This is a genomic window from Pigmentiphaga humi (assembly GCF_900606115.1).
Lineage (GTDB): Bacteria > Pseudomonadota > Gammaproteobacteria > Burkholderiales > Burkholderiaceae_B > Pigmentiphaga > Pigmentiphaga humi.
Genome location: NZ_UWPJ01000036.1, coordinates 57,288 through 112,480, shown reverse-complemented (window position 1 = coordinate 112,480; position 55,193 = coordinate 57,288). Strand labels below are relative to the sequence as shown.

The 55,193-nt window shown below is 66.8% G+C and carries 52 protein-coding genes, 1 tRNA gene and 1 pseudogene (2 of these 54 cut by a window edge); 30 read left to right on the top strand and 24 right to left on the bottom strand.

What is annotated here, in order from left to right; all coding sequences use genetic code 11:
- Positions 1-545: the 3' portion of a competence/damage-inducible protein A gene (locus tag PIGHUM_RS21530; protein WP_124081771.1), read on the top strand. 268 nt of this gene lie to the left of the window's left edge; only the last 545 of its 813 coding nucleotides appear in the window; the start codon falls outside the window, past its left edge; its stop codon occupies positions 543-545.
- A gap of 188 nt (positions 546-733) precedes the next feature.
- Here the strand turns inward: PIGHUM_RS21530 and PIGHUM_RS21525 are convergent, their stop codons facing one another.
- Positions 734-1,294, bottom strand: coding sequence for a phasin family protein (locus tag PIGHUM_RS21525; protein WP_124081770.1), 561 nt, complete (start codon positions 1,292-1,294; stop codon positions 734-736).
- A 535-nt stretch (positions 1,295-1,829) separates the two neighbouring features.
- Here PIGHUM_RS21525 and PIGHUM_RS21520 point away from each other — a divergent pair.
- Both PIGHUM_RS21520 and pbpG read left to right on the top strand, forming a co-directional pair.
- On the top strand, positions 1,830-2,810 hold the full coding sequence (locus tag PIGHUM_RS21520; protein WP_124081769.1) for a tripartite tricarboxylate transporter substrate binding protein BugD: 981 nt from the start codon (positions 1,830-1,832) through the stop codon (positions 2,808-2,810).
- Positions 2,811-3,039: 229 nt separating this feature from the next.
- Positions 3,040-4,083, top strand: a complete 1,044-nt coding sequence (gene pbpG, locus PIGHUM_RS21515) for a D-alanyl-D-alanine endopeptidase (RefSeq protein ID WP_124081768.1) — start codon at positions 3,040-3,042, stop codon at positions 4,081-4,083.
- Positions 4,084-4,096: 13 nt separating this feature from the next.
- On the opposite strand, the gene PIGHUM_RS21510 is transcribed toward pbpG, so the two are convergent.
- The 10 genes from PIGHUM_RS21510 to siaA all read right to left on the bottom strand — a co-directional run bounded on the left by PIGHUM_RS21510 (position 4,097) and on the right by siaA (position 12,528).
- Positions 4,097-4,918 (bottom strand): IclR family transcriptional regulator, encoded by an 822-nt coding sequence (locus PIGHUM_RS21510; protein WP_124081767.1) that lies wholly within the window; start codon positions 4,916-4,918, stop codon positions 4,097-4,099.
- Between the two features lie 139 nt (positions 4,919-5,057).
- Positions 5,058-6,095, bottom strand: coding sequence for a quinone-dependent dihydroorotate dehydrogenase (locus PIGHUM_RS21505; RefSeq protein WP_124081766.1), 1,038 nt, complete (start codon positions 6,093-6,095; stop codon positions 5,058-5,060).
- Between the two features lie 11 nt (positions 6,096-6,106).
- Positions 6,107-6,907, bottom strand: a complete 801-nt coding sequence (locus tag PIGHUM_RS21500; RefSeq protein WP_124081765.1) for an arginyltransferase — start codon at positions 6,905-6,907, stop codon at positions 6,107-6,109.
- A gap of 7 nt (positions 6,908-6,914) precedes the next feature.
- Entirely contained in the window at positions 6,915-7,670 is a 756-nt protein-coding gene (gene aat / locus PIGHUM_RS21495; RefSeq protein WP_124081764.1) for a leucyl/phenylalanyl-tRNA--protein transferase, read from the bottom strand.
- Between the two features lie 20 nt (positions 7,671-7,690).
- Positions 7,691-8,302 carry an NUDIX hydrolase gene (locus PIGHUM_RS21490; protein WP_124081763.1) on the bottom strand — a complete coding sequence of 204 codons (612 nt, stop codon included), beginning with the start codon at positions 8,300-8,302 and terminating at the stop codon, positions 7,691-7,693.
- Positions 8,303-8,540: 238 nt separating this feature from the next.
- Positions 8,541-8,617 (bottom strand) — tRNA-Met (locus PIGHUM_RS21485).
- A gap of 170 nt (positions 8,618-8,787) precedes the next feature.
- On the bottom strand, positions 8,788-9,573 hold the full coding sequence (siaD, locus tag PIGHUM_RS21480) for a biofilm regulation diguanylate cyclase SiaD (protein WP_124081762.1): 786 nt from the start codon (positions 9,571-9,573) through the stop codon (positions 8,788-8,790).
- 12 nt (positions 9,574-9,585) lie between these two features.
- Positions 9,586-9,963, bottom strand: coding sequence for a biofilm regulation phosphoprotein SiaC (siaC, locus tag PIGHUM_RS21475; protein WP_124081761.1), 378 nt, complete (start codon positions 9,961-9,963; stop codon positions 9,586-9,588).
- Positions 9,964-9,978: 15 nt separating this feature from the next.
- Positions 9,979-10,521, bottom strand: a complete 543-nt coding sequence (siaB, locus tag PIGHUM_RS21470) for a biofilm regulation protein kinase SiaB (RefSeq protein WP_124081760.1) — start codon at positions 10,519-10,521, stop codon at positions 9,979-9,981.
- Between the two features lie 24 nt (positions 10,522-10,545).
- Positions 10,546-12,528: a biofilm regulation protein phosphatase SiaA gene (siaA, locus tag PIGHUM_RS21465; protein ID WP_124081759.1), complete on the bottom strand. Its 1,983-nt coding sequence runs from the start codon at positions 12,526-12,528 to the stop codon at positions 10,546-10,548.
- Between the two features lie 226 nt (positions 12,529-12,754).
- On the opposite strand from siaA, the gene PIGHUM_RS21460 reads away from it, so the two are divergent.
- From PIGHUM_RS21460 to PIGHUM_RS21415, 10 genes and pseudogenes are all read left to right on the top strand, one after another.
- Entirely contained in the window at positions 12,755-13,024 is a 270-nt protein-coding gene (locus tag PIGHUM_RS21460; RefSeq protein WP_124081758.1) for a DUF1488 family protein, read from the top strand.
- Positions 13,025-13,466: 442 nt separating this feature from the next.
- A pseudogene (scpB, locus tag PIGHUM_RS21455) lies at positions 13,467-13,971 on the top strand (SMC-Scp complex subunit ScpB); the annotation flags it as partial.
- Between the two features lie 280 nt (positions 13,972-14,251).
- Positions 14,252-16,033: a 23S rRNA pseudouridine(2605) synthase RluB gene (gene rluB, locus PIGHUM_RS21450; RefSeq protein WP_246013412.1), complete on the top strand. Its 1,782-nt coding sequence runs from the start codon at positions 14,252-14,254 to the stop codon at positions 16,031-16,033.
- A gap of 461 nt (positions 16,034-16,494) precedes the next feature.
- Positions 16,495-16,995 (top strand): ribosome maturation factor RimP, encoded by a 501-nt coding sequence (gene rimP / locus PIGHUM_RS21445; RefSeq protein WP_124081756.1) that lies wholly within the window; start codon positions 16,495-16,497, stop codon positions 16,993-16,995.
- Complete coding sequence (gene nusA / locus PIGHUM_RS21440; RefSeq protein ID WP_124081755.1) at positions 16,992-18,473, top strand: transcription termination factor NusA; 1,482 nt, start codon at positions 16,992-16,994, stop codon at positions 18,471-18,473. Before rimP ends, nusA begins: the two co-directional genes overlap by 4 nt.
- A 44-nt stretch (positions 18,474-18,517) precedes the next feature.
- Complete coding sequence (gene infB / locus PIGHUM_RS21435) at positions 18,518-21,400, top strand: translation initiation factor IF-2 (protein WP_124081754.1); 2,883 nt, start codon at positions 18,518-18,520, stop codon at positions 21,398-21,400.
- An 18-nt stretch (positions 21,401-21,418) separates the two neighbouring features.
- On the top strand, positions 21,419-21,883 hold the full coding sequence (rbfA, locus tag PIGHUM_RS21430) for a 30S ribosome-binding factor RbfA (protein WP_124081753.1): 465 nt from the start codon (positions 21,419-21,421) through the stop codon (positions 21,881-21,883).
- Positions 21,884-21,916: 33 nt separating this feature from the next.
- The gene (gene truB, locus PIGHUM_RS21425) at positions 21,917-22,867 is read left to right on the top strand and encodes a tRNA pseudouridine(55) synthase TruB (RefSeq protein ID WP_124081752.1); all 951 of its coding nucleotides are present in this window, start codon (positions 21,917-21,919) and stop codon (positions 22,865-22,867) included.
- Positions 22,864-24,684, top strand: a complete 1,821-nt coding sequence (typA, locus tag PIGHUM_RS21420; RefSeq protein WP_124081751.1) for a translational GTPase TypA — start codon at positions 22,864-22,866, stop codon at positions 24,682-24,684. The genes truB and typA overlap by 4 nt, the downstream gene beginning before the upstream one ends.
- A 262-nt stretch (positions 24,685-24,946) precedes the next feature.
- Entirely contained in the window at positions 24,947-26,656 is a 1,710-nt protein-coding gene (locus tag PIGHUM_RS21415) for a methyl-accepting chemotaxis protein (RefSeq protein WP_124081750.1), read from the top strand.
- Positions 26,657-26,677: 21 nt separating this feature from the next.
- Here the strand turns inward: PIGHUM_RS21415 and PIGHUM_RS21410 are convergent, their stop codons facing one another.
- The 4 genes from PIGHUM_RS21410 to PIGHUM_RS21395 all read right to left on the bottom strand — a co-directional run bounded on the left by PIGHUM_RS21410 (position 26,678) and on the right by PIGHUM_RS21395 (position 30,174).
- Positions 26,678-27,106 carry a GNAT family N-acetyltransferase gene (locus tag PIGHUM_RS21410; protein WP_246013416.1) on the bottom strand — a complete coding sequence of 143 codons (429 nt, stop codon included), beginning with the start codon at positions 27,104-27,106 and terminating at the stop codon, positions 26,678-26,680.
- Between the two features lie 260 nt (positions 27,107-27,366).
- Positions 27,367-28,242, bottom strand: coding sequence for an amidohydrolase family protein (locus PIGHUM_RS21405; protein WP_124081748.1), 876 nt, complete (start codon positions 28,240-28,242; stop codon positions 27,367-27,369).
- 80 nt (positions 28,243-28,322) lie between these two features.
- The gene (locus tag PIGHUM_RS21400; RefSeq protein ID WP_425466747.1) at positions 28,323-29,030 is read right to left on the bottom strand and encodes a 4-carboxy-4-hydroxy-2-oxoadipate aldolase/oxaloacetate decarboxylase; all 708 of its coding nucleotides are present in this window, start codon (positions 29,028-29,030) and stop codon (positions 28,323-28,325) included.
- Positions 29,031-29,205: 175 nt separating this feature from the next.
- Complete coding sequence (locus PIGHUM_RS21395) at positions 29,206-30,174, bottom strand: Bug family tripartite tricarboxylate transporter substrate binding protein (RefSeq protein ID WP_124081746.1); 969 nt, start codon at positions 30,172-30,174, stop codon at positions 29,206-29,208.
- Positions 30,175-30,344: 170 nt separating this feature from the next.
- Between PIGHUM_RS21395 and PIGHUM_RS21390 the strand changes: the two genes are divergently transcribed.
- The 6 genes from PIGHUM_RS21390 to opgC all read left to right on the top strand — a co-directional run bounded on the left by PIGHUM_RS21390 (position 30,345) and on the right by opgC (position 37,353).
- Positions 30,345-31,283: a LysR family transcriptional regulator gene (locus tag PIGHUM_RS21390; RefSeq protein WP_124081745.1), complete on the top strand. Its 939-nt coding sequence runs from the start codon at positions 30,345-30,347 to the stop codon at positions 31,281-31,283.
- 106 nt (positions 31,284-31,389) lie between these two features.
- Positions 31,390-32,904 carry a glucose-6-phosphate dehydrogenase gene (gene zwf / locus PIGHUM_RS21385; RefSeq protein ID WP_124081744.1) on the top strand — a complete coding sequence of 505 codons (1,515 nt, stop codon included), beginning with the start codon at positions 31,390-31,392 and terminating at the stop codon, positions 32,902-32,904.
- Positions 32,905-32,939: 35 nt separating this feature from the next.
- Complete coding sequence (locus PIGHUM_RS21380) at positions 32,940-33,734, top strand: endonuclease/exonuclease/phosphatase family protein (protein WP_124081743.1); 795 nt, start codon at positions 32,940-32,942, stop codon at positions 33,732-33,734.
- Entirely contained in the window at positions 33,731-35,062 is a 1,332-nt protein-coding gene (clsB, locus tag PIGHUM_RS21375) for a cardiolipin synthase ClsB (protein WP_124081742.1), read from the top strand. Before PIGHUM_RS21380 ends, clsB begins: the two co-directional genes overlap by 4 nt.
- Positions 35,037-36,053: a putative bifunctional lysylphosphatidylglycerol flippase/synthetase gene (locus PIGHUM_RS21370; RefSeq protein WP_124081741.1), complete on the top strand. Its 1,017-nt coding sequence runs from the start codon at positions 35,037-35,039 to the stop codon at positions 36,051-36,053. The genes clsB and PIGHUM_RS21370 overlap by 26 nt, the downstream gene beginning before the upstream one ends.
- A 139-nt stretch (positions 36,054-36,192) precedes the next feature.
- Positions 36,193-37,353 carry an OpgC domain-containing protein gene (gene opgC, locus PIGHUM_RS21365; RefSeq protein WP_124081740.1) on the top strand — a complete coding sequence of 387 codons (1,161 nt, stop codon included), beginning with the start codon at positions 36,193-36,195 and terminating at the stop codon, positions 37,351-37,353.
- On the opposite strand, the gene PIGHUM_RS21360 is transcribed toward opgC, so the two are convergent.
- Positions 37,346-38,047, bottom strand: coding sequence for an SGNH/GDSL hydrolase family protein (locus tag PIGHUM_RS21360; RefSeq protein WP_246013410.1), 702 nt, complete (start codon positions 38,045-38,047; stop codon positions 37,346-37,348). The genes opgC and PIGHUM_RS21360 overlap by 8 nt on opposite strands.
- Before the next feature lie 209 nt (positions 38,048-38,256).
- On the opposite strand from PIGHUM_RS21360, the gene PIGHUM_RS21355 reads away from it, so the two are divergent.
- Positions 38,257-38,562, top strand: a complete 306-nt coding sequence (locus PIGHUM_RS21355; protein ID WP_124081738.1) for a hypothetical protein — start codon at positions 38,257-38,259, stop codon at positions 38,560-38,562.
- A gap of 110 nt (positions 38,563-38,672) precedes the next feature.
- A complete protein-coding gene (locus tag PIGHUM_RS21350; protein WP_160142387.1) occupies positions 38,673-39,881 on the top strand; it encodes a sensor domain-containing phosphodiesterase in 1,209 nt (402 codons plus the stop codon).
- A gap of 29 nt (positions 39,882-39,910) precedes the next feature.
- On the opposite strand, the gene PIGHUM_RS21345 is transcribed toward PIGHUM_RS21350, so the two are convergent.
- Both PIGHUM_RS21345 and dusA read right to left on the bottom strand, forming a co-directional pair.
- Entirely contained in the window at positions 39,911-40,549 is a 639-nt protein-coding gene (locus PIGHUM_RS21345) for an AAA family ATPase (protein WP_124081736.1), read from the bottom strand.
- A gap of 208 nt (positions 40,550-40,757) precedes the next feature.
- On the bottom strand, positions 40,758-41,723 hold the full coding sequence (dusA, locus tag PIGHUM_RS21340) for a tRNA dihydrouridine(20/20a) synthase DusA (RefSeq protein WP_246013414.1): 966 nt from the start codon (positions 41,721-41,723) through the stop codon (positions 40,758-40,760).
- 194 nt (positions 41,724-41,917) lie between these two features.
- Here dusA and PIGHUM_RS21335 point away from each other — a divergent pair, with 194 nt between their 5' ends.
- Positions 41,918-42,292 carry a hypothetical protein gene (locus PIGHUM_RS21335; RefSeq protein WP_124081734.1) on the top strand — a complete coding sequence of 125 codons (375 nt, stop codon included), beginning with the start codon at positions 41,918-41,920 and terminating at the stop codon, positions 42,290-42,292.
- 54 nt (positions 42,293-42,346) lie between these two features.
- On the opposite strand, the gene PIGHUM_RS21330 is transcribed toward PIGHUM_RS21335, so the two are convergent.
- The 3 genes from PIGHUM_RS21330 to wrbA are packed head-to-tail and all read right to left on the bottom strand — an operon-like array spanning position 42,347 to position 44,826.
- Positions 42,347-43,753 (bottom strand): FAD-binding oxidoreductase, encoded by a 1,407-nt coding sequence (locus tag PIGHUM_RS21330; RefSeq protein ID WP_124081733.1) that lies wholly within the window; start codon positions 43,751-43,753, stop codon positions 42,347-42,349.
- A gap of 54 nt (positions 43,754-43,807) precedes the next feature.
- On the bottom strand, positions 43,808-44,218 hold the full coding sequence (locus PIGHUM_RS21325) for a DUF2069 domain-containing protein (RefSeq protein WP_124081732.1): 411 nt from the start codon (positions 44,216-44,218) through the stop codon (positions 43,808-43,810).
- The gene (wrbA, locus tag PIGHUM_RS21320) at positions 44,215-44,826 is read right to left on the bottom strand and encodes an NAD(P)H:quinone oxidoreductase (protein WP_124081731.1); all 612 of its coding nucleotides are present in this window, start codon (positions 44,824-44,826) and stop codon (positions 44,215-44,217) included. The genes PIGHUM_RS21325 and wrbA overlap by 4 nt, the downstream gene beginning before the upstream one ends.
- Before the next feature lie 21 nt (positions 44,827-44,847).
- Here wrbA and PIGHUM_RS21315 point away from each other — a divergent pair, with 21 nt between their 5' ends.
- Complete coding sequence (locus PIGHUM_RS21315) at positions 44,848-46,299, top strand: YihY family inner membrane protein (protein WP_246013408.1); 1,452 nt, start codon at positions 44,848-44,850, stop codon at positions 46,297-46,299.
- A gap of 42 nt (positions 46,300-46,341) precedes the next feature.
- Here PIGHUM_RS21315 and PIGHUM_RS21310 read toward each other — a convergent pair whose 3' ends face one another.
- From PIGHUM_RS21310 to PIGHUM_RS21300, 3 genes are read right to left on the bottom strand one after another with little or no spacing between them, the layout of a single operon-like run.
- On the bottom strand, positions 46,342-47,190 hold the full coding sequence (locus PIGHUM_RS21310; RefSeq protein ID WP_160142386.1) for a DODA-type extradiol aromatic ring-opening family dioxygenase: 849 nt from the start codon (positions 47,188-47,190) through the stop codon (positions 46,342-46,344).
- A 13-nt stretch (positions 47,191-47,203) separates the two neighbouring features.
- Entirely contained in the window at positions 47,204-47,509 is a 306-nt protein-coding gene (locus tag PIGHUM_RS21305) for a hypothetical protein (protein WP_124081729.1), read from the bottom strand.
- Between the two features lie 60 nt (positions 47,510-47,569).
- Complete coding sequence (locus tag PIGHUM_RS21300; protein ID WP_124081728.1) at positions 47,570-48,238, bottom strand: cysteine hydrolase family protein; 669 nt, start codon at positions 48,236-48,238, stop codon at positions 47,570-47,572.
- A gap of 222 nt (positions 48,239-48,460) precedes the next feature.
- Here PIGHUM_RS21300 and PIGHUM_RS21295 point away from each other — a divergent pair, with 222 nt between their 5' ends.
- From PIGHUM_RS21295 to asd, 7 genes are all read left to right on the top strand, one after another.
- Entirely contained in the window at positions 48,461-48,922 is a 462-nt protein-coding gene (locus PIGHUM_RS21295; protein ID WP_124081727.1) for a CBS domain-containing protein, read from the top strand.
- A gap of 226 nt (positions 48,923-49,148) precedes the next feature.
- Positions 49,149-50,249, top strand: a complete 1,101-nt coding sequence (gene aroC / locus PIGHUM_RS21290; RefSeq protein WP_124081726.1) for a chorismate synthase — start codon at positions 49,149-49,151, stop codon at positions 50,247-50,249.
- A 58-nt stretch (positions 50,250-50,307) separates the two neighbouring features.
- Entirely contained in the window at positions 50,308-51,150 is an 843-nt protein-coding gene (locus tag PIGHUM_RS21285; RefSeq protein WP_124081725.1) for a M48 family metallopeptidase, read from the top strand.
- Between the two features lie 332 nt (positions 51,151-51,482).
- Complete coding sequence (gene leuC / locus PIGHUM_RS21280; protein WP_124081724.1) at positions 51,483-52,886, top strand: 3-isopropylmalate dehydratase large subunit; 1,404 nt, start codon at positions 51,483-51,485, stop codon at positions 52,884-52,886.
- Positions 52,887-52,897: 11 nt separating this feature from the next.
- Positions 52,898-53,566: a 3-isopropylmalate dehydratase small subunit gene (gene leuD, locus PIGHUM_RS21275; RefSeq protein ID WP_124081723.1), complete on the top strand. Its 669-nt coding sequence runs from the start codon at positions 52,898-52,900 to the stop codon at positions 53,564-53,566.
- Between the two features lie 57 nt (positions 53,567-53,623).
- Positions 53,624-54,697 carry a 3-isopropylmalate dehydrogenase gene (gene leuB / locus PIGHUM_RS21270; RefSeq protein ID WP_124081722.1) on the top strand — a complete coding sequence of 358 codons (1,074 nt, stop codon included), beginning with the start codon at positions 53,624-53,626 and terminating at the stop codon, positions 54,695-54,697.
- A gap of 81 nt (positions 54,698-54,778) precedes the next feature.
- Positions 54,779-55,193 carry the beginning of an aspartate-semialdehyde dehydrogenase gene (gene asd, locus PIGHUM_RS21265; protein WP_124081721.1) on the top strand. The gene runs 713 nt beyond the window's last position, so the window shows 415 of its 1,128 coding nt (coding positions 1-415); it begins with the start codon at positions 54,779-54,781; the stop codon falls past the right edge of the window.

The following is a 55,193-nucleotide window of genomic DNA, read 5'->3' as shown; positions in this document are numbered from 1 at the left end:
CGGCGCTGGACGTACCGCTGGCGCTGCACGACGACGCCCGGGTCCTGATCACCCAGCGCTGCCAGGACACCGCCGCCCAGGGCTCGGGCACGGCCGACATGAGCGCGCCCGACAACGTGCGCCGGCTGCAGATGGGGGAATTCCCCGTCGGCAGCGAGATCGTTCCCAATCCCTACAACAAGATTCCCGGATTTTTCATCCGCGACCACACCTTCGTGCCGGGCTTTCCCATCATGGCCTGGCCCATGATCGAATGGACGCTCGATCACCGCTATGCCGCTCTGCATCACGCGGTACCGCACATCGAGCATTCCTTCATGGTGTTCGAACTGGCCGAATCACGCATCGCTCCCGTCATGGAAACTCTCGAGCACCGGTGGCCCGGCGTCAAGGCGTTCAGCCTGCCCAGCATGGGAGACGGCAAGCGCCGCCATATCGAATTGGGGGTGAAGGGCGAACCGGCCAGCGCGGCTGAGGCGCTGGCCTTCCTGCAGGACGAGGTGCGGCGGCTGGGGGGAGAGTTTGGGCCCCCCCCTACGCGCTGAAGGGAAGTCCACCCCCTACCCGCTTACGCGGGCCCCCTCAAGGGGGCGATGCGCGCGGACCGGCGGAGCCGGATCCGCCGCATCCTGGGTCAGGAGGCTAGGCGTCTCTGGTTCGGGAGGATGCCGAATGCAAAACGCCCCGCCGGGCGGCTGCCGGGCAGGGCGTGGAGACTGCTACCGGAAAGGTATCAGGCGGCCTTGCGGGCGCGGGAAACCTTGGAGTCGGCGGCGGCCTTGAAGGTGGCGTTGGCGGCGGCGGTCAGGTTGGACTCGGCCAGCTCGGCGGCTTGCTTGGCGGCCTTGTTCACCGATTCGTAGGCCGAGGTGGCGGTGGCCAGCGAGGACTTCAGGAGCGCCAGGGCGCTTTCCGAGCCGGCGGGGGCGTTCTTGGCCAGTTGCTCGATGGCGTCGGACAGCTGGCGCTGCTGTTCGGCGATCTGCGCTTCGCCCAGCTTGGCGAATTCGTTCTGCACGCCGGCGACGATGTCGTATACATGCTTGCTGTAGGCCAGGGCCTTTTCGGCGTTGGGCTGGGCCAGCGCCGAGGCGAACGCCAGGGCTTCCTGGCCGTCTTTCAGCGCGAAGGCTTCTTGCGCCTTGATCGAGGCTTCTTCGAACGTGGCCTTGGCAACCTTCAGGTTGAGGTCGACCAGCCTTTCGAAACCGGCGAAGGCGGTGTTCTGGGCGGCGAGCAGGGCTTCGAAGCTGGCCTTTTGCGTGGCCAGGGCGCGTTCGGGAGTGGCAAACATGGAGTGGCTCCTTGTGGGACTTGTCTAGGACGAGGTGACCGGGAAAACCTGGGGAGACGCTCCCGTGCCCGATCCTGGGACAGCTGCATGCCGATCCGGCTTTGTTGCGCTGCACAAATGCTATTTTAGGGGCGTTCGGAGGAATGTCAATACGCAGCGTCCAAAAAAACCGGATATCCGTGTCATTGCCTTGCAATTATTCGATTCTCGTGGTGTTTCCGCCGTTCTTTCCCGGCTTCTTCCAGGCCGGGCCTAGCCCGACCGGCAATCATGGATGAAGCCGAATGGTGCTGCGTTGCGTCATCCTCTTTTGAGGAGGCGCCGCCCGTTCCCGACGGACGGCCGCTGCCGACGGCGCGCCGGCGCGGCGGGCCTGCCGGACAGGTCGGCCCGGCTCAGGGGAAACGATAGGCAAATCCGACGTGGCGACGGGCGTGCCATCCCTTACACTCAAGTTGCTTGCTCGCGCGGCAGGCTCGTTTGTTCGCGCGGCATATCCCCACAGCTTAGATGTATACAGGCAGGAGACAAACGAATGGGCGTTCACTCGAAGGTAACGATTGCGGCACTTGCCGCGACGACGCTGGCCGCTGCCGCGCCGGTCATGGCGCAGGGCTTTCCCACCAAGCCGGTCACGATGATCGTGCCGTTCGCCGCCGGCGGACCGACCGATGTGGTGGCGCGCGCGCTGGCCGAATCGATGCGCAAATCCCTGGGCCAGACGGTGGTGGTCGAGAACGTCGGCGGGGCCGGCGGCACGATCGGCACCGCGCGCGTCGCCCATGCCAAGAACGACGGCTACACGGTATTGCTGATGCATATCGGCTTTTCCACCGCGCCGGCGCTGTACCGCAAGCTGAGCTACAACCAGGCCACCGACTTCCAGCCCATCGGCCTGACGGTGGAAGTGCCGATGACGATGATCGGGCGCGACAACTTCCCGGCCAACAACGTCAAGGAATTCCTGGCCTACGCCAAGGCCAACGCCGACAAGCTCTCGATGGCCAATGCCGGCATCGGCTCGGCCTCGCACCTGTGCGGGCTGATGTTCCTGAGCACGCTGGGCGCGAACATCCAGACCGTGCCCTACAATGGCACCGCGCCGGCCATGAACGATCTGCTGGGCAAGCACGTCGACTTCATGTGCGACCAGACCACCAATACCACCGGCCAGATCAAGGCAGGCAAGGTGAAGGCCTACGCCGTGACCAGCATGTCGCGCCTGCCCAGCTTCCCCGACCTGCCCACCTTGAACGAATCGGGCATGAAGGACTTCACCGTCGGCATCTGGCACGGCCTGTGGGCGCCCAAGGGCACCTCGCCCGAGATCGTGGCCAAGCTGGAAAGCTCGCTCAAGGCCGGCCTGACCGATCCCGCCTTCAAGAAACACATGGCTGATCTGGGCGCCATCGTGCTGGATGACAAGGCCACCCCGGCCGCCCTCGACTCCCTGGTGAAGTCAGAAACCGCCAAGTGGGGCGCGGTGATCAAGAAAGCCGGCGTGTACGCCGACTGATCCGGCTTTTTCGGCAGCAACTGGCGGCAATCCGCAGCATTGGGGTTGCCGCTTTCGTTTGCGCTTTCGCCTGAGGAAAAGGGCGCCGATGCAAGCCGTTTTGTAATTCCTTCCATAGCTGTTCAATAATGACTTAAAAAAACTGCGCTAAGTCGTTCATTTAATAGAGATTTCCGCGGAGAAATCTGGTAAGCTGCAGCGCCTGGGCCAAGTCGTTACTGGAGGAAACATGGCGCGCATCAGAAAACGGTTTGTCTCGCTATCGTTGCTATGCGCGCTGGCTACCAGCGGCGCCTTCCCCCTCGCCGCCCCGGTTGCCGAGGCGGCCACGGCTTCCAAGCCGGCCAAGAAAGCCTCTACGGCCAAGAACAAGGCCAGCAAGAGCAAGGTCGTCAAGGCGACGCCCAAGAAAAAGTCCGTACGCACTGCCAAGGCCGCTCCAGGCAAAGCGGTTTCCAGCAAGGCCGTGCCGGCGGCGAGCGTCCGCAAGGCATCGTTCGGCCCGTCGTCTTCGGTGATCGAGGACGCCGACGGCAACCTGTCGCTGCGTTCCAGCGTGGCCTTCGTACAAGACCTGACTTCCTCCGACGTCCTGTTCTCCAAGAACGAAGGCGCCGTGGCGCCCATTGCCTCGATCACCAAGCTCATGACGGCCCTGGTGGTGGTCGACGGCGGCCAGCCGTTGGACGAGATGCTGGCGATCACCAGCGAAGATATCGATACCCACAAGTTCACGCATTCGCGGCTGATGGTGGGCACGCAGCTGTCGCGCTCCGATTTGCTGCACCTGGCGTTGATGTCGTCGGAAAACCGCGCGGCGAACGCGCTCGGGCGCAATTATCCCGGTGGCCTGCCGGCCTTCGTGCAGGCCATGAACGCCAAAGCCGCCCTGCTGGGCATGCAGGACACCCGCTACGTCGAGCCGACCGGCCTGTCCAGCGACAACGTTTCGAGCGCGCGCGATCTGGTGCGCCTGATGCGCGAGGCTTCGCAGCGTCCGCTGATCCGTGAGTACACCACCGACACCAACTACTCGGTGGCCGTGAAAGGGCGCCAGCAGACCTTCCGCAATACCAACGGCCTGGTGGCCCGTCCGGACTGGAACATCATCGTTTCCAAGACCGGCTTCATCAACGAAGCGGGCCGCTGCCTGATCATGCTGGCCAACATCGGCGGGCGCGACCTGGCCATCGTGCTGCTCGATTCGGTCGGTTCGCTGACCCGCACCGCCGATGCCCAGCGCATCCGGCAGTGGGTGCAGAAAGAGCTGTAGAGGATGGGCGGCCTTAGGCCGCCGTCGCGGCGTGGGAGAGTTCGTAGCCCAGCGCGTCCGAGATCTGGGCCGCCGTATCGACCAGGGCGGTGATCCAGGCGTCCTGCATCCGGTCGGCGGGGGCCGAAATGGACAGCCCCGCAATCAGCTTGCCCGTATCGTCGTGGATGCCCGCGGCGATGCAGCGCACCCCCATTTCCAATTCTTCGTTGTCGCGCGCAAAGCCATGGCGGCGGACTTGCTCGAGTTCGCATTCGAGCTGGGCCAGGTCGGTCAGGCTGTTTTCGGTATGGCGCTGCAGGCCGGTGCGCTGCGCATAGGCGCGCACCTGGCGGAGGTCGTCCACCGACAGGAACAGCTTGCCGGTCGAAGTCAGGTGCAGCGGGGCGTGGCCGCCTATGGACCGCACTACCTGCATGCCAGAGCGTTCGCTGTACGAGCGATCGACATAGATGATTTCGTCGCCCTGGCGGATGGACAGGTTGACGGTCTGGCCGGTGAGCCGGTGCAGCTGGCGCATCGGCGTGATGGCCGCGTCGCGCACGTTCAGGCGGCCCTTGACCAGATGGCCCAGTTCGAGCAGCCGCATGCCCAGGCGGTACATGCCGCTGTCGACCCGGTCCACATAGCGGCCGCTGACCAGGTCGTTGAGAATGCGGTGGGCGGTAGAGGGATGCAGGCCGGTGGCCTGGGCGAGGTCCTTGAGGCTGACCGGCTCGGGCTGCCGGGCCAATGCGTCCAGCAGGTTCATGGTGCGTTCCAGCACCTGGATGGCGATTTGCGGCGCCGCAGGCAACGCGGCGGCCTCTACCGGCGGGGGGGGGACTCTGGGCATGTCGTGAGTGAGCCTCTACGCGATCCCGTTAGTTTATCCCATATTGTGAAATCGGACGGCACTCGCGTGCCGGGCCCATGGGGCCTGGCGAGATCGAAGCGATGCCTTTGCTGAACAACCGGCCATGCGTGGCGACCGGTCAGCCGGCGGCGGTGGCGCGGATGCACTCGGCAACGAGTTCCGGACCGCGGTAGATCAGGCCGGTATAGACCTGGACGGCGTCCGCGCCGGCCGCGAGTTTGTCCATGGCATGCCGGCCCTCGATTATGCCGCCCACGCCGATGATGGCCAGCGCCGGCCCGGCCTGGCGGCGCAGGCGTTCGATCACGCGCAGCGAGGCCTGATGCACCGGCGCGCCGGACAGCCCGCCTGCTTCGCCTGCATGGGGCAGCCCTTGCACGGCTTCGCGCGACAGGGTGGTATTGGTCGCGATGACGCCGTCTATGCCGTAGCGCGGCAGTAGGTCGGCGATCGCGTCCACCTGGCCGTCGTCCAGGTCGGGCGCGATCTTGACGGCCAGCGGCACGCGCTGGCCATGGCTGGCTGCCAGTTCGTCGCGCGCCTCGCCCAGTTGGCGCAGCAGCACCGACAACTCGTCGGCGCCCTGCAGGCTGCGCAAGTTCTGGGTGTTGGGCGAGGAAATGTTGATCGTAATGTAGTCGGCATGGGGGTAGACCGCGCGCAGGCCGGCCAGGTAGTCGTCGGCGGCGCGTTCGATGGGCGTATCGGCATTCTTGCCGATGTTCAGGCCCAGGAGGCCGCCCCGGCTCCGGTAGCGGCTGCGGGCCACGTTGGCGAGGAAAGCGTCCAGGCCACCGTTATTGAAGCCCATCCGGTTGATCAGCGCCTGCGCGCGCGGCAGGCGGAACAGGCGCGGCAGCGGATTGCCGGCCTGGGGTCGAGGCGTGACCGTGCCGATTTCCAGGAAGCCGAAACCCAGGCCGCCCAGCGCGTCGATGTGGTCGCCATTCTTGTCCAGTCCGGCGGCCAGGCCGACCGGGTTGGCCAGTTGCAGGCCCATCAGGCGCACTGGCCGGCCGGGAATGGGAGCGCGGCGCGTACAGCCCAGCGCATGCAGGCGGTCCAGGGCGGACAGCGTCAGCGCGTGCGCGGTTTCGGGTTCGAGGGCAAACAGGGCGGAGCGCAGCAGTGGGTAGGCGTGGAAAAGCGCGGACATCGGCAATGGGGTCAGTTGGAGGGGGACGGCGATGCCGGGTGGCTGCCGGAAGTGGGAAAGGAAGGATCCGAGTCTTGCGCGCCGGCAGGGCTGACATATTCGCGCCATTCGCCGTCGAGCAGCATTTCCAGGGGGCGGAAGTTCACCTTGTAGGCCATCTTGGAGCTCTGGGCGATCCAATATCCGAGGTACAGATAGGGCAGTTCCAGAACCCGGCACTGCTCCAGCTGCCAGAGGATGTTCCAGGTGCCCAGGCTGCCGGCGGCATCGGGATCGTAGAAGGTGTAGACCGACGACAGGCCGTCGGACAGCACGTCCATGATGGACACCATGAGCAAGCTGCCTTGGGCGTCGCGGAACTCCACCAGGCGCGTATTGACCCGGCTCTGCAGCAGGAACTGGGCGTATTGCTCGCGGCTGTCCTGGTCCATTCCGCCGCCTTTGTGGCGGGTCGACTGGTAGCGCTGGTAGAGCGCGTAGTGCTCGGCGGAATACGCCAGTTCGGCGATGAACACCTGCAGCCCGGCGTGGCGTTTCCAGGTGCGCGCCTGCGTGCGGCTGGGCCGGAAGCGCGCGACCGGCACGCGCACCGGCACGCAGGCGCGGCAGCCGTCGCAATGCGGGCGGTAGGTGAATACGCCGCTGCGCCGGAACCCTAGCCGCACCAGTTCGGAATAGACGTCGGCGTTGATCAGGTGGCTGGGCGTGGCGACCTGCGAGCGGGCCATGCGGTCGCCGAGGTAGCTGCACGGGTAGGGCGCGGTGGCGTAGAACTGCAACGTGGCGAAGGGAAGTTCTCGAAGGTGCGTCATGCGCGGATCAGCCGGCCGGGGCCGCAACGTCGGATGGGTCCCGCGCGGCGATCTCGCCGCTGGGAAGCAGCCTGCCGGCGCGCCAGGGCAGGCCGGGCAGGCGAGTCGATTTTACAATCAGCCGCTCGAACTCGGCACGCGCAATCACGTGGCCGCCCAGCGACGACAGGTGCCGCGTGTCCTGTTGGCAGTCGATCATGGCCACCCCGTGGCGCCGCAGAAAGCCGACCAGGTAGGCCAGCGCGATCTTGGAGGCGTCGGTGGCCCGGGTGAACATGGATTCGCCGTAGAACATCCTGCCCAGGCTGACGCCGTACAGGCCGCCGGCCAGTTCGCCATCCATCCAGGTCTCGATGGAATGGACCTGGCCCAGGACGTGCCATTGCCGGTAGGCGCGCTGCATGGGTGCCGTGATCCAGGTGCCGGAACGCTCGTCGCCGCGCGGCGCCGCGCACGCGCGCATGACCTGCTCGAAAGCCGTATCCACGCGTACCTCGACAGCCGGGTCGCGCGCCACCTGGCGCAACTTCTTGCGCAGCGAATGCGACGGCGAAAAGCGGTCTGTGAACAGCACCATGCGCGGATCGGGGCTCCACCAGAGTATGGGTTCGCCCGGCAGGTACCATGGAAAAATGCCGCGCATGTACGCATCGCGCAGCCGTTCCAGGGACAGGTCGGCGCCCACTGCGAGCAGGCCCGGCGGATGCTCGAGCGCCTGGTCCAGGGGCGGGAACGGCGTGTCGGGCCCGAGCAGGGCCGGCATGCGCGGATTTGGCGCGGGGTTCAAGGCGTGGGGGGAACGGGCAGCGGTTCGATGCCGCGCTGCAGCGTATCTGTGTGGATCTGGAAGCTGCCGCGGGCCCGGTCGGCGAAGAACAGTTGCAGCGCGGTGGCGACCGAGCGGAACGCCAGGTCGTCCCAGGGGATCTCGTCCTCCTCGAAAAGGCGCGCTTCCAGGCTTTCCGGGCCGGGCTCGAATTCGAGGTCGGCGAGCCGGGCCAGGTAGAAGAAGTGGACCTGATCGACGTGGGGAATGTCGAGCACCGCGAACAGCGGCCCCATCTCGATGCGCGCGCCGGCTTCCTCCTGGGTTTCGCGCGCCGCCCCCTGTGCCGTGGTTTCGCCCAGCTCCATGAAGCCGGCCGGCAGCGTCCAGTAGCCGTGGCGCGGTTCGATGGCGCGCCGGCACAGCAGGATCTGCTTTTCCCAGACCGGTATGGTGCCCAGCACCATGCGCGGGTTCTGGTAGTGGATGGCGCCGCAATGATCGCAGAGGTCGCGCACGCGGTTGTCGTCGTCGGGAATGCGGCGCGCCAGCAGGTTGCCGCACTGCGAACAATAGCGCTGCGTGCGAGGAGCCGGGAAATACGTGAGGGCGCGTTGAGGAGCGGTCATGGCGTGTCCAGGAAGCGGAGGCGCCGCCTTGCCGGCCATCATGAAGATATCCGGGGGCGCGGGCTCAAGTATACGAGAGGTAGCGGGCGGGCCGGACGGGGTTTGCCTGCGTCGTCACCGGACCGGTGCGCCCCCGAGCATTGCCGCCGCATCCGGCGCTTGCGGTTCGAAGAAAGCGGTCAACCGTCGCTGCAAAGCAAACGGCCCCGATGCATGCGCATCGAGGCCGTTTCTAATCTGGTTGCGGGGACAGGATTTGAACCTGTGACCTTCGGGTTATGAGCCCGACGAGCTGCCAGACTGCTCCACCCCGCGTCTGGAATAAATGAATTATATACCGTTCATTATTGCAATGCAAACCGTGTAGGGAATCAGGCTGCAGATAGTGGGTACGGCAGAGCGGGAAAGCGGGCTGCGAAGCGTTTGGCGCGTGCGTGCGGCGAGCATGTCGCTGCGGTGCGGCGGACGGGCGGGCTCGGCCGGCTTTAGTCCGCCAGCACGATGCAGTCGCGGCCGCGGCGTTTGGCTTCCAGCAGGGCCGTGTCCGCGCGTTCGACGGTGTCGGAATAGTGCTCGCCCTGGCGATAGGCGCTGATGCCCACGCTGGCGCTGATGGACGGCATGTCCGCCGGCATGCAGGCATGGTCGCGTATGCGCTGGCAGATGCGCTGCGCCAGCACCTGGGCGGAGGCCTCCGTGGTGCCGGGGAGCACCAGCATGAATTCCTCTCCGCCCCAGCGGCCGCACAGGTCGTATTCGCGCAGCGAGCCCTGCAGGATCTGGCCGATCTCGATCAGCACCCGGTCGCCTGCCGCGTGTCCGAGCGTGTCATTGACGCGCTTGAAGTGGTCGATGTCCAGCATCGCGACGGTGTAGGGCTGGCCGGAACGGGCAGAGCGTCCGCTTTCTTCCTTGAGGCGGTGCATCAGGTGGCGTCGGTTGGGCAAACCGGTGAGCACGTCGCGGTTGGAGGCGTCGCTTAGCGCGACGTTGAGGTCCTGCATCATGCGCTGGTAGTGGTCGGAGATCCGGGCCAGCTTCTCGAGCTTGCGCAATTGCTTCTGGAAGCGTTCGTCGAGGTCGTTTTCCCGCTGCTTGACCAGCGACTGGTAGCCGTCGGAGATGTGGGTGACCCGGTCCAGCCTGGAGGACTGCTCGAGGAAGGCGTGCCAGAGTTCTTCCAGTGCTGGGCGCAAGGGGTTGCCCTGGTGTTCCGGCGCGGCCAGCAGGCGCTCGATGCGCCGGCTAAGATCCTCGGTAGTGCGTTTCATGGTTGCTGCGGTTCAGTCGTGGGCGACGATGGCAAAGGGAAACGAGCAATCTTCCTTGAACTCGGAGGCGAGTTCTGCCACACGTTCGTTACGCCGGTCATAGTGCCAGTTTACGCTTACCGGATGACCGCCGGTATGTGCGTCTTCCAGCATGTCGAATACGTCCATGATTGCCCGCACGCTGCTGGTGTTCAGGTACAGCAGGTGCAGCTCCAGCGACAGGGGGCGTTTGCCGTCGCGGAGGAAGCGTTCGACCCAGTCGATCACGCCGTTGAACAAGTCGTATGAATTTTCCGGGTACGAATCGCCCGTCATGGTCAGCACGCCGGTTTCCCAGTCGCCGGAAATGGCGGGCGTGGACTGGCTGCCTGAAATAGTGAGGTTGCTCATACAGGTGCTCTTTACTTAGATGACCGCACGCAGACTGAAGAACGAGCGGCCGGGGGATATTTCCCGCAGCGAGGCGGACAGCGGTTCGCTGGCCTTGCGCGCGATGTCGATGAGGCCCAGGCCGGCGCCGCTGCTGATGTCGGCTTCGCGCGGTTTGCGCAATTGTTCCTTGTAGCTGGCTTTCAGCTGCGCCTTGTCGAGCCGGGCGAGCGCCTCGATGCGATCTACCAGCGCATGGCCGTCGGCGGTCTCCACGACGTTGCCGGCCGACACCACGTGGCGGCCGCTGTCCTTGTTGGCGACGACGACGGTGGCCGTTGCCTCGTGCTCGGCATAGCCGTGCGCGCTGGCATAGTGGCGGATGTTCTGCGTCATTTCGATGTAGGTTCCGAAGACGTCCATGGCCGAAGAGGGTTGGACGTGCTCGGCCTCGAGATAGTTGCGCAGGGCGTTGCCGATTTCCTCGATCAGGCTGCGTGAGATCGGGCCATTGAAGCACAGCATGATGCGGTCGCGGTTGAAGCTCTCCCGCATGGCGAACAGGTCGATCGAATCCATCTTGACTCCGCGCAGAGATACGCCTTAATCGAATTTGAAGGACAGGACGGTGATGTCGTCGCGCTGCGGCTGCGCTCCCTGGTACTCGTCCAGGGCTTGCGCGATCGCCCGGGCCTGCGCGTCCAGCCCGAGCCCGGCCACCGACTGAAGCAATTCCACGAGACGGCGGTTGCCGAATCCGAAGCCGTGTTCTCCGCCCGACTGGTCCAGCAGCCCGTCGGTGATCAGGTAGAACGTGCGGCCCGCCAGGGGCAGGGCGATGTTGGCGTAGTTGCCCACGCGCTTCTCGCCCAATGCCCGCCGGCCGCCCTTGAACTCTTCGATTTCCTGGCCGTCGCTCGCGTAAAGCGTCATTTTCGCGCCCGCGAAATATAGCTGTCCAGCACGCCGATCCACATAGACCAGCCCGGCATCCATATTGGTGGCGAGCGCGCGCGGCAGTTCGGCATCCTGCAGCATGGCGCGCATGGCGGCATCGGTGCGGGCCAGGATGGCGGAGGGATCGGCGGGCCCGGTTTCGCTGATGGCGTGGTCGATGGCCGCGCGCGCCAGCATGGTCATCAGCGCGCCGGCCACGCCGTGCCCGGCGCAGTCGACCACACCCAGCAGGCAGTTGTCGCCATCGGGGCGGAACACGTAGAAGTCGCCGCCCACGACGTCGCGCGGCTTCCACAGTACGAAGTGATGCGGCCCGAGCGAATGGACCAGTTGCCGATTGGGCAGGATGGCGCGCTGGATCAGGCTGGCGTAGTCGATGGAATCGTCGATCGTCTTGTGCGTAGCGGCCATCTGGCGATTGGCTTCCTCCAGCGCCTTGGTGCGTTCGCGCACGCGGTTCTCGAGTTCGGCGGTATGCGAGCGCACTTTTTCGGCCATGACGTTGAAGGCCCGGCTCAGTTCGCCGATCTCGTCCTTGCCCTCGACGGGAAGCTGGACGTCGTAGCGTCCGGCGGACATGGCCTGCGCCGTGTGCTGCAGGCGGCGCAGCGGTCCCAGCACCAGTCGTTCGACCGCGTAGCCGAAGCCCAGCAGCAGCAGGGCCAGCAGCGCCAGCAGCGAGACCAGCGCGGGCGTGAGCCATTGGAAGTTGACGACGCGGGCCACGTTCAAGTCCACCATCGTCATGACGTACCAGCGCAGGCTGGGCAGGTAGACCAGCGTAATGGCCGAGCGCGAGCCGGCGCTGGTGGCGAACAGCGATACCGTGCGGCCCGGCTGGGCGTTGGCTTCCTGGATGGCCTGCTGCAGGGCCTCGCGTTCCCGGGCATTCTGGACCAGGCTCAGCGCGGTGCGCCGGTTGGCCTCGTCGGACGACATCGATTTGAGGGCGATGCGGCTGCGGTCGGGATGGACCTGGATGTTGCCTTCGCGATCGAAAATGACCGGCGTCACGCCGGTTTCCACGCCTTCGAGGAAGCCCTTGAGGAAGGTGCTCAGGTCCAGGCCGGTGCCTATCATGCCGAGCTTGCGGTCGCCGTCGCGCACTTGGACGTTGAACCAGACCTTGGTGACGCCCATGTCGTGGTTGACGTCCACCTGCAGGTCGTACGGCGAGGGGTCCTGCATGGTTGAAAAAAACCAGGCGTCCTTGCCCTGGTCGGTGCGTAGGGTATAGCGCGGCGTATCCACCGCCGGCTGTTTGCTGTCGTTGTAGTAATACGACGGGGTGCCGTCGACTACGAAATAGGAGTGATCGCTGAAGTCGTGCTGGTAGCCCCGGGCTTCTTCGAAGAAGCGGGCGCGCGCCGCAGTATCCGACGGATTGCGCATCCATGCCAGCGTCAGGGACGAGCCCGCCATGCGCTGCGCCAGCGCGAGTTCGCGCACCACCGGCGCGAGCAGTTTCTGTTCGTTCAGTTCGGTATGGTTGCGGGCATAGGCCATGCCGAAATATTCGCGCACCGCGTTGATGCCTTGCCAGGCGAGCAGCGCCGCCGGTATCAAGGCGAGGGCGCAGGCAAAGAGCAGAGCCAGCAACGATTTACCTCTCAATCCCAGCATGGCCATGCATTCTCCCTGAGCCGATTCGATGCGCTGATCCGGCAAAGCCGCGATTGTGCCGGTCGCGCGTCAAGCGTGCAACGTAACGTTGCTGGCATGCCTACGTAGCCGGTGGTTGCAGGGTATACCTCGCATTACCACGGCTGGGGTGGACGCGACACGGACTTGGGCCTAGAGTCAAAGATCGCCGCGTGCGAATCGCCCCCAGGTACAGACTATCGGAGACAGGCTGATGACGACAGAGCTTGCCAGAGAGGTCCGGCCCGCCGTGTTCGACGGCGCCGTTCGCTTCACCGCCCGGTTCGAGGGCCGCAAGAGCCAGGAGTTCGAGATTTCCAGCGACGTGCTGCGGCAGCATTTCGGCGCAGCCGACGCCACGCCGGATGCGCTGCTGGCGGCGTTCCACCGGGGCCGCCACGAGATACTGACTGCAGCCTCCGAAGCGGTGGGAACGCCGACCAGCGGCATTGTCCAGTTGGGGACGGGCGACTTCCAGGCTTGAGGAGGGCCTGAGCGGTCCCGCTGCGGGGTGGGCTCCGGCCTCGGTTTTCTGCCCGCCGGGGCGCTCCAAGGCAAAAAGCGCCTCGTCGTGGGGCGGTAATCTCACGAAGTGGGCGGAGCATGGGGCCATTTTCCGCCGGATGCTTGTGACAAGCGCGAGCAGGCGCTACACTAGGCCCGCTGCGGGAGTCATCCCTTGCGCCCGCGGGGGGCTGCGGGAATGCCGGTAGCCGGCGCCCAGGTCCGTCAGTATCCGGGCTGGGCCGGTCGGCCACGAAGCCGCTGGCTGCGTCATGACTCCCGAGTCAGCCCCAGGCGGGTTCGGTACCACGAGAACTTCGCCAGCCCCGTCCCGGATCCGGACGAGGCGCCCAGGCCATACGCTCTAAGAACATCGCCCGTATTGGGAACCATACGGATTACACCCGTTTGATCGCACGCTCATGAACACCAGCGAGGCAAGACTCGTGCTGGAAACAGCGCTGCTGTGCGCGCAGGAACCGTTGCCGTTGCCGGAACTGCGCAAGTTGTTCGCCGATGAGGTCGGCAACGATACGATACGCGCCCTGTTGCAGGACATACACCAGACCTGGGCCGACCGCGGCATCGAGCTGGTCGCGCTAGCCAGTGGCTGGCGTTTCCAGAGCCGCGCAGCGATGCGGCCCTACCTGGAACGGCTCAATCCCGAGCGGCCGCCGAAGTATTCGCGGGCTGTGATGGAGACGCTGGCCATCGTCGCCTACCGCCAGCCCGTTACGCGCGGCGACATCGAGGAGATCCGCGGCGTCACGGTGTCCTCGCAAGTGGTCAAGGCGCTCGAGGACCGCGGCTGGATCGAGGTCATCGGGCACCGCGACGCCCCAGGGCGGCCAGCCTTGTTCGGCACCACCCGCCATTTCCTGGACGATCTGGGCCTGAAGGCGCTGGATGAACTGCCGCCGCTGGAGTCGGCCGAGTCGGTTGCCGCGCTGAGCGGCCTGGGCGGCTCGGGCGATCTGTCGCTGTCCATGGACGCGCCCGGCGCGGCGGACGAAGGTGCCGTGACCGAGGGGGGCGCGGCAGCAGCAGAGCAAGACTCCGCGGAAGCCGCGGCCGACGTGCCGCAGGAAGCCGCCGATGCGTCGTCGCCGGCCGGCGATGGCGACGACGATACGAATAGGACGACACAGCAGGCGGACACCGACGAGGGCGAGCCCGCTGCCACCAAGACAAGCAATAAAGATCACTCATGAACGACACTACGCAAGACATGCCTTCCGCCGAGCGGTCGGAAGCGCCGTCCGCGCCGCAGGATGCGGCTGCGGGAGGGCAGGAGAAGTCCCGGGGCCGGCGCAACCTGCGCACGCCTTTCCGCCGCCGCCGCTCGCCCGAGGAGTCAGCCGAGCCGGCCGCAAGCGCCGGCGCTGCGGGCGAGACCGGGCTCGCCGCAGGCGGACAGCCTGCGCCGGCTGCCGAATCCAGGCCGCGCCGCAACGCGCGCGATCCCAAGGCCGCCAAGAAACCCGCGCAGAAAGCGGCGCCGCGCCGCGGCGGCAAGAAACGGGCTGCGGCGCCCGACGCCGCGCCGTACGGCGCCGACGAGGCCGCGTTGCCCGAACTGAGTCCGGAAGAGCAGAAGGCGGCCGAAAGGGACGCCGAGCAGGCGCTGGCTTTTCTGGACAAGGCGCCGGACCTCAAGCGTCGGCTGGGCAAGTACCTGTCCAGCGATGCGGTCATGCCCAAGCTGCACAAGGTGCTGGCCGACGCAGGCATCGGCTCGCGGCGCGAAATGGAAGAGTTGATCGTTGCCGGCCGCGTGTCGGTCAACGGCGAGCCGGCCCACATCGGCCAGCGCGTCACCTCCACTGACCAGGTGCGCGTGAACGGCAAGCTGGTGCAGCGCCGTCATGCGTCGCGTCCGCCCCGGGTCGTGCTCTATCACAAGCCCGCCGGCGAGATCGTCACCCAGGACGATCCCGAGGGGCGCGCCACGGTGTTCTCGCGCCTGCCCAAGATCAAGAACGGCAAATGGATCTCGATCGGCCGGCTCGACCTGAATACGGAAGGCCTGCTGATCTTCACGACCTCGGGCGATCTGGCCAACCGGCTGATGCATCCCCGCTATGGCCAGGAGCGGGAATATGCGGTGCGCGTGCTGGGCGAAATGACCGACGAGCAGCGCGCCGTGCTGGTGCAGGGCGTGCAGCTCGACGACGGCATGGCCGCCTTCGGTTCGCTGGATTACCTGGGCGGCGATGGCAGCAACCGCTGGTACCGGGTCACGCTGCAGGAAGGACGCAACCGCGAAGTGCGGCGCATGTTCGAATCGCAGGGGGTCGTGGTGAGCCGCCTGTTGCGTACGCGCTTCGGCGACGTTTCCCTGCCGCGCAGCCTGCGCCGCGGCCGTTGGGAAGAGCTGGACCAGTCGCTGGTGACGGCGCTGCAGGTACAGCTCGGACTGATCCGCGCCGATGACGAGGAGGACGGCACGGGACGGCGCAACCGGCGCAGCAGTCAGCCGCTGACGCACGAGGCGGCGCTGCCGCCGGGCTTCGGCACGCTGGAACAGAACGGCATGCATGGCGCGCGTATCGGCCGCAAAGGGCGTGTCCAGGGTGGCCGTACTGCCAATGCGGCTGCCGGCAGCCAGAGTTTTCCTTCCGATCCCTACGGGACGGGCCAGAGTTTTGCCGGCGGGCTGCCCAACGGCCATCCTCACACGGGTGAACGCGGCAGCGGCAAGCCGGGCGGCAAGGCCGGCGCGCCCAAGCGTGGGGCGAAGAAGGGGCGTGCCGAGGGCCGCCGGCCCGACGGCGAGGCGGCTGCGGGCCGCAGCCAGCAGCGCGGCCGGCAGCAGCAGGGCCAGGGCCAAGGGCAGGGGCAGGCTGCCAAGCCGGCCGGCCGCGGCAAGCCTGCCCGTAGCGGCGGCCGCGGCGGCGACGAGCGCCAGCCGCGCAGTGCATCGGCCCACGAATCCCATCTGGGATTCCTGGGCGCTGCGTCGGGGCGGGCTCGCCGGGCACGAGGCTGACCGGAGCGCGGCGGTGCGGTAGCACCGTTTTGCCGCTATGGCTTGAAGAGCGCGCCGTTTTGCCTTATCATCTACTGGCTAGACACCGCGTTTTGCGGGCGGATTGCCGGTGTGCAATCCCTCTGCTGTGCGATGGCCGGCAGTGTGCGGTATGAGCATCACGCGCCTTGCGGCTTTTGTGTGGAAGGCGGGAGGCTTCGGTGGGTGCGGTCGCTGGCGTGTTGTGTCCGGCGTCCGTCTGCCAGGTTGGTCCTCCAATGACAGAACAGATGAGCGCCTGCGGCAAGCAACCGAAGTTGTTGCAGCTGGGCGACAAAATGGGCTGGGCCGTGCAGCCCATTTTTTTTTGGTTTTCCGGTTCGTGCGGACCGGCCGCCGGTAGCGCGCCGGATCGGCCGAACCGGGCCGGTACGCGGCGGCATGCAGGGCATGCCGTATTCAACGAGGGCGCATAACGAGGCATGGCAGATCTTTTCCAGCTTAGCGAACAATCCCTGGCAGGCCTGGGGATTGAACTGGTCGACGTTGAACGCGCCGGGCAGGGGCTGCTGCGTGTCACGATAGATCGCGAAGGCGGCGTGCGCATCGAGGATTGCGAAGCCGTGTCCCGGCAGTTGTCGCGGGTCTACGAGGTCGAAAACATCGATTACGCCAGGTTGGAGGTCGGTTCGCCCGGCACCGACCGCCCGCTGCGTACCGCGAGGGATTTCAAGCGGTTCGCCGGCGAACGCGCGCAAGTCAAGCTGCGCCTGCCGTTCGAGGGCCGCAAGGTCTTCATCGGCACGCTGACCGTCCTCGAGGACGCGCCGGCCGATGAAGCAAACAAGGGAGCCGAACCCGAGGCGTTCGGTATCGAATTCGAAGCAAAAGAAGGCGAAATCCAGGTGCTGCGGTTCACGCTCGACGAAATCGAGCGTGCCAAGCTGGATCCGGTTCTGAATTTCAGGGGCAAAAAGCCATGAGCCGCGAGATTCTGTTGTTGGTGGATGCACTCGCGCGTGAGAAGAACGTCACGCGCGACGTGGTGTTCGGTGCGCTGGAAAGCGCGCTGGCCTCCGCCATGAAGAAGCTCTACAAAGAAGAAGACGTCGAGATCCGTGTGGCGATCGACCGCGACACGGGCGACCACGAGGCGTTCCGCCGCTGGCTGGTCGTGCCCGACGAGGCCGGGCTGCAGATGCCCGACCAGCAGACGCTGCTGTCGGAGGCGCGCGACGTCGTGCCCAATATCGAAGTGGGCGAATACATCGAAGAGGCGCTCGAGCCCATCGAGTTCGGCCGCATCGGCGCGCAGGCCGCCAAGCAGGTCATTCTGCAGCGCATCCGCGACGCCGAGCGCGAGCAGCTGCTGAACGATTTCCTCGAGCGTGGCGAATCCATCGTGTCCGGCACCATCAAGCGCATGGACAAGGGCGACGCGATCATCGAGATCGGCAAGGTCGAGGCGCGCCTGCCCCGTTCGGAAATGATCCCGAAGGAAAACCTGCGCGTGGGCGACCGCGTCCGGGCCTACCTGAAGGGCATCGACCGCCAGGCGCGCGGCCAGCAGATCATCCTGTCGCGCGCCACGCCGCTGTTCATCGCCCAGCTGTTCGAGAACGAAGTGCCCGAGATCGAACAGGGCCTGCTCGAGTTGAAGGGTGCGGCCCGCGATCCCGGCGTGCGCGCCAAGATCGCCGTGATCGCCCATGATCGCCGCATCGATCCCATCGGCACCTGCGTGGGCATGCGCGGTTCGCGTGTGCAGGCCGTGCGCAACGAACTGGGCGGCGAGCAGGTCGATATCGTGCTATGGTCGGAGGATCCCGCGCAGTTCGTGATCGGCGCGCTGGCCCCGGCCAATGTGCAATCCATCGTGGTCGATGAAGACCGCCACGCGATGGACGTCGTGGTCGATGAGGACAACCTCGCCATCGCGATCGGCCGGGCCGGGCAGAACGTGCGCCTGGCCGCCGAGCTGACCGGCTGGCAGATCAACATCATGACGCCGGAGGAAAGCCAGGCCAAGCAGGAGCAGGAACACAACGCCCTGCGCGAAACCTTCATGCAGAAGCTGGACGTCGACCAGGAAGTGGCCGACATCCTGATCGAGGAAGGCTTCACCGGCCTGGAAGAGATCGCCTACGTGCCCATCCAGGAATTGCTCGAGATCGAGGCCTTCGACGAAGACACGATCAACGAACTGCGCAACCGCGCCCGCAATGCCTTGCTGACGGAAGCGATCGCACAGGAAGAACGGGTCGAGACGGCGCAGGATCTGCTGAGCCTGGAAGGCGTGACGCCCGAGCTGGCCGCCAAGCTGGCGGAAGGCCAGGTGTCCACGCGTGACGACTTGGCGGACCTGTCCGTCGACGAACTGATCGAATTGACCGGCATCGATGAAGAAGAGGCCAAGCAGCTCATCGTGCGCGCCCGCGCGCACTGGTTCGAGCAGGCTTGAGTCAGCCCATACCGTCGATCAGCCACAAAGGGGAAGAGAAACGCATGTCGAGTAATACTGTCGCCCAGTTCGCAACCGAGCTGAAATTGCCTGCCAACGTGCTGCTGGAGCAGCTGCGCGCCGCGGGCGTAAGCATCAATTCGGTCGACGACACCGTCACCGAAAGCGACAAGGCGCAATTGCTCGAATCGTTGCGTCGTGCCCATGGTGCTTTGGAGGACCGCAAGAAGATCACGGTCACGCGCAAGCAGACCTCCGAGATCAAGCAGTCCGACGCCAGCGGCAAGGCCCGTACGATCCAGGTCGAGGTGCGCAAGAAGCGTGTCTTCATCAAGCGCGATGCCGCCGATGGCGTCGAGGCCGAGGTTCTCGCTCCCAACCGGGGCGAGGACGACGCGGCCGCGCAGGCGGAAGCGGCCACCCGCGAAGCCGAGCGCGCCGCCCAGGAGCGCGAGGAAGCGCTGGCGCGCGAGCGTGCCGAGGCCGAGGAACGTGAGCGTGCCGAGGCCGAAGCGCGTCTGCGCGAGGCCGAGGAACAGGCCCGCCTGGCCGCCGAGCGCGCCGCGCACGAAGCCGAAGAGGCCGAGAAGGCCAAACGGGCCGCCGAGGCGGCCGCCAAGTCCAACCATCCTGCCGTGCCCGAGGGAGGGGCTGCAGTGAGCGATGTCGTAGCAAACCAGGCTGCATCGAGTGCCGAGGCGGCGCGGATCCAGGCTGAAGAAGCCCGCAAGAAGGCGGAAGATATGCGCAAGGCGGACGCCAAGGCAACCGAGGCGCGCGACAAGGCGCGCCGTGCAGCCGAGGCCGAGGCCGCCGCGTTGCGCGAGATGCTGAGCCGCCCGCGCAACAAGGTGCTGCACGCGCCGCAGCCGGCCCCAGCGCCCGCTCCGACCGCGCCCATCGCAGGCACCTTGCACAAGCCCGCGGCCAAACCCGGCGAGGCCGGCAAGGCAGCTTCGCCCGCCGCCAAGAAGGACGACAAGCCCGCCGCGCCCGGCAAGAAGGTGCTGAAGGCCGGCGCCGTCGCCTCGACCTGGTCGGACGACGCTTCGCGCAAGAAGGGCCTGAAGACGCGCGGCGACGCTCCCGGCGCAAGCCGCGACGGCTGGCGCGGAGGCGGCCGCGGCGGCAGGAACCGCCACCAGGAGCAGAAGGCTGCGCCGGTGGCCGAGAACATCGTGCGCGAAGTGCACGTGCCGGAAACCATTTCCGTGGCCGACCTCGCGCACAAGATGGCGGTCAAGGCCGCCGAGGCCATCAAGGTCCTTATGAAGATGGGCCAGATGGTCACGATCAACCAGGTGCTGGACCAGGAAACCGCGATGATCGTGGTCGAGGAGCTCGGCCATACCGCGATCGCCGCCAAGCTGGACGATCCCGAGGCCTTCCTGGATCAGGCGCCGGCCACCGACGCCGCCGAGTTGCCGCGTGCGCCCGTGGTCACCGTCATGGGCCACGTCGACCACGGCAAGACCTCGCTGCTGGACTACATCCGGCGCGCCAAGGTCGCGTCGGGCGAAGCCGGCGGCATTACGCAGCACATCGGCGCCTACCACGTCGAGACCGAGCGCGGCACGATCACCTTCCTGGATACCCCGGGCCACGAGGCGTTCACGGCCATGCGGGCGCGCGGCGCCCAGGCCACGGACATCGTGATCCTGGTGGTGGCGGCCGACGACGGCGTCATGCCCCAGACCAAGGAAGCCATCCACCACGCCAAGGCGGCCGGCGTGCCCATCGTGGTGGCGATCAACAAGATCGACAAGCCCGACGGCAACCCCGACCGGGTCAAGCAGGAACTGGTGGCCGAGCAGGTCGTGCCGGAAGAATACGGCGGCGATTCGCCTTTCGTGCCCGTGTCGGCCAAGACCGGCCAGGGCATCGACGAATTGCTCGAGCAAGTGCTGCTGCAGGCTGAAATCCTGGAATTGAAGGCGCCCGTGGATGCGCCGGCCAAGGGTCTGGTCATCGAAGCCAAACTGGACAAGGGCCGCGGCCCGGTCGCCACGATCCTGGTGCAGAGCGGCACGCTCAAGCGCGGCGACGCCGTGCTGGCCGGCGCGAGCTTCGGCCGCGTGCGCGCCATGCTCGACGAGGTCGGCAAGCCGATCTCCGAGGCCGGTCCGTCGATTCCGGTGGAAATCCAGGGCCTGACCGAGGTCCCGGCCGCCGGCGACGAGCTCATGGTGCTCAGCGACGAGCGCAAGGCGCGCGAAATCGCGCTGTTCCGCCAGGGCAAGTTCCGCGACGTCAAGCTGGCGCGCCAACAGGCAGCCAAGCTGGAATCGCTGTTCGACAACATGGGCGAGGGCGTGCAGACGCTGGCGCTGATCGTCAAGACCGACGTGCAGGGCTCGCAGGAAGCGCTGGTCCAGGCGCTCACCAAGCTGTCCACCGACGAAGTGCGCGTGCAGGTCGTGCACGCCGCTGTCGGCGGCATCTCGGAAAGCGACATCAACCTGGCGATCGCCTCCAAGGCCGTGGTCATCGGCTTCAACGTGCGGGCCGACGCCAGCGCCAAGAAGCTGGCCGAGAACAACGGCATCGACGTGCGCTACTACAACATCATCTACGACGCCGTGGATGAGGTGAAGTCGGCCATGTCCGGCATGCTGGCTCCCGAGAAGCGCGAGGAAGTCATCGGCCTGGTCGAGATTCGCGAGGTCTACAACGTGTCGCGCATCGGCAATATCGCAGGCTGCATGGTGCTCGATGGCGTGGTGCGCCGCAATTCGCAGGTCCGCCTGCTGCGCAACAACGTCGTTCAGTGGACGGGCGAGGTCGATTCGCTGCGCCGCTTCAAGGACGACGTCCGCGAAGTCAAGTCAGGCTTCGATTGCGGCCTGACGCTGCGCGGCAACAACGACATCGCGATCGGCGACCAGCTCGAGGTATTCGAGGTGAAGGAAGTGGCGCGTACCCTGTAAAGGGCGCGTTGCAGCAAGATGAGTCGTCACAGGCAGAAAAAACTCCCCGGCGGCCGCAACCAGCGGCTCGCCGACCAGATCCAGAAGGATCTGGCCGAAATGATCCAGCGCGAGGTCGATACGGTCCGCGCGGGGCTGGTCACGCTCAGCGGCGTGGACCTGACGGCGGACTACGCGCATGCCAAGGTGTATTTCACCGTCATGGGCGCCGATCCCGCCGTGGCCGAGGCCGCGCTGAACGAAAAGGCCGGCTGGCTGCATTCGCTGTTGTTCAAGCGTCTGCACATCCACACGGTGCCCACGCTGCATTTCGTGCACGACAAGCAGATCTCGCGCGGTATCGAGATGAGCCAGCTCATCACCCGGGCCAACACGCCCGGCATGACGGCGGACGGACTGGAAGCCGAGGTAGAGGCCGAGGCCGACCAGCGCGAAGACATCGCGCCCGCCGAGCCCTCCGCTCCCGACGACGACCGCGCGTAAGCCGCGCCGCGTCTTTTTTCTCTGACGATTGCGATGGCTTCCCGACGCGGGCGTGCGCTGGATGGTGTGTTGTTGCTGGACAAGCCGGAAGGATTGTCCAGCAACCATGCGCTGCAACGGGCGCGCCGCATCCTGGATGCGCGCAAGGCCGGCCATACGGGAACGCTGGATCCGTTCGCGACGGGCCTGATGGTGCTGTGCTTCGGCGAAGCCACCAAGTTTTCCGGCGCCATGTTCCACGCGGACAAGCGCTACCTGGCCACGCTGGCTTTCGGCGAGGAAACCGATAGCGGCGACCGGACCGGCTTGCCGGTAGGCTTTCCGGGACAGCAGGCAGACCGCCGGGTGGAAGAGGTTGAGCTGCGCGACGTGCTGTCACGCTTTGCGGGCAGGATCACGCAGGTGCCGCCCATGTATTCGGCGCTCAAGCGCGACGGCAAGCCGCTGTACGAGTATGCGCGCGCAGGCATCGAGCTGGAGCGCGAGGCGCGCGAGGTCACGATCCACGACCTGCGGATGGTTTCCATGACGCCCGGCGCCGCGGTGCTGGACGTGGCGTGCAGCAAGGGCACCTATATCCGCACGCTGGCCCAGGACATCGGCCGCGCGCTGGGCCGCGGCGCCCACCTGACGGGGCTGCGGCGCACGCAGACGGCGGGCTTCGCATTGTCCGAGGCATGGACGCTCGATCGCCTGGAGGCCCTGGCGGATCCGGCCGGCGCGCTGTTGCCCGCCGATGCACTGCTGCCCGAGCTGGCCGCCGTGCAGCTGGACGAGGCGGCGGCGCAGCGATTCCTGCAGGGCCGCAGGGAAAGATGGACGGCAGCCGCGCCAGCGGCGGCCGGCGCCAGCGGGCAGGCTGCGGGCGCACCGACGGACAAGGTCCGGGTATACGGACCGGAAGGAAAATTCCTGGGTACGGCACGCTGCGAAGACGGCTGGCTGCAGCCCGACAGATTGATTTCATTCAAGGAAACGACATGACACGCGCATTGCGCAACGTGGCGATCATCGCGCACGTGGACCATGGCAAGACCACCCTGGTCGACCAGTTGCTCCGGCAGTCTGGCACCTTCCGCGAAAACGAGCAGATCGCCGAGCGGGTGATGGACTCTGGCGACATCGAGAAAGAACGCGGCATCACCATCCTGGCCAAGAACTGTGCGGTCGAATACGACGGCACACACATCAACATCGTCGACACCCCGGGACACGCCGACTTCGGCGGCGAGGTCGAGCGGGTGCTGTCCATGGTCGACGGCGTGCTGCTGCTGGTGGACGCGGTCGAGGGCCCTATGCCCCAGACCCGCTTCGTCACGCGCAAGGCGCTGGCGCTGGGCCTCAAGCCCATCGTGGTGATCAACAAGATCGACCGTCCCGGCGCTCGTCCGGACTGGGTGATCAACCAGACCTTCGACCTGTTCGACAAGCTGGGCGCAACCGAAGAACAGCTGGATTTCCCCGTGGTCTACGCCTCCGGCCTGAACGGCTATGCCGGCCTGACCGAGGATGTGCGCGACGGCGACATGAAGCCGCTGTTCGACGTGATCCTGGACAAGGTGCCGGTGCGTAACGACGACGTCGACGGTCCGCTGCAATTGCAGGTCGTTTCGCTGGATTATTCGAGCTACGTGGGCAAGATCGGCGTGGGCCGGATTACCCGTGGCCGGGTCCGTCCGCTGCAGGACGTCGTGGTCAAGTTCGGCCCCGAGGGCGCTCCCATCAAGGGCCGCGTCAACCAGGTGCTGAAATTCAGCGGCCTGGAGCGCGAAATCGTTGCCGAGGCCCAGGCTGGCGACATCGTGCTGATCAACGGCATAGACGAACTCGGCATCGGCTGCACGGTGTGTGCGCCCGACGCGCCCGATGCCCTGCCCATGATCAAGGTCGACGAACCGACCCTGACCATGAACTTCTGCGTGAACACCTCGCCGCTGGCCGGCCGTGAAGGCAAGTTCGTGACCAGCCGCCAGTTGCGCGACCGCCTGGACCGCGAACTGAAGTCCAACGTGGCGCTGCGCGTGCGCGATACCGGCGACGATACGATTTTCGAGGTGTCGGGCCGGGGTGAACTGCACCTGACCATCCTGCTCGAGAACATGCGCCGCGAAGGCTACGAACTGGCCGTATCGCGGCCGCGCGTGGTCTACAAGGAAATCGACGGCGTCAAGTGCGAGCCGTTCGAACTGCTGACCGTGGATGTCGAGGACGGCCACCAGGGCTCCATCATGGAAGAGCTGGGCCGCCGCAAGGGCGAACTGCTCGACATGGCGTCCGACGGCAAGGGCCGCACCCGCCTGGAATACCGTATCCCGGCGCGCGGCCTGATCGGCTTCCAGGGCGAGTTCCTGACGCTGACGCGCGGCACCGGCCTGATCAGCCATGTGTTCGACGAATACGCCCCGGTACGCGACGGCAACGTCGGCGAACGCCACAACGGCGTGCTGATCAGCCAGGAGGACGGCGACGCCGTGGCCTATGCGCTGTGGAAGCTGCAGGATCGCGGCCGCATGTTCGTTTCGCCGGGCGAGGCCTTGTACGAAGGTATGATCATCGGCATCCACAGCCGCGACAACGACCTCGTGGTCAACCCGATCAAGGGTAAGCAGCTGACCAACGTCCGCGCCTCCGGCACGGACGAGGCCGTGCGCCTGGTTCCGCCGATCCAGATGTCGCTGGAGTACGCGGTGGAATTCATCGCCGAAGACGAACTGGTCGAGATCACGCCCAAGAACATCCGCCTGCGCAAGAAGTTCCTGAAGGAACACGACCGCAAGCGCGCGAGCCGGGAAGCCGCTTGAGGTGGCCCCCCCCTACGCGCTGACGCGCGCCCCCCAGGGGGCGAAGCGGGTGGACCGGCGGAGCCGGATCCACCGCTTCCTGGGTGAAACTCAACGCGCTCTGTAGGGGCATTGTTATTGTGTCCGCTCCGCTTTGTAAAAGGGCGGGACGCTAGGGTATCCAGCATACAGATTCGGTCTTTCCTGCCGTTAATGGCGGAATGATTTTTCCGTTTCGGCCGTGCGCACAGGCGCGCGGTGGGGGGCGGTTAGGGGACCGAGAATGAGTGCAGTCATCCAAGATACGCGGATTTCGGCCGGGGAGAGGGCGCGCAACACGCCTTCCGTGGCGGCGCGGGCGTCGCTGAAAGGCAAGCTGACCGCGCTGGTCCTGCTGGCCGTCGTGCTGCTGGTGGCCGTGAAGGCCTGGAGCATCTACAGCGAGCGGCAGCTGCTGCTCGAGGCCAAGAGAGAGCAGGTCCTTGCCGTCGCCCAGGGGGCCTGGGGCGTGGCCAATCATTTCTACGAACAGCAGCGCTCGGGCGCGATGACGCAGCAGCAGGCGCAAGAGGCGGCCAGGCTGGCGCTGCGCGGTTTCCGCTATGGCGGCAACCAGGGCGCTTCCGAATACATCTTCGTGACCGACACGCAGGGCAACACCGTGCTGAATGGCGGCAACCCGGCGCTGGAGGGCTCCAACGCGATCGCCCGATCCGGCGACAAGCGCGATCCGGCGCTGGTCATGCGGGAGCGTTTCGACGCCATGCGCGCGGGCGGCGGCCACGCCTTCCTCGACATCATGTTCCCGCGGCCCGGCGCGACCGAGCTGTCGCCCAAGGTGAACGTCTACAAGGAATTCGCTCCGTGGCAGTGGGCGATCGGCACCGGCGTCTACCTGGACGACCTGGACAAGATCCTGCGCACGCAGCTCATCAACGGCCTGGCGGCCACGGTGGTGCTGGGCGTCGTGCTGCTGCTGGCCGGAGGGATGATCGCCCGCAGCGTCATCCGGCAGATAGGCGGCGAGCCCCGCATGGCCATCGACATCATGGCGCGCGCCGCAAGGGGCGACCTGACGCAGCAACTGCCGGCGGCGGAGCCCGCCAGCCTGATCGGCGGGCTGGCCGCGATGTCGAGCGAGGTGCGCAATCTCATCGCCAAGGTGCGCGAAGAGGCCGCGACCATGAAGCGCGACGCAGGACGCATCGCCGAGTCCGTGGGCCAGGTCTCGACCGCGGCGGTCCAGCAGAGCGATGCGACTTCGTCCATGGCGGCCGCCGTGCAGGAACTGACCGTATCGGTGGCGCATATCTCCGACGCGGCGTCGCAGACCCAGCACAATTCCGAAGGCGTGGCCGACAAGTGCCGCAACGGCGAGGTCCGGGTGTTGAGCGCTGCCGAGAGCATGAAGCGGATCGCCGGCGCGGTGGGCGAGGCTTCGCACAAGATCCGTGGCCTGCAGGCGCGCGCCACGCAGATCAATTCGATTGCCGCTTCGATCAAGGAGATCGCCGGACAGACCAACCTGCTGGCGCTCAATGCGGCCATCGAGGCGGCGCGTGCCGGCGAGCAGGGCCGCGGTTTCAGCGTCGTGGCCGACGAAGTCCGGAAGCTGGCCGAGCGTACCTCGTCGGCCACGGTGGAAATCGAGGAAATGGTCAGCGCCGTCCAGCGCGAGACGGCCGAGTCCACCGACACCATGGAGCACATCCTGCCCATGGTGGCTGAAGGAACCAGCCTGGCCGACGAAGTCGCGGCCGCACTGCGCGAGATCAGCTCCAGCGCCAATACCTCGCTGGAGCGCGTGCGCGAAGTGGCCCACGCCACCAAGGAGCAGTCGTCGGCCAGCACGTCGATCGCGCAGCAGGTCGAGAGCATCGCCCAGATGGTCGAAGCGACTACCGCGGCCATGGGCGAGACCGCCCGCTCGGCCGAGGAAATGCGCGAGATGGCCGAGCGCCTGGATCGGATGGTGGCGCGCTACCACGTCTGAGCGTGGCGCGGAGCCTGCACACTAGGGCTTGCGCGCCAACCCTTCCAGCGCCGCGCCGGTGACGCGCACGATGCGCCAGTCGGGCAGGACCTCGGCGCCCATGGATTGGTAGAAATCGATGGCGGGCTGGTTCCAGTCGAGCACGCTCCATTCGAAGCGGCCGCAGCGCCGCTCGACGGCGAGCGCCGCCAGCGCCTTGAGCAGGCGCTTGCCCAGCCCTTGGCCGCGCCGGTCCGGATGGACGTAAAGATCTTCCAGGTACAAGCCCTTGCGGCCCAGGAAAGTCGAATAATTGTGGAAGAACAGGGCATAGCCGGCCACCGTTCCGGCCGCCTCGGCGACCAGGCATTCGGCGGCGGGGCGAGGGCCGAACAACGCGTCGTGCAGGTCTTCTTCCCGCGCGATGAACAGGTGGGTGAGGTGTTCGTACTCTGCCAGGCCGCGCATCATGGCCAGTACCGGCGCGACGTCGGCCGGCCGGGCGGCGCGTACCGCGCCTGTGGCCGCAAGAGAATCGGCCAGGGCCGATGGGTGAGGGGGCTGCGCCCCATGCTGCGGGGCGGCGGGAAGATCCATGCTTGCATCTCCAGGGGCGGGGCTCCAGAAAGGAGCATCGCGGCAATTCTAGTATGCCGCCCCGCAGCCCCGCCGCCTATGGCGCGTTCGCCGACACGCTGCTGAATGCGCCGGCGAACCCGGGATAGGGAGGATCAGGCCAGCGGCTTGAAGCCGTAGAGCTTTTCGGGATTCTCGACCAGCAGCTTGCGGCGCAGGGCGGGATCCGGGCAGAAGTCCAGCATCAGGTCGACCAGTTCGCCGTCGTTGGGCATGTCCTTGGAAATGTTCGGATGGGGCCAGTCGGTGCCCCACAGGACCCGGTCAGGCGCGGCTTCGATCAAGCGGGCGGCAAACGGCGCGGCATCGGCGAAGGGGCGCTTGCCCACCGAAACGCGCTCGCCGCCGCAGACCTTGACCCAGGCCAGCGGGTTCTTCATCAGTTCCAGCAGGGCGCGGAAGGGTTCCTGGTCCAGGCCATTGGCCGCTTGCACGCGGCCCATGTGGTCGATGACGAAGGGCACCTTGATGCGGTTGATGCGGTCGGTGTAGGTGACGATGTCCTGCGCGTCCAGGTGCAGCACGACATGCCAGCCGAGGTCGCCGAGGCGCTCGATGGTCTTGTCGAAGACGTCCAGGTCGGGCGCCCCGCCCAGATGCTGGACGAAATTGAAGCGCACCGCGCGCACGCCGGCGGCATTCAGGTCGGCCAGTTGTTCGTCGGTTTCGGAACCGTTGACGATGGCCACGCCCAGGTAGCGCCCCTCGCTGCGCGCAATGGCGTCGAGCATCGCAGTGTTGTCGTCGCCGTGGCAACTGGCCTGCACGATGACGGCGCGGTCCAGGCCCAGCCAGTCATGCAACTGGCGCAGGCGCTCGAACGGCGCATCCGGCGGCGTGTAGCTGCGGTCGGGCGCGTAGGGAAAGCGGTCGGCGGGGCCGAAGACGTGGCAGTGGGCGTCGCAGGCGCCGGCGGGCAGCGCTTCGCGCGGCTTGACGGGATTGGGATCGGGGGCAGCGCAGGTTTTCATGGTTCAGCTATTTGGTTCGGGATGGCCGCAGCGGGCTGCGGCCTGATCCGTTGCAGGAGAGTTCCCTGGCGGCCGAGGGGTCAGCCGTTCAGTTCGTCCAGCGAGTCGACGTAGCGCAGGCCGGCTTCTTCCAGCTTGGGGCGCATCTTGTAGAGGTCCAGGCCGAGTTCGCCGGAGGCCAGGCGGGCGCGCTTGCCTTCTTCTTCCTGAACGCGCTTTTCGGCCTTCAGGATGGTGGCGGCGACCTGGGCGTTAGGAACGATGGCCACGCCGTCGTCGTCGGCCACGATGGCGTCGCCGGGGTTGACAAGCGCGCCGCCGCAGACGATGGGCACGTTGACCGAGCCGATGGTAGCCTTGACCGTGCCGCGGGCATTGACGGCCTTGGACCAGACGGGGAATCCCATCGCGGTGAGCGTGGCGACGTCGCGCACGCCGGCATCGATGATCAGGCCGCGTACGCCGCGCGCCTTCAGCGAGGTGGCGAGCAGGTCGCCGAACATGCCGTCGGAGTTTTCGGTGGTGCAGGCCACCACCAGAATGTCGCCCGGCGAGCACTGCTCGACCGCCACGTGCAGCATCCAGTTGTCGCCAGGCTGCGCCAGCACCGTCACCGCCGGACCGGCGATCGAGGCGCCGGCGTAGATCGGGCGCATATAGGGGCGCATCAGCCCCACGCTGCGGCCCTGCGCCTCATGCACCGTCGCCACGCCCTGAGACGCCAGCTTCTCCGCCGCGCCCTCGGGCAACGCCGGTTTTTTACGTACGACCACACCTAACATCGAGATCTCCTATGGCCCCGCGCATCGACGCGCAGCAGCATACGAACACTTAAAGCGGGACCCTATTCTAAAGAAGAACCCCAGCCCACCCAGGGCACCGCGGATCCGGCTCCGCCGGTCCGCCAGTGCCGCCCCCTTGAGGGGGCCCGCGTAGCGGGTAGGGGGTGGGCTTCCCTTGGGGTTACTGCTTCTCTATACCCGCCGTATCGATCACCTTGCGCCACTTGTCGATTTCCGAGACCAGCAGCGCGTGGAATTCCTTGGGCGTGTTGGTCTGCGGGATCATGCCGACGTCCACCAGCTTCTTGTTGATGGCCGGGTCGGCCACGACTTCGCGGATGGCTTTGTTCAGCTTGTCGACGACGGCGGGCGGCGTGCCCGCCGGGGCGGCGAAGCCGTTCCACGACACCGCCGAGTAGCCCGGCACGGTTTCGGCGATGGTGGGCACGTCGGGGAACAGCGCGCTGCGCTTCTCCGAACCCACGCCCAGCAGGCGCAGGCTGCCGCCCTTGATGTTGCCGATCACGGCCGGCACGGTTTCGAACATGACCTGGACGCTGTTGCCCTTGACGGCGGCGAGCACTTCGCCGCTGGACTTGAACGGCACGGTCGGGACCTTGATGTCGGCCAGCGAGCGGAACAGCTCGGCGGACAGGTGCTGCGTGCTGCCGACGCCGATGGTGCCCATGTTGAAGTGCTGCGGATCCTTCTTGGCGGCGGCGACGGCGTCGGCCACGGTGCGCAGCGGGCTGTTCTGGTCCACGGCCATCACGATGTCGAACGAGCCGACCATGGAGATCATGGCGAACTGCTTGAGCGGGTCGTAGGGCAGCGACTTGAACAGCGAGGGGCTGACGGCGTTCTGGTTGCTGACGATGAACAGGGTATGGCCGTCGGGCGCCGAACGGGTGAGCGCGACCGCGGCCGTGATGCCGCCGGCGCTGGGCATGTTCTCGACGATCACCGGCTTGCCGAATTTCTGCGACAGGCCTTCGGCCACGATGCGGGCGGTGACGTCGGCCACGCCGCCGGGACCGAAGGCGACGATCAGGCGCAGCGGCTTGGTGGGAAATTCCTGGGCATGCACGCCGGCGGCGGCCAGGGTGGCGGCGGCGCCGATGCAGAGCCGCGCGAGCAGGGAATTGGTCATTGTCTTCCTCTATCGGTATTGGCGGCCAAGGGGATCGTTCGACCGTCCGGAGCCGGACGCCTCGGGCGGCGTCGATGTAAACAAATGTGATTGTGGCCTCGATGCGCCTGATGGAAAACACAAATCGACACTAGCTGTTATGCTTAAAAGACATGAATCGAGGGGGCGCCATGGATCTGAGGCAACTCGAATGTTTCGTGCGCGTGGTCGAGTTCGGCAGTGTTACGCGTGCGGCCATTACCCTCAATCTGTCGCAGCCGGTGGTGAGCCGGCACGTGCGCCAGCTGGAGGTCGAACTCAAGGAGCACCTGCTCGAGCGCAACGGCCGCGGCGTGATCCCCACCGATGCCGGCAAGCGGCTGCTGGAGCGCGGCCGCGGCATTCTGCACCAGGTTCGCCTGGCCCGGCAGGAGATCGAAGACCTGCGCGGTGCGCCGTCGGGCAAGGTGGTGGTAGGCATGCCGCCCAGCGTGGGCAAGGCCGTCACCGTCGATCTGGTCGCGGAGTTCCGCGATACTTTCCCGCGCGCCTCGCTGGGCGTGGTAGAGGCGCTTACCGTTTCCATGTACGAGTGGCTGCTGCTGGGCCGGCTGGATTTCGCGCTGCTGTACAACCCGCCCGTCAGCCAGCAGGCGGTATACGAGCAGGTCTGGTCGGAAGACCTCTACCTGATCGGCCGGCGCGGCCTGGGCGGCAAGCCGATGCCCTCCAGCGTGAAGATGCGGGAACTGGCCAATTACCCGCTCATCACCCCGGGCCAGCCCAATGCCATCCGCAACCTGCTGGACGTGCAGTGCGCCCGCCTGGGCGTGCCGCTTTCGATCGCGCTCGAAGTCGATGCCATCGAGTCGCTGCTGGACCTGGTCGACCGTGGCATGGGCTATGCGGTGCTGTCGCGCAATGCCATACACGGGCGCTCGCAGCGGCCGCATCTGCGCGCGGCGCACATCGTGGCGCCCACGCTGACGACGCAACTGGTGATCGCCACGGCCTCCCAGCGGCCGCTGACCCGCCTGGCCCAGGCGACCATCGCGTTGATCAAGCGCCGCATCGAAGGCGGCATCCTGCGCGAGGGACCGGTCCTCGCCTCGGCCCCGCCGGACGCCTGACTACGGTCCGGCGCGTGCGTGACCAGTTGTGAACGGCGGGGGCATGCGTGTTGCGGCACCATATCAGGCTGGCCATAATCGGACGATGTCCGACAGACCGCAAACAATGGAATCCACTCCGAACCGGCCCGCCCCTGCCCCGGCGCCTCCCTGCACGCTGGTGATTTTCGGCGCGACCGGCGACATGACGGGGCGGCTGCTGATGCCGGCGCTGTACAACCTCGCCCGTGTCGGCGCGCTGGACCCGGCGTTCCGGGTGATAGGGATCGGACGCCGGGAACTGGACGATGCGGCATTCCGCGATGGGCTGACGGCGTCCATGGACGATGTGGTGGCGAGCCGCGGAGCGGCGGCGCCCCAGTTCGATCCGCAGGCCTGGCAATGGCTGATGCAGCGCGCGTCCTACCTGGCGGGTGATTTCAAGGATGGGCAGACCTATGGCAGCCTGGACAAGCGGCTGGCCGGCGCGCAGGGCGGCGTAATTTTCTATCTTTCGACCGACCCCGATTTTTTCCTGCCGATCGCCCGCCAGTTGCACGATGCGGGGATGTTCAAGCAGTCCTCCGGCCGCTGGCGGCGCCTGGTGGTCGAGAAACCATTCGGCCGGGATCTGGCCTCGGCGCGCGAATTGAACCGGCAACTGGCCAAGGCCGTCAATGAAAGCCAGATCTTCCGCATCGATCACTTCCTGGGCAAGGAAACGGTGCAGAACATCCTGGTGTCGCGCTTCGCCAATAGCGTGTTCGAAAACAGCTGGAACCGCCTGTTCATCGATCATGTGCAGATCACGGCGGCCGAGGCCCTGGGCCTGGAGCGGCGTTCCAGCTTCTACGAGCAGACGGGGGCCTTGCGCGACATGGTGCCCAATCATTTGTTCCAACTGCTGGCCATGGTGGCGATGGAGCCGCCCAATGCCTTCGAAGCCGACGCGGTGCGCACCGAAAAGGAGAAGCTGCTCGAAGCCATACGCCTGCAAACGCCCGCCGAGGCCCTGATCCATAGCGTACGCGGCCAATACCGGGCGGGGACGGTGGGCGGCAAGGCCATGCGCGGCTATCTGGAAGAAGAGGGCGTCGCGCCGGACAGCAGGACGGAAACCTATGTGGCGCTCAAGCTGTGCATCGATAACTGGCGCTGGGCCGGCGTGCCGTTCTATCTGCGCACGGGCAAGGCGCTGGCGCGGCGCCAGACCCAGATCGTGATCGCGTTCAAGGACGCCGGCCATGCCTTGTTCTGCGAAGCCGAGCATTGCAAGCCGCCGGCCAACACGCTGGTACTGCAGATACAGCCCGACGAGGGCCTGTTCTTCCACATGCAGGCCAAGGTGCCGGGCTCGAAGCTGGGGACGGCGCCGGTCAGCATGGATTTCCGCTACCGCGATCATTTCCCGCCCAGCCACAGTTCCGGCTACGAGACCTTGATCTACGATTGCATGGTCGGCGACGCGACACTGTTCCAACGGGCCGCCGACATCGAATTGGGCTGGAAGGCCGTACAGCCTTTCCAGCAAGCCTGGGCCGAAGGTGGCGACATCCATCCCTATCGTGCCGGCAGCCAGGGGCCCGCCGCGGCCGACGACTTGCTGGCGCGCGACGGGCGTGCCTGGCTGTCGCTGGAATAGCCGGGCTGGGAACGCTTCTTGCGGACGCATTCCGCATGAGCAGAAACTCACTTCCTCTCGACGCGGGCGCGGTGGCGCCGGATGTCTCGACGTTCCGGGTGCTGACCGTCAACGTCCACAAAGGCTTCAATTTCTTCAACCGGCGTTTCATCTTGCACGACCTGCGCGAGGCCGTCCGCAAGGTATCGGCCGACATGGTGTTCCTGCAAGAGGTGCTGGGCGCTCATGCGCGGCATGCCCTGCGTTTCGCGAATTGGCCGGAGAGCCCGCAGTACGAGTTCCTGGCCGACACCATCTGGTCGGACTTCGCCTACGGCCGCAACGCGGTGTATCCCGATGGCGAGCACGGCAATGCCGTGTTGTCGAAATTCCCCATCGTGCACTACGAGAATCACGATGTTTCGATCTCCGGTCCGGAACGGCGCGGGCTGCTGCATTGCGTGATGCGCGTGCCGGGCACGGGCGTGCAGCTTCACGCGGTGTGCGTACACCTGGGTTTGCAGGAGCGTCACCGCAAGAAGCAGCTCGACCTGCTGTGCCGGCTGGTACAGCAGGAAGTGCCCGGCGACGCACCGTTGGTGGTGGCCGGGGACTTCAATGACTGGCGCCGCCGCGCCGGCGCGGTGCTGGAGGGATGCGCGGGCCTGCGCGAAGTCTATGCGCATGCGCATGGGCAATTGGCCCGCAGCTTCCCCGCCTGGTGCCCGCTGCTGCCGCTGGACCGCATCTACGTGCGCGGCGTGAACGCGCATCGGCCCATCGAACTGGGCCGCCGGCCGTGGACTTCATTGTCGGACCATGCGCCGCTGGCCGCGGAGTTGGCGCTATGAATGCAACGCCGCGCCATGCACGCAACGGACCGGTACGCGGCGAACGGCCGGCCAGGCGGTGGGGCCGGCGCGGCGCGCGTGCTGCGCCGGCGAGCGCGGCCTGGGTGCCTGGCAACCGCATCGCTCTGCTGGAGAACGGCGAAGCATTCTTCCCGCGCGTATTCGAGGTGATCGGCCAGGCCCGCGAGGAGGTCCTGCTGGAGACGTTCATCCTGTTCGACGACCACGTCGGGCAGGCGCTGCACGAAGCCCTGGTGGCCGCGGCGCAGCGCGGCGTGCGCGTTTCGGTGCTGGTGGACGGTTATGGCTCGATGGACCTGGGCGAGGATTTCCTGGCGGGCCTGACCAGGGTGGGCGTGCAGTTCCGCATGTTCGACCCGCGCGCCAGGCTGCTGGGGCTGCGCACCAACGTGTTTCGCCGCATGCATCGCAAGCTGGTGGTGGTGGATGGCGCAATCGCCTTTGTCGGCGGCATCAATTACTCGGCCGACCATCTGGCGGATTTCGGGCCGGGGGCCAAGCAGGACTATGCCATCGAAGTACACGGGCCGGTGGTGGCGCAGATCCGCGCCTATGTCCGCACCAACTGCAGCGAGCCGCCGGCGCCGGTTGCCGAGCGGGAGCCCACGGGGCCGCCGGGCGACGGAAGAGAGCCGGCCGGCACGGCGCAGACGCTGTTCGCGGTGCGCGACAACGGCGCGCACCGCACCGACATCGAGCGCCAATACCGCATCGCCATTCGCGCGGCCAGGCACGACGTCATCATCGCCAACGCTTATTTCTTTCCCGGCTACCGGCTGCTGCGCGACCTGCGCAACGCGGCGCGCCGCGGCGTCCGGGTCTCGCTGGTGCTGCAGGGCGAACCCGACATGCCCATCGTCAAGGTGGGCGCGCGGCTGCTGCACGATTACCTGCTGGGCGCAGGAGTGCGCATCTTCGAATACTGCGAACGGCCCTTGCATGGCAAGGTGGCGGTAGCCGATGACGAGTGGGCGACAGTCGGTTCGAGCAATCTGGATCCGCTGAGCCTGTCGCTCAACCTGGAGGCCAATCTCGTCATCCGCGATGCCGGCTTCAACAGGGTGTTGCGCGAGCGGCTCGATACGCTGATCGCGCGCCACTGCAGGCAAGTGCGCCAGCCGCGTCCGCAGACCAAGTCGATCTGGCGCGCGGCCGTGTCGTCGGTGGTCTTCCATGTACTGCGCCGCTTTCCCGCCTGGGCCGGCTGGTTGCCCAAGCATGTGCCACGGCTCGAGCAGATCGAGCCCGCGGCGGTTTCCCACGCTGGCCAGGAGGACGACGATGCCCAGTCTCGCCAAACCGGCTGACGGCAGAGCGGCAGGACAGACGCCCAATGCGCCCCGCCATGCCGGCAAGCGCCGTGCATGGTGGCGGTGGGCGCGCCATGGGCTGGTGCTGGTCTTTCTGGCGGTGGTGGCCGTCTTGCTGGCCGAGCAGGTCGGCAAGATCGAATGGAATCGCGTGTTGCAGACGCTGCGCGGCTATGCGCCGGCGACGCTGGCCGCGGCTGGCGGACTGACCGTTGCCAGCCACCTGCTGTTCGGCGCCTTCGACCAGCTCGGGCGGCGCTACGCCGGCCATCGCCTGGGCATCGGCGCGGTGGCGGCAGTGGCTGGCGTGTCCTACGCCTTTACGCTCAACCTGGGCGCATTGGTGGGAGGCGTGGGGTTCCGCTATCGCTTGTATTCCCGGCTCGGCCTGGACCCGGCCGCCATCGGCAAGATCTACGCGTTGAGCGTGGCGACCAACTGGCTGGGCTACCTGGTGCTGCTCGGCGGTCTGTTCGTGGCAGGGGCGGTGCGCCTGCCCGAGCGCTGGGGCATACCGGCGGCCATGCTGCCCGTGATCGGCGCGCTGGCCTGGGCCGCCGCAGCGGCCTACCTGGCGGCGTGCATAGGCTGGGGCGGCAAGCGCTTCCAGGTCCGCCGCGTCGCCGTCGAATGGCCGCGCTGGCCCATGGCTGCGCTGCAATTGGCACTGTCGGTGACCAACTGGACGATCATGGCGGGCATCGTCTATCTGCTGCTGGGCGGCAAGGTCGATTACCCCGCCGTGCTCGCCGTGCTGCTGGTCAGCGCGGTGGCCGGAGCGCTGACGCACGTGCCGGCGGGGCTGGGGGTACTGGAAGCGGTGTTCATCGCCATGCTGGCCGACCGCATGCCCGCCTACGAGCTGCTGGCGGGGCTGCTGGCCTATCGCGCCATCTACTATCTGGGTCCGCTGCTTCCCGCCCTGGCCTGTTACGGCTGGATGGAGGCCCGTGCGCGGCGCCGGCCGCAAGCCGGCACCTCGTCCTGACGGTCGCGAGGGTAGGGCGTCCGCGTAGCGAAAAGAAACAGTTCGCGGGAATCATCTGCCATCATGCGGGTCTCTAATTTCAACCCCTGCTGCGCAATCCGAGTTTGCCCCGATGACGCCCCCCCAGACAGCCCCCGATATGCCCGCATCCACTCGACGTTGGGAGCTGGACGCCTTGCGGGGCCTGATGCTGGTGTTGATGACCTCCACGCACCTGCCGACGTGGTTCGGCATTCCCACCAGCCAGCCGCTGGGTTTCGTGTCGGCGGCCGAAGGGTTCGTTTTCCTGTCCGCCTACATGGCGGGATTGGTCTACACCCAGCGCGCTCGGCGCGACGGCGTCCCCGCGATGCGGCGCGCCTTCCTGAGGCGCGCGCTCATCATCTATGCGTGCCAGGCGGCCTCGCTGCTCTTCCTGTTCACCGTCATCGCCGCATTGGGCATGACCTTGCACCAGCCGGCGGCGGCCAACCTGATGTCCTTCTACCTGCGGGATCCCGTGACGGGTTTCTGGACGTCGCTGCTGATGATCTACAACCCGCCGCTGTTGGACATTCTGCCGGTCTACATCGTATTCATGCTGCTCAGTCCATGGATCCTTGGCCATGCCTTGCAGCGCGGCTGGAAATACGTGCTGTGGGGCAGCGTGCTGCTGTGGGGCGCGACCCAGTTCGGCCTGTCGCGCGTGCTCTACGATGGCCTGGTGGCGGCAACCGGACTGCCCGTGCCGTTCGGCGAAACCGGCGCTTTCGAGACCTTCGCCTGGCAACTGCCGTGGGCGCTGGGGATGTGGATGGGGGCCACGCACGCGGGCGCGCCCCGCGAACGGCGTCCTGCCGTGCCGAAGTGGGCGGCGTATGGCGCCCTGGGCGTGGCCTGCGCCTTTTTCCTGTGGCGCCATACCACGGGGCTGGAGGCGTTTCCGGGCGGCGATCCGCTGAACGCGTTGTTCGACAAATGGCACATCGGGCCGCTGCGCCTGCTCAACTTTATCGCGCTGCTTACCGTAACGGTCTATTTCGGCCCGTGGCTGAAGCGCCACCTGCCGCGGATGCGGGTGCTCGAGACCATGGGCGCGGCATCGCTGCCTGTGTTCTGCGCGCATCTGGTGATCGTGCTGGTGGCCTTGGCCGTGTTCGGTGAAAGCAATCCGTCCCGGCCGATCTGGTTCGACCCTGCGATGTTCGTGTTCAGCATAGCCGCCATGTACCTCGTGGCGCGCATCGTGCAGGCCGGCGGCCCCGGCAAAGGGCCGCGCCGCCGGCGCGGCGGCGCCGGCTCGCTGAGTGCGCTCAGTTGATGTGCGCGGCGATCACCGAGGCCCAGAGCGCGTAGCCGGTGTCGTTCAGGTGCAACGCATCCTCGCGGAATAGTTCCGGCCGCGGCTGGCCATCGGCGGCGAGCATGGGGGTGAACACGTCGATATAGTCGGCGTTGGCGACGGTCGTGGTGTACGCGCGTATCAGCGCATTGGTGGCGCGTACCTGCGGGATCAGCGCCGCGCGCGACGGGCTGGGCTTGATCGAGATATACGCCACGCGGGTATCGGGCAGCGCGCGCCGCACGCTTTCGACAAAAACGGTGAAGCTGGCCAGGATATCTTCCGGGGAGCGGCCCTCGGCCAGATCGTTGTCCCCGGCGTAGACCAGGACGACCCGGGGCCGGTACGGAATGACCAGACGGCTGACGTGACGGGCGCAGTCGATCATGCGCGATCCGCCAAAACCGCGCTTGAGCACGGGCAGCTTGGTGAAGCGGGTTTCGAGATCGCTCCACAGCCGGATCGACGAACTGCCGACGAACAGCACGCCCCCGGGAGCCGGCGCATGCAGGCGGTCGGCGCGCTCGAAGGCCTCGAAGCTGGCGGTCCACTGGGTATCCGCCGCAGGCACGCCGGCAGGCGTGTGCAATGCCACTTCCTGGGCGGCGAGCGGCTGCATCCCGGCGCTGCACAAAGCGAACAGCGCGGCGGCGAAAACGGGACGGAACACCATGGATGGCATGCAGCTTGCGGATGGCCTGTAGAGGAATCTGGCGATGATACCCGCGGCCGCCGCCGGTTTGTCCAAATTTGTTGCAAATGTGGCGCTGGCTACCACAGGAATGTAGGGAATGTAAATTTTTGCTAGAGCGGGGATGAGCTCGAAAAAATTTTCACTTCAATGGGCTAGGATCAAACACACGAACTCTTCTGGAGGCTCGCATGAACCAAGTCGTCGAACAAGGCACTGTGCAATATGTGCTCAAATCGCGGGTGCTCGATTTGCCCGAAGGCCAGTTTCGTGGCTATGTGGAAGTCCAGGCCCGCGGAGGCAGGGAAATGGTGGATAGCCGGCTCAAGTACTGCGGCCTGATCCGCAGGACCTGGCTGGAAGCCGTCGAGGACGCCGAACGGTTGGCCGACGGCCTGCGCGGGACGGATTGCCACGATGGCGAATGCTTCGTATTTTCCGCGCGCAGCGCAAGCAGTCTGGATTCGCTGCTAAACGTGTTCGGCCGGGTGCGCTGAGGCCGGACTTGCGGCCGGCCTGTCCGGCCGGTGCGTGGCGGCACTGCGCACGCTTGGCAAGCCGCCCGTACCACGTATTCCAGGCCGGGGGCCGTAGAGGGCGGACCAGGATGACCAATCAATCCGGCATGTTGCTGTACCCCGGCGCGGATCGGCTGGACGACCTCGACGTGTCCGGCGCATGGCAGCGCGGCGAGATCCGGTCGGCATTCCAGCCTATCGTCTCTCTTCGCACCCACCGCATCCTCGGTTTCGAAGTCCTGGCGAGGTGGCGCGATCCGGTGCGGGGCGCCATCGCGCCGCAGCGTTTCCTGTCGCTGCTCGAAGAGCGCGGCCTGCTGGACGCATTCACCCGTCAACAGGTGCGCCAGGCCTGCGAACTCGCCGCGGGGTGGGGGCAGCATTTCTTTCTTGCATTCAACGTCGCCCCGACGCAATTGCTCTCGCTGGCATTCGCCAAGAGCCTGTCGCAGGCTGTGCGGGATTCCGGTTTTTCGCCGTGCCGGGTCGAGATCGAGGTCACGGAAGGGGCGCTCACCTGCTCGCCGGGAACCGCGGCCAGTGTGTTGCAACGTTTGGCCGATGCTGGCATGACCTTGTCGATCGACGACTTCGGCACGGGCCATTCCAATCTCGCCCGCCTGGTCGCCTATCCGTTCCGGAAGCTGAAGATAGACCGGCAATTCATCAAGGACGTGAGCCGCTCGCAGGACCAGCGCAGGATAGCCGCCGCCATCATCGGCATGGCGCAGAATCTCGAAATGGCGGTGGTGGCCGAAGGGGTGGAGACCCGCGAGGACGCCGACATTCTCAAGCTGCTCGGTTGCGATGCCGCACAGGGTTGGTTGTACGGCCGGGCCATGACGCCGGCGCAGGCGCGGGCGCTGCTGGCCAGCGTAGGCGAAGCGCTGCCCGACAGCCGCGTGGCGGCCGAGTCGCCTTTCCAGCAATTGCACCAGTTGGCCACCCTATATGCCCAGGCGCCGGTGGGACTGTGCTTTCTCGATCTGGGTATGCGCCATGTCCGGGTCAACGACCGGTTCGCCGCCATGCATGGCCTGCAAGGGCACCAGATGGAAGGCCGCCTGCCGTCGGAAGTCACCGATCCGGCCACGGCGGCCCGCATCGAGCAGGGTCTGGCGCTCGTCCTGGCCGGAGAGATCCTTCCACCCGTGATTTTCCATGGGAACGGGCGGGACTACGTGATCTGGGCCGACCTGGTGAAGGACGTGGGCGGCGATGCGATCGGGATTTCGTCGTTTTCGCTGGAACTGGTCGAACAGCGGGAACTGGTCGAGCATTGGCTGCCCGTGGCGTGAACTGAGCGGCCTGGCCGGCAGGCGGCCTGCTACGACGCCACCTCGATGGCATGCGGGCTTTCGTATTGCACGTCGAGCAGTTCCAGCACCTGCATGGCCAGTTCGACACACGCATTGGTCAATTGCCAAGGCAGGGTGGCGGGGATCCGGTATTGCAGGAACAGCTTGCTCGACAGCACTTCGGGAATAGGATCGAGCAGGCGATGCCGCATGCCGGGCAGCAGGCGGTCGATCGAGGCCTGCGCAGCCGCGCGTCCGGCGGCATGCTGAGGCCATTGCGAAGGCAGGCCCCAGGCGCGCGGCATCCATTCCAGGTCGCGCAGCACCGTTCGCAGGTCTTCGTGGGAATCGCGGAAGGGCAGCAGGACGAGGTCGGCCAGATTGGCCAGGTGGCTGTCGACGTCCGGGCGATTGCCGGCTCCGTCGATGACACCGAACCAATCCTCGACTTCGTTGAGCGTGGCGACGACCTTGGCCAGGTTGGCGGCCTCGCGCGCGTCGAAGGGCAGGTAGAGGCGGCCCGCCTTGGACAGGCGTTCCCGTTCCAGGTCCGTCAGCACGCAGACGACGCGCTTGCCCAGCAGCGCCATGCCGTGCGCAATCATGTGCGACAGCGTGGTCTTGCCGGTGCCGCCTTTGTTTCCCAGAACGCAGACTATCCTGGCCATGGCCTCCTACCTTCGGACGCGATCCTGCAGGCCGCAGCCTGGGCGGTGGCTTCACCGCAGTCGGGCGTGCCGCCGTGCAGGCACGCGGACGCTCGCGCCAGACGCGTCATGCCGCCAGTATGAGGTCGGGCCAGCCGCGTCCAAACCGCGAATAGGAAGGGATAGCTGCCCTTGTTCGGGCGGGGAGGGTAGGCCGGCCCGCCGACGCTCAGGCCGCGTGGCGCTGGCTGCCGGGCTCGACCATGGCCCAGGCCGTTTCGATGAGCCCCGGATCGTTGGCGGCGAGCAGGCGGCTGTCCGACAGCGTCTGGCGCCAGCGTCTGGCGCCGCCCTGGGCATTGAACAGGCCCAGCATGTGGCGCGCCACGGCGCGCAGCGGCACGCCGCGGGCGACCTGCGCGCGCGCGTAGCCGGTCATGGCCTGGATCACCTCGGCGTCGTCGGCGATGGCCGCGGCCGGCCAGAGACGCTGCGACAGCTCCGATAGCACGCGCGGCCGATGATAGGCTTCGCGGCCCAGCATGACTCCGTCCAGCTCGCCGCCGCCCGCGGCGATGTGGGCGAGCGTGGCGTCGGCCTCGGCCAGGCCGCCGTTCAGGACGATCAGCGCGCCGGGGAAGTCGCGCTTCAATTGCCGCGCCACGTCGTAGCGCAGCGGCGGGATCTCGCGGTTCTCCTTGGGCGACAAGCCCTTGAGGACGGCATTGCGGGCATGGACGATGAACACATCGCAGCCGGCCTCGTGCACCGTTCCGACGAAATCGCGCACGAAGGCGTAGGACTCGTCGTAGTCGAGGCCGATACGGTGCTTGACCGTGACGGGAATCTGCACCGCGTCGCGCATGGCCTTCACGCAATCGGCCACGAGCGCCGGCGTGGACATCAGGCAGGCGCCGAAAGCGCCTTTCTGCACGCGGTCGGACGGGCAGCCGCAATTGAGGTTGATCTCGTCGTAGCCCCGGTCCTGGCCGGCCCTGGCGGCGCGGGCCAGGGCGCCGGGTTCATTGCCGCCCAACTGCAGCGCGACCGGATGCTCCTGGGGGGAAAAGTCGAGATGCCGCGCGGCGTCGCCGTACAGGATCGCGCCAGTGGCGATCATTTCGGTATAGAGCCGGGCGCGCGGCGCCAGCAGCCGGTGGAAGTAGCGGCAATGGCGGTCGGTCCAGTCTATCATCGGCGCGACACACAGCTGCCAGCCGCCAAGTTCTTGATTTGAAAGCATAATGCCGCAATCATAACCTGCCGTGCGCAAGCCCTGCGAGGCATCGGCCCGGCCGGTGCGCGGGACGCTTCTTTTCATGGCGCGGACGCCCGCGCAGGCGGCGAACCGATATGATGACGGTCATTGCACAGAACGGAGAACCATCCATGCGCGCATCCACGCTCGTCGCACTCGCCCTGTTGGCCGCGGCCGGCACCGCCCAGGCCGCCAACCTCAGCTTCCTGAACCAGTCCATCCTGCTGCGCATTCCCAAAGCGCAGGTGAGCGAGTTTTCCGCCGAGGTCGGCCGTGTGCTCAACGAGACGCCCGACGGCCAGCGCGCCACCTGGTCCAGCCGGCCCGCGAAATCGCGGCAGACGCCCGTGAGCGTGACGCTCGCGCCTCGAAATACGACGCAGACGGGCAAGGGCCAGACCTGCCGCTTCCTGGCGGCCGACGTTGAGCAGGGCAAGGCCAGGGAGAACTGGGGTTTCTGGTTCTGCAAGCAGGAAAGCGGCGCATGGCGCGCCAGCGCGATGTAGCCGCCGGTCATTCCAGCTTGAAGACGCTGTTCGGCCGGACCGGGCGGCTGGTCGTCAGCGCGGCGCCAGCACTTTGCCCGGATTCATCAGTCCGAGCGGATCGAGCGCCTGCTTGATCCGGTGCATCAGCCCCAATTCCACGCCATCCTTGTAGCGCAGCAGTTCGTCGCGCTTGAGCTGGCCGATGCCGTGCTCGGCGCTGATCGAGCCGCCATGGGCGTGCACGCTGTCGTGCACCAGCAGGTAGACCTCGTCCTGGCGGGCCAGGAAGTCGGCTTCGGGAACCTCGGGCGGGCGGCTGACGTTGTAGTGCAGGTTGCCGTCGCCCAGGTGGCCGAAGATGATGTGGCGCACGCCGGGGATGGCCTGCTGGAGCAGCGCATCGGTGGCCGCGACGAAATCGGGAATGCGCGAGGCCGGCACGGAAATGTCGTGCTTGATGTTCTTGCCTTCCCAGGATTGGGCCGACGAGATGCTTTCGCGCAGTTGCCAGAGCGCCTGGCTTTGCGCCAGGCTGCCGGCCACGGCGGCGTCGAGGAGGAGGCCTTCGTTCAGCGCCGCTTCCAGCACTGCCTCGAAGCGCGCCTGCGCGTGCGCGTCGCTTTCGCTGTCCGACAGTTCCAGCAGCGCGTACCAGGGGGCGGGCCCGAGCGGCAGCGTCTGCTGTGGGAAGGCGCGCACGACCACCTCCAGGCTGGCGTGCGACATGACTTCGAAGCCCGTCAGCGCGGCGCCGAAGCCCGCGCGTGCCCGGGGCAGCAGCGCGACGGCCGCGGCCAGCGTGGACAGGCTGACCAGCGCGGTGCGCTGCGCCACGGGCAGCGGATAGAGCCGCAGCGTGGCGGCGGTGATGATGCCCAGCGTGCCTTCGCTGCCTATGTAGAGGTCGCGCAGGTCGTAGCCGGTGTTGTCCTTGCGCAGGCCGCGCAGGCCGTGCCAGATGTCGCCCTCGGCGGTGACGACTTCCAGTCCGAGCGCCAGTTCGCGCGCATTGCCGTAGCGCAGGACTTGCGTGCCGCCGGCATTGGTGGCGAGGTTGCCGCCCACGGTGCAACTGCCTTCGGAAGCCAGGCTGAGCGGGTACAGGCGGCCCGCGTCGCGTGCCCACTGCTGCACGGCCTGCAGTGTGCAGCCGGCCTCGACGGTGATGGTGTCGTTGCCGGCATCGACGGCGCGCAGACGGTCCAGGCGGCGGGTGGAAACCACCACGGCGCGGCCGTCGACGTCGGGCGTGGCGCCGCCGGCCAGGCCGGTATTGCCGCCCTGCGGGACGATGGAGGCGCCGTGCCGCCGGCACAGGTGCACGACCTGCGCGACTTGCGCCGTGCTGCCGGGCCGCACCACGGCCTGGGCGGCACCGGTATAGCGGCCGCGCCAATCCGTGAGATAGGGCTGGGCATCGGCGCCGGTCAGTACCTGCGAGGCGCCGAGCGCATCGCGCAATCCGGTCAGCAAATCCATGGCCATCCTCCTCCGGTCCGTTCGTCGATCAACAGCATGGCTCGCCCAGCCGCTTTACGGCCCGGGCGGGTCGGCGCGCGCAGTCTCTTTCGCCGCCTTTTGCGCGGCCTTGGCGGCGCGCTTGGCCGGGCGCACATACAGAACGGCGCTCCAGAAGAACACCGCCGACAGTGCGACCTCGACCCAGGCCACGTGGGCCGAGCGGCCGGGATCGCTGGTGGCGCGCACCACGCCTTCCATCAGGTACAGCAGGATCAGCATCGAGGCCCATTGATAGGTATACAGCCGGCCGCGCAGGATGCCGCGCAGCGGCAGCAGCAGCGGCACCGCTTTGAGGATCAGCATGGAGCCGCCGGGACGCAGGGGCGCCAGCACGGTTTCCCAGGCGACGCACAGCGCGATCAGCGCGATCAGCGACGCCGAGGCGGTCAGCCGCAGGCGCGGATTGAGGATGGCGGAACTCATGCCGGACGCCCCTGCCGGCCGGTATGCAATGCCAGCGCGGTGTGCGCCAGGCGCGTGCCGAGCGCGCCGGCGAGCTGGATTTCGTCGCGCTGCAGCGGCAGGCTGTCGTCGACGCCCGCCACGTGCGAGGCGCCGTACGGCGAGCCGCCATGGCGCGTGCCCATCAGCGCGGGCTCGGTATAGGGCAGTCCGACGATGAGCATGCCGTGGTGGAGCAGCGGCAGCATCATGCTGAGGAGGGTGCTTTCCTGGCCGCCATGCATGGAGCCGGTGGAGGTGAACACGGCGGCCGGCTTGCCTGCGAGGCTTCCCGCCAGCCATTGCTGGGTGGTATGGTCCAGGAAGTACTTCATCGGAGCGGCCATGTTGCCGAAGCGCGTCGGCGACCCCAGCGCCAGGCCGGCGCATTCTTCCAGGTCGCACGCTTCGACGTAAGGCGGACCGCTGTCGGGAATGGCCGGGGCGGTGGCTTCGCATGCGGCCGAAACCGGCGGCACGGTGCGCAGCCGGGCATGGACGCCCGGCACGCGCTCGACGCCCAGGGCGATGTGATCGGCCAGTTGGCGCGTCGAGCCGTTGCGGCTGTAGTACAAGATCAGAATATCCATAGGCCGGTATTATCCCTCGACATGGTCCAGCACGCTTCCGAACTTCCCGCTTCTTCCGCCGAGTCCCACGAGGCCGAGCCGGCCGCCGGGCACGAGTCCCGCGCCGCCGTGCTGCGCAGGCGCCTGCTGGCGCACGAGGCGTGGCCGGTGCGCGTGCTGCGGCTGCTGCAGTTCGCCATGCAGCGCGCCTCGCAGGAGCGCATCACGCAGGTGGCGTCGAGCCTGACCTTCACCTCGGTGCTGTCCACGGTCCCGCTGCTGGCGGTGGCGCTGGCGCTGTTCACCGCGTTCCCGCTGTTCCGCGAATTCCAGGGAGCCCTGGAAGATTACCTGGTCAACACGCTGATGCCGCCGGCCGTGGCCGACAACATCATGAATTACCTCAATCAGTTCGCGCAGAAGGCGACGCGGCTGACGGCGGTGGGCGGCATCTTCCTGATGATCACCGCCGTCTCGCTCATGCTGACGATAGACAAGGCGCTCAACGAGATCTGGCATGTGCGCAAGGGCCGGCCGCTGGCGCAGCGCGTGCTGATCTACTGGGCCACGCTGACTCTGGGCCCGGTGCTGATGGGCGCGAGCCTGTGGGCCACCTCCTTCCTGGTGCGCGAGTCGTTGGGCCTGGTGGGCGACGTGCCGGCGCCGATAGGCGTGCTGCTCTCGTTCATCCCGATGATCCTGACCGGGCTGGGCTTCGGTGCCTTGTTCATGGTGGTGCCGAACCGGCATGTGGAAGCGCGCGACGCCATGACGGGCGGGTTTGCCGCGGCCGTCGTGCTCGAGGTGATGAAGTCGGGCTTCGCTTTCTACCTGACGAAATTTCCCACCTACACCGTGTTGTACGGCGCGTTCGCCACGCTGCCCATTTTCCTGATGTGGCTCTACCTGTCCTGGCTGGTGACGCTGTTCGGCGCCACCCTGGCCGCGAGCCTGCCGCTGATACGGATGGGGCGCTGGGCCGAGGTGCGGCGTCCGGGGGCCACCTTCGTCGATGCGCTGTCCATCCTGCGCATGCTGGCAGCGGCGCGCGAGCACAATCCGCCGGGGTTGAGCACCAGCACGCTGCGCAGCCGCCTGAACCTGCACCACGACGAGTTGATGGTCATGCTGGAGGCGCTGGCGGGCGTGGGCTACATCGCGCGCATCGGCGATACGGGCAGCATGCGCGAACGCTGGGCCATGGTTTGCGATCCCGAGGTGGCCCCGCTCGGGCCGGTGGTGGAGCGCTTGCTGCTCGACCGGGAACAGATGCGCGATGATCCGGATTTGCAGCAGGCGGTCGATGCGGCCTGGACGGATGGTTCGATCACCATTGCCCAGGTCCTGCAGCAGCCCAGGGAAGACGCCGAGGCCGAACTGCTGCTCGACCAGGAATTGGATCTCGAACCTTCGGAACCGGACAAGACCGATAGCAGGGAAGAGACCGCGGAGTCTCTCCAGGAAGAAACCCGGCGCCAGTTGCGCGCTTCCTGAGGCCGGGTCCTGCGGTACTGCGGCAGGCCCGGCTCCGGCCGGCTAGGCCTGCGGCCAGTAGCAGCCGCCCATGCCGCAGCGCATCGGCACCGACGGCACGTAGAACACGGTCTGCGCGCGCGTGTTGCCGGCCACGCTGGCCGCGCCCATGGCCACGACCCAGGCCAGCAGTTCACCCGCGCCGCCGTCGCCGCCGGTCAGCATCTTGTCGAAGGTCAGTTCGCGCCTGACCCGCTCGGCATCGCCGCTCTCCATCAGTTCGAGGAACCAGCGGTCGAAGTCTTCGTGCACGGTGAAGTAATCCTTGCCGCCCGGATCGTGCGAAAGCCCGCCCGTGCCCATGACCACCACGCGCTCGTCCGACGGGAAAGCCTGCACGATGCGGGCCAGGGTTTCGCCCACCGCATAGCAGTGCGCCGCGCTGGGAATCGGCGGCACGATGGGATTCATGTGGATGGGGATGAAGCGCACGTCGTAGCGCGGGAACAGGAACTTCAGCGGTACCGACCAGTTGTCGTCGAACAGCAGCTTGTCGGCGAACGCATGGTTGATGCCGGCCTTGGCCGATTCGCGCACCAGCGCGCGCGCCATGTCGCGGTGGCCGCGCACCGTGTAGTCGGGCACGTTCAGCCAGTCGCGGAACCAGGGCGCGGGGCCGTTCCACTGTTCGCCTATGCCCACGCAGAAGTCGGGGATATTGTCGAGGGGAAAGTTCAGCAGATGGTCGTTGGCCACGCCGATCACGACGTCGGGCCGCAGTTCGTCCATCAATTCCCGGAAGCGCGTATAGCCTGCCAGCACGCCGTCCTGTTCGTGCTGCGGCGCCTTGTCTATCCAGCCGGTGACGCCGGGGGCGTGCGCCACGCCCAGGGTTGCGACGATTCTTGCCATGGCGGCCTCCGGATCAATGCTGGGACGCCAGGCCCATTTTCTCGGCATAGAGCCGGGCGGCGTCGCTGTCGTTGTGGTTGCGCGCGCCGCCCTTGAACAGGCGCGAGATCTGGGGCAGAAAGTAGGGATGGACGCCCAGCTTGCCGAGCGCCTCGATGTCCATGGCGCGCCAGGCGCACTTTTCGTCTTCGCCCAGGCCGAACGAGGACATGGAGGCTTCCATGTCCTGCCTGAAGGCCTGGTATTTCTGCTCGTCGCGCCGCAGTTCGAACACCATGCGGTTGGACGGCAGCGTCTTGTCGGTATCGCGGATTCCCATGCTTGCTCCTCGATGCGAAAAAGAGTGGGGGGCTTCAGCCCATGGCCATGCGGTGCGCGCTCATGCCGCGCTCCACGCCTGCCGCACGGCGGCGGCCGGACATACGTCGCCGAACAGGAAGCGGACGTTGTCCAGCGCGGCGGCATGCCCGGCCGGACTGTGCGAGGCGACGGCATCCTCGGCCACCACGCAGTAATAGCCCAGCGTATGGGCCGCCCGCAGCGTGCTTTCCACGCAGATGTGGGTCTGCACGCCGGCAAAGACCAGGGTGCGTATGCCTTGCGCCTGAAGCGCCTCGTGCAGGCCGGTCTGGTGAAAGCCGCTGTAGGTATGCTTGGTGAACACCGCTTCGCCCGCCTCGGGCGCGACCTCGAACCAGGCGCTGCCCCAGGAGCCGGGCGCGCAGCAATCCTGCGTGATGCCGCGCGCTGCCAGCTTGACCTGCATCGATGGCGGAAGACGCTGCCGGGTATAGTCGGCGCGCAGCCAGAATACCGGCACGCCGGCCGCGCGGGCCGCGTTGGCCAGGGCCTGGATGGGCGGGACGATGGACGCGGCGGTAGAAACGTCCTTGCCCATGACCGTCTGCACATAGCCGCGGGCGGCGCAGAAATCGTTCTGCATATCGATTACCAGCAGGGCGCTGCCGGCAGGCGCGAGCCGTGCCTCGAGCGTGACCGGCAAGGTATCGTCGGCACAGGCGGCCGGGGAAACGGAAGAAGGGGACACGCCGGCTCCTGGTGAAGGAAAAGAGAACGGGGTTCGGGCTCACTATATCAATCGCGTGTCGATAAGTAACGTAGCGCCGTTCCCGGCGCCGCTGCCGTCGCTTTCGCTGCGACCCTGAGTTGAAGCGCCTTTCCAGGCGAGTTAGGATGTTTCCAAAGGCAGGCGCGGACCGGCATCCACCCCACCCGATAACAGCCGGTCATCGCGCCAGAGGAGGCCATCATGCTCAAAGTCAGTGAAATCCTGCGCGTCAAAGGCGACGCGCTCTATACCGCCGGCCCCGATACCCCCGTCGCCCAGGTGGTCGACACCATGGCGACCCAGGACATCGGTTCGCTGGTCGTCATGGAGTTCGGCGAACTGGTGGGCATGCTCACTTTCCGGGAAATCATCCGCCACCTGCACGCGCAGGGCGGCTCGCTGGGAACCACCACGATCCGTTCCATCATGGACGATGCGCCGGTGACCGTCTCGCCCAATACCGAGGTCAACGAAGTGCGCCGGCTGATGCTTGACAAGCATGCGCGCTATATCCCGGTCATGGACGGACGCATGCTGCTGGGCGTGATCTCTTTCTACGACGTGGCCAAGGCCGTGCTCGAGGCGCAAAGCTTCGAGAACCGCATGCTCAAGGCCTATATCCGCGACTGGCCGGGCGAAACGCGGGAAGCTGAAGAGGTGTAGCCCCCCTACGCGCTGACGCGCGCCCCCCAGGGGGCGATGCGGGTGGTCCGGCGGAGCCGGATCCACCGCATCCTGGGTCAAAACCCAGCGTGCTCCGTGGGAGACAGGGCTGGATCCGCTGTGCTCTGGATCTGGCTTGCTTCTTGGAGAGTGGGGCACGATAGGCGCCGGGGGTGCGATAATCCGGGTTGCGTCTCGTTGCATCCTTTTCGGAGTCCATCGTCCCATGCCAGGCAGCATCCTCGGAGAGCTTTTCCGCGTCACCAATTTCGGCGAGTCCCACGGTCCGGCCGTGGGGTGCGTGATCGACGGCTGTCCTCCGGGGCTGGCGTTGGCCGAGGCCGATATCCAGGTCGAGCTGGACCGGCGCCGTCCGGGCACGTCGCGTCACGTGACGCAGCGGCAGGAGCCCGATACGGTCGAGATCCTGTCCGGGGTCTACGAGGGCAAGACCACCGGCACGCCCATCGCGCTGCTGATCCGCAACCAGGACGCGCGCAGCAAGGACTACAGCAGCATTGCCGAGACCTTCCGGCCCGGCCATGCCGACTACACCTACTGGCACAAGTTCGGCATCCGCGATCCGCGCGGCGGCGGCCGTTCGTCGGCGCGGCTGACCGCGCCCACGGTGGCTGCCGGCGCCGTGGCCAAGAAGTGGCTGGCCGAGCGCTACGGCGTGAAAGTGCGGGGCTACATGAGCCAACTGGGCGATATCGAGGTTCCGTTCGAAAACTGGGAGGCCGTCCATGCCAATCCCTTCTTCGCCGCCGGTGCCAGCAAGATCGCCGAGCTCGAGGCGTACATGGACCAATTGCGGCGCGACGGCGATTCGGTCGGCGCGCGCATCGAGGTCGTGGCCGAGAACGTGCCGGTCGGCCTGGGCGAGCCCGTCTATGGCCGGTTGGATGCCGACATCGCCTACGTCATGATGGGCCTGAACGCAGTCAAGGCGGTCGAGATCGGCGCGGGTTTCCACAGCGTGGCGCAGCGCGGGACCGAGCACGGCGACGAGCTCACGCCGGAAGGTTTTCTTTCCAACAACGCGGGCGGCATCCTGGGCGGCATTTCCACCGGTCAGCCCATTACCGTGTCGTTGGGCATCAAGCCGACTTCCAGCATTCGCAGTCCGCGCCGCTCGATCGACAAACAGGGCCAGCCCACCGTGGTCGAGACCCTGGGCCGCCATGATCCGTGCGTGGGCATACGCGCCACGCCCATCGCCGAGGCCTTGCTGGCGCTGGTGCTGGCCGACCATGCGCTGTTGCACCGCGCCCAATGCGCGGACGTCTCGGTAACGACTCCCGACATCGCGAAATCACCGCGATAAGGAAAGTAACAAGCGATTGGGGCAAAATGTCCCTCTGGCTTCTCCCGCCGGGGGCGACATGAAAACAACCAACAAGCACACCTCACCGTTCCGCCGCGGCGCCGTCGCTGCGGCCGTCATCGCACTGGCCGCCGTGGCCGGTTGCGAGTCGGTCAACACCACCCAGGGCGGCGCCATCGGCATAGACCGCTCCCAGCGCATGTCCAGCCTGGTGTCCGAGGCGGAACTGGACCAGCAGGCGGTCCAGCTCTACCAGCAGACGCTGAGTCAGGCGCGCAGCAAGGGCGAGCTCAACACCAATGCGGCGCAGCTGACGCGCGTGCGCACCATTTCCCAGCGGCTGATCGGGCAGGTGGGCGTGTTCCGGCCCGACGCCCGCAACTGGAAGTGGGAAGTCAACGTCATCGACAGCAAGGAAGTCAACGCCTGGTGCATGCCGGGCGGCAAGATCGCCGTGTACACGGGCCTGATCAACACGGTCAAGCCTACGGACGACGAACTGGCCGCCGTGCTGGGGCACGAGATCGCCCACGCCTTGCGCGAGCACGCGCGCGAACGCGCTTCGCAGCAGATGGCCACCAGCATGGGCCTGAGCGTGCTGGCGGCGATCACCGGCTCGCAGGCCAGCTCCGACCTGGGCGGCGCGCTCGCCAACGTGATGTTCTCGCTGCCCAACAGCCGCCTGCACGAAACCGAAGCCGACCGCATGGGCGTCGAACTGGCCGCCCGCGCCGGCTACGACCCGCGCGCGGCGGTCACGCTGTGGACCAAAATGGGCCAGACAGGCGGCTCCGCGCCCCCCGAACTCCTCTCCACCCACCCCTCCGCCGAATCCCGCATCGCCGACCTGCGCCAAGCCTCGGAAAAAGTCCTCTCCCTCTACCAGCAAGCCAAACGCTAGCTGCGCCCGCCAGATCGCCCGCAACCGCGAAGGTTTTGACTCAGGATGCGGTGCTTCCGGCTCCGCCGGCCCGTTTCCCTTGAATTTCCCCACGAAGCACGTTGAGTTCCGACCCAGGGCACAGCGGATCCGGCTCCGCCGGTCCGCCAGTGCCGCCCCCCCGGGGGGGCGCGCGAAGCGCGTAGGGGGGGATCCTATATAATCGAGAGTTCCCTATACCCTGAGCGGGTCCGTCGAGGCTGGTTCCTCGTGCCGGGCGGCGCCGGGCGCCCGCGTTGGCGTTCGAGCCGTAGGCAAGCATGAGCCCGTTCATTCTATTTTCGGCCGGAATCATGCCCCAGACCCTTTACGACAAACTGTGGGACGCGCACGTCGTCCACCAGGAAGACGACGGTACCTGTCTGATCTACATCGACCGCCACCTGGTCCACGAAGTGACCAGCCCGCAGGCGTTCGAGGGCCTGAAGCTGGCCGGCCGCCCGGTGTGGCGCATCAGCGCCAACCTGGCCGTGGCCGATCACAACGTGCCCACGCACAACCGCGGCCAGGGCATCGCCGACCCGATCTCGCGCCTGCAGGTCGATACCCTGGACGCCAACTGCCATGACTACGGCATCGTCGAATTCGACATGGGCGACCGCCGCCAGGGCATCGTCCACGTGATCGGACCCGAGCAGGGCGCCACGCTGCCCGGCATGACCGTGGTCTGCGGCGATTCGCACACCAGCACGCACGGCGCGGTGGCCGCGATGGCCTTCGGCATCGGTACTTCCGAGGTCGAGCACGCGCTGGCTACCCAGACGCTGCTGGCCAAGAAGAACAAGAACATGCAGGTGCGCGTGGAGGGCGAGCTGCCCGAAGGCTGCACCGCCAAGGATCTGGTCCTGCACGTGATCGGCAGGATCGGCACGGCCGGCGGCACCGGCCACGCCATCGAGTTCGCCGGCAGCACGATCCGCGACCTGTCGGTCGAAGGCCGCATGACCATCTGCAACATGGCCATCGAGGCCGGCGCGCGCGTCGGTCTGGTGGCGGTGGACGAGAAGACCATCGAGTACTTCCGCGGCCGTCCCTATGCGCCCAAGGCCGAGGCCTGGGACCGGGCCGTGGCCTACTGGAGCACGCTGCATTCCGACGCCGGCGCGCACTTCGACCGCGTGGTCGAGATCGACGCCGCCGAGATCCAGCCGCAGGTGACCTGGGGCACGTCGCCCGAAATGGTGCTGCCGGTGGGCGCCAAGGTGCCCGATCCGGCCGGCGAGACCGACGAGACCCGCCGTTCCGGCGTGGCGCGCGCGCTCGAGTACATGGGCCTGACCGCCAACATGCCGATCACCGACATCAAGATCGACAAGGTCTTCATCGGTTCGTGCACCAACTCGCGCATCGAGGATTTCCGCGCCGCCGCGGCCGTGCTGCGCGGCAAGCGCATCGCCTCGAACGTCAAGCTGGCGCTGGCCGTGCCCGGATCGGGCCTGGTCAAGTCGCAGGCCGAGCAGGAAGGGCTGGACAAGGTCTTCATCGAGGCCGGCTTCGAGTGGCGCGATCCGGGCTGCTCCATGTGCCTGGCGATGAACGACGACCGCCTCGAGCCGGGCGAGCGCTGCGCCTCGACCTCCAACCGCAATTTCGAAGGCCGGCAGGGCACGGGCGGCCGCACCCACCTGGTCAGCCCCGCGATGGCGGCGGCCGCTGCCGTGGCGGGTCATTTCGTCGACGTCCGCAAGGTCAACTAAAGGTATACATCATGCAAGCATTCACCACTCATGAAGGCCTGGTGGCGCCGCTGGACCGCGAGAACGTCGATACCGACCAGATCATCCCCAAGCAATTCCTGAAGTCCATCCACCGCAGCGGCTTCGGCCCGAACCTGTTCGACGCCTGGCGCTACCTGGACGAAGGCGAGCCGGGCATGGACAACAGCAAGCGTCCGCTGAATCCGGATTTCGTGCTGAACCAGCCGCGCTACCAGGGCGCCTCCGTCCTGCTGGCGCGCAAGAACTTCGGCTGCGGCTCGAGCCGCGAGCACGCGCCGTGGGCGCTGGACCAGTACGGTTTCCGCGCGGTGATCGCGCCGTCGTTCGCCGACATCTTCTTCAACAACTGCTTCAAGAACGGCGTGCTGCCCATCGTGCTGTCGGAAGACGACGTGGACAGCTTGTTCAAGGAAGTGGAAGCCAAAGAAGGCTACCAACTGACCATCGATCTGGACCGCCAGGTCGTGGCGACGCCGTCGGGCCGCGAGTTCTCGTTCGATATCGATGCCTTCCGCAAGTACTGCATGCTCAACGGCCTGGACGAGATCGGGCTGACGCTGCGCCATGCGGACAAGATCAAGGCGTACGAGCAGAAGCGCCTCGCCGCCCAGCCGTGGCTGGATGTTCCCGCGCTGCGCGGTGCCCAGGCCAGCCGCTGACGCCGTCATTCCCCGCCGGTCCTCGTGGCCGGCTCCGATCCTGAATCAAGAGCCACAATGACACAACATATCGCAGTGCTGCCGGGTGACGGCATCGGTCCCGAAATCGTTGAACAAGCCGTGCGCGTGCTGACCGCGCTAGGCGAATCGTTCACGCTCGACACCCAGCCGGTGGGCGGCGCCGCGTATGAAGCGTCCGGCCATCCGCTGCCGCCGGCCACGCTGAACCTCGCCAAACAGGCCGATGCCGTGCTGTTCGGTTCGGTGGGCGACTGGAAGTACGACAAGCTCGAGCGCGCGCTGCGTCCCGAGCAGGCCATCCTGGGCCTGCGCAAGAACCTGGGCCTGTTCGCCAACCTGCGCCCGGCCATCCTCTATCCCGAGCTGGCCAATGCCTCGTCGCTCAAGCCCGAGGTGGTGTCGGGACTGGACATCCTGATCATCCGCGAACTGACCGGCGACATCTATTTCGGCCAGCCGCGCGGCGTGCGCACGGCGCCCGACGGCGCGTTCGCGGGCCAGCGCGAGGGCTTCGACACGATGCGCTATGCCGAGCCGGAAATCCGCCGCATCGCGCACGTAGCCTTCCAGACCGCCCGCAAGCGCCGCGGAAAATTGTGCAGCGTCGACAAATCCAATGTGCTCGAGACCTTCCAGTTCTGGAAGGACATCGTCACCGAGGTCGGCAAGGAGTATCCTGACGTGGAACTCAGCCACATGTACGTGGACAATGCCGCCATGCAACTGGTGCGCGCGCCCAAGCAATTCGACGTGATCGTGACCGGCAACATGTTCGGCGACATTCTCTCGGACCAGGCCTCGATGCTCACGGGTTCGATCGGCATGCTGCCGTCGGCCTCGCTGAACGAGACCGGCAAGGGTCTGTACGAACCCAGCCACGGCTCGGCGCCCGACATCGCGGGCAAGGACATCGCCAACCCGCTGGCGACCATCCTGTCGGCGGCGATGATGCTGCGCTATTCGCTCGACAAGGCGGCCCAGGCCGACCGCATCGAGGCCGCTGTCAAGAAAGTGCTGGAGCAGGGCTTGCGCACGGCCGACATCTACGAGGAAGGCACCACGAAAGTGGGCACTACGGAGATGGGCACCGCGGTGATCAAATCGCTCTGAGCCGCCAGCGTGTCGCGCCCCCCGGGTGTGATACGCCCGGCAAGCAGTCAGGAATTCGGATAACTTGGTAGGGGTACGTAAATGAAAGCAGTTGGTCTGGTCGGCTGGCGCGGCATGGTCGGTTCCGTGCTCATGCAGCGCATGCGCGACGAAAACGATTTCGCGCTGATCGAGCCGGTGTTCTTCTCCACCAGCAACGCCGGCGGCGCGGCGCCCTGGTGGGCGCAGGGCGCCGGTCCGTTGCAGAACGCGTTCGACATCGAGGCGCTCAAGAAGCTGCCCATCATCGTCACGGCGCAGGGCGGCGACTACACCAGCGAGGTCTATCCCAAGCTGCGCGCGGCGGGCTGGGACGGCATCTGGATCGACGCGGCCAGCACGCTGCGCATGAAGGACGACGCCATCATCGTGCTCGACCCGGTCAACCGCCACGTCATCGATGAAGCGCTGAAGAAGGGCGTCAAGAACTACATCGGCGGCAACTGCACGGTCAGCT

What these genes read in the sequence shown, in the direction of transcription:
- PIGHUM_RS21500 (WP_124081765.1), bottom strand. Translation starts at nt 6,907, where the DNA reads ATGACGCACCTTCGAGAACTTCCCTTCGCCACGTTGCAGTTCTACGCC.
- PIGHUM_RS21285 (WP_124081725.1), top strand. Translation starts at nt 50,308, where the DNA reads ATGAAAACAACCAACAAGCACACCTCACCGTTCCGCCGCGGCGCCGTC.
- siaD (WP_124081762.1), bottom strand. Translation starts at nt 9,573, where the DNA reads ATGAAACGCACTACCGAGGATCTTAGCCGGCGCATCGAGCGCCTGCTG.
- rbfA (WP_124081753.1), top strand. Translation starts at nt 21,419, where the DNA reads ATGAGTCGTCACAGGCAGAAAAAACTCCCCGGCGGCCGCAACCAGCGG.
- siaB (WP_124081760.1), bottom strand. Translation starts at nt 10,521, where the DNA reads ATGGATTCGATCGACCTGTTCGCCATGCGGGAGAGCTTCAACCGCGAC.
- PIGHUM_RS21370 (WP_124081741.1), top strand. Translation starts at nt 35,037, where the DNA reads ATGCCCAGTCTCGCCAAACCGGCTGACGGCAGAGCGGCAGGACAGACG.
- PIGHUM_RS21395 (WP_124081746.1), bottom strand. Translation starts at nt 30,174, where the DNA reads ATGACCAATTCCCTGCTCGCGCGGCTCTGCATCGGCGCCGCCGCCACC.
- opgC (WP_124081740.1), top strand. Translation starts at nt 36,193, where the DNA reads ATGCCCGCATCCACTCGACGTTGGGAGCTGGACGCCTTGCGGGGCCTG.
- zwf (WP_124081744.1), top strand. Translation starts at nt 31,390, where the DNA reads ATGGAATCCACTCCGAACCGGCCCGCCCCTGCCCCGGCGCCTCCCTGC.
- PIGHUM_RS21415 (WP_124081750.1), top strand. Translation starts at nt 24,947, where the DNA reads ATGAGTGCAGTCATCCAAGATACGCGGATTTCGGCCGGGGAGAGGGCG.
- PIGHUM_RS21505 (WP_124081766.1), bottom strand. Translation starts at nt 6,095, where the DNA reads ATGTCCGCGCTTTTCCACGCCTACCCACTGCTGCGCTCCGCCCTGTTT.
- leuC (WP_124081724.1), top strand. Translation starts at nt 51,483, where the DNA reads ATGCCCCAGACCCTTTACGACAAACTGTGGGACGCGCACGTCGTCCAC.
- PIGHUM_RS21490 (WP_124081763.1), bottom strand. Translation starts at nt 8,302, where the DNA reads ATGACCGCTCCTCAACGCGCCCTCACGTATTTCCCGGCTCCTCGCACG.
- siaC (WP_124081761.1), bottom strand. Translation starts at nt 9,963, where the DNA reads ATGAGCAACCTCACTATTTCAGGCAGCCAGTCCACGCCCGCCATTTCC.
- PIGHUM_RS21315 (WP_246013408.1), top strand. Translation starts at nt 44,848, where the DNA reads ATGGTCCAGCACGCTTCCGAACTTCCCGCTTCTTCCGCCGAGTCCCAC.
- PIGHUM_RS21355 (WP_124081738.1), top strand. Translation starts at nt 38,257, where the DNA reads ATGAACCAAGTCGTCGAACAAGGCACTGTGCAATATGTGCTCAAATCG.
- PIGHUM_RS21350 (WP_160142387.1), top strand. Translation starts at nt 38,673, where the DNA reads ATGACCAATCAATCCGGCATGTTGCTGTACCCCGGCGCGGATCGGCTG.
- PIGHUM_RS21510 (WP_124081767.1), bottom strand. Translation starts at nt 4,918, where the DNA reads ATGCCCAGAGTCCCCCCCCCGCCGGTAGAGGCCGCCGCGTTGCCTGCG.
- PIGHUM_RS21360 (WP_246013410.1), bottom strand. Translation starts at nt 38,047, where the DNA reads ATGGTGTTCCGTCCCGTTTTCGCCGCCGCGCTGTTCGCTTTGTGCAGC.
- PIGHUM_RS21390 (WP_124081745.1), top strand. Translation starts at nt 30,345, where the DNA reads ATGGATCTGAGGCAACTCGAATGTTTCGTGCGCGTGGTCGAGTTCGGC.
- PIGHUM_RS21305 (WP_124081729.1), bottom strand. Translation starts at nt 47,509, where the DNA reads ATGGGAATCCGCGATACCGACAAGACGCTGCCGTCCAACCGCATGGTG.
- nusA (WP_124081755.1), top strand. Translation starts at nt 16,992, where the DNA reads ATGAGCCGCGAGATTCTGTTGTTGGTGGATGCACTCGCGCGTGAGAAG.
- aat (WP_124081764.1), bottom strand. Translation starts at nt 7,670, where the DNA reads ATGCCGGCCCTGCTCGGGCCCGACACGCCGTTCCCGCCCCTGGACCAG.
- rimP (WP_124081756.1), top strand. Translation starts at nt 16,495, where the DNA reads ATGGCAGATCTTTTCCAGCTTAGCGAACAATCCCTGGCAGGCCTGGGG.
- rluB (WP_246013412.1), top strand. Translation starts at nt 14,252, where the DNA reads ATGAACGACACTACGCAAGACATGCCTTCCGCCGAGCGGTCGGAAGCG.
- typA (WP_124081751.1), top strand. Translation starts at nt 22,864, where the DNA reads ATGACACGCGCATTGCGCAACGTGGCGATCATCGCGCACGTGGACCAT.
- PIGHUM_RS21325 (WP_124081732.1), bottom strand. Translation starts at nt 44,218, where the DNA reads ATGAGTTCCGCCATCCTCAATCCGCGCCTGCGGCTGACCGCCTCGGCG.
- PIGHUM_RS21335 (WP_124081734.1), top strand. Translation starts at nt 41,918, where the DNA reads ATGCGCGCATCCACGCTCGTCGCACTCGCCCTGTTGGCCGCGGCCGGC.
- PIGHUM_RS21330 (WP_124081733.1), bottom strand. Translation starts at nt 43,753, where the DNA reads ATGGATTTGCTGACCGGATTGCGCGATGCGCTCGGCGCCTCGCAGGTA.
- PIGHUM_RS21295 (WP_124081727.1), top strand. Translation starts at nt 48,461, where the DNA reads ATGCTCAAAGTCAGTGAAATCCTGCGCGTCAAAGGCGACGCGCTCTAT.
- PIGHUM_RS21310 (WP_160142386.1), bottom strand. Translation starts at nt 47,190, where the DNA reads ATGGCAAGAATCGTCGCAACCCTGGGCGTGGCGCACGCCCCCGGCGTC.
- pbpG (WP_124081768.1), top strand. Translation starts at nt 3,040, where the DNA reads ATGGCGCGCATCAGAAAACGGTTTGTCTCGCTATCGTTGCTATGCGCG.
- aroC (WP_124081726.1), top strand. Translation starts at nt 49,149, where the DNA reads ATGCCAGGCAGCATCCTCGGAGAGCTTTTCCGCGTCACCAATTTCGGC.
- truB (WP_124081752.1), top strand. Translation starts at nt 21,917, where the DNA reads ATGGCTTCCCGACGCGGGCGTGCGCTGGATGGTGTGTTGTTGCTGGAC.
- leuB (WP_124081722.1), top strand. Translation starts at nt 53,624, where the DNA reads ATGACACAACATATCGCAGTGCTGCCGGGTGACGGCATCGGTCCCGAA.
- dusA (WP_246013414.1), bottom strand. Translation starts at nt 41,723, where the DNA reads ATGATAGACTGGACCGACCGCCATTGCCGCTACTTCCACCGGCTGCTG.
- PIGHUM_RS21520 (WP_124081769.1), top strand. Translation starts at nt 1,830, where the DNA reads ATGGGCGTTCACTCGAAGGTAACGATTGCGGCACTTGCCGCGACGACG.
- PIGHUM_RS21405 (WP_124081748.1), bottom strand. Translation starts at nt 28,242, where the DNA reads ATGAAAACCTGCGCTGCCCCCGATCCCAATCCCGTCAAGCCGCGCGAA.
- infB (WP_124081754.1), top strand. Translation starts at nt 18,518, where the DNA reads ATGTCGAGTAATACTGTCGCCCAGTTCGCAACCGAGCTGAAATTGCCT.
- PIGHUM_RS21460 (WP_124081758.1), top strand. Translation starts at nt 12,755, where the DNA reads ATGACGACAGAGCTTGCCAGAGAGGTCCGGCCCGCCGTGTTCGACGGC.
- wrbA (WP_124081731.1), bottom strand. Translation starts at nt 44,826, where the DNA reads ATGGATATTCTGATCTTGTACTACAGCCGCAACGGCTCGACGCGCCAA.
- leuD (WP_124081723.1), top strand. Translation starts at nt 52,898, where the DNA reads ATGCAAGCATTCACCACTCATGAAGGCCTGGTGGCGCCGCTGGACCGC.
- PIGHUM_RS21380 (WP_124081743.1), top strand. Translation starts at nt 32,940, where the DNA reads ATGAGCAGAAACTCACTTCCTCTCGACGCGGGCGCGGTGGCGCCGGAT.
- PIGHUM_RS21525 (WP_124081770.1), bottom strand. Translation starts at nt 1,294, where the DNA reads ATGTTTGCCACTCCCGAACGCGCCCTGGCCACGCAAAAGGCCAGCTTC.
- PIGHUM_RS21345 (WP_124081736.1), bottom strand. Translation starts at nt 40,549, where the DNA reads ATGGCCAGGATAGTCTGCGTTCTGGGAAACAAAGGCGGCACCGGCAAG.
- PIGHUM_RS21410 (WP_246013416.1), bottom strand. Translation starts at nt 27,106, where the DNA reads ATGATGCGCGGCCTGGCAGAGTACGAACACCTCACCCACCTGTTCATC.
- clsB (WP_124081742.1), top strand. Translation starts at nt 33,731, where the DNA reads ATGAATGCAACGCCGCGCCATGCACGCAACGGACCGGTACGCGGCGAA.
- siaA (WP_124081759.1), bottom strand. Translation starts at nt 12,528, where the DNA reads ATGGCCATGCTGGGATTGAGAGGTAAATCGTTGCTGGCTCTGCTCTTT.